The following is a 56,137-nucleotide window of genomic DNA, read 5'->3' as shown; positions in this document are numbered from 1 at the left end:
TCACGCTCTCCTGGTCGTGGAAGATCAGGCAGGGGGCCTCGACCACCCGCCGCTCCGGCTTCACCGCCGAGACCTTCATCACCGCGCGGCCCATGTTGCCGTCCAGCACCGACAATCCGCCGGTGGGCTGGAAGGCGTTGGACAGGGGGCGCAGGATGCCCTCCGCGCCGCTCTCGGCCGGGCCGTCCTCCCACGCCACCTCGCCGTCCCGCAGCTTCGGCTCGCGGGTGTAGCGCGAGAGGCCGGGGCCGGCGACGGTGCGCACGTCCTCATGCAGCAGGCCCGCCTCCAGAAGCTCCCGGATCATGTACTGGAGCCCGCCGGCCGCATGAAAATGGTTCACGTCGGCGAGCCCGTTGGGATAGACCCGCGCCATCAGCGGCGTGACGGACGAAATCTCGGCCATGTCATGCCAGTCGATCGCGACGCCCGCCGCCCGCGCCATGGCCACCAGATGCAGCAGCAGGTTGGTCGACCCGCCCGTGGCCATCAGCCCGACCATGCCGTTGACGAAGGCCTTCTCGTCCAGCACCTCCGCCGTCGGGGTGAATTCATCGCCCGAAGCCGTGATCTCCAGCGCCCGCCGGGTCGCGGCCCGGGTCAGCGCGTCGCGCAGCGGGTCGCCGGGGTTCACGAAGCTCGCGCCCGGCAGGTGCAGGCCCATGAACTCCATCAGCATCTGGTTGGTGTTCGCGGTGCCGTAGAAGGTGCAGGTCCCCGGCCCGTGATAGGAGGCCATCTCGGCCCGCAGCAGCGTGTCCCGCCCGACCTCGCCGGAGGCGAACTGCTGGCGGACCTTGGACTTCTCGTCGTTCGGCAGGCCCGAGGTCATCGGCCCGGCGGGCACGAAGATCGCCGGGATATGCCCGAAGGTCGCCGCGGCCATCACCAGCCCCGGCACGATCTTGTCGCACACGCCCAGATAGGCGGCGGCATCGAAGCAGTTGTGGCTCAGGGCGACCCCCGCGGCGAGGGCGATGACATCGCGCGAGAACAGCGACAGCTCCATCCCCGGCTGGCCCTGGGTGACCCCGTCGCACATCGCGGGCACGCCGCCCGCCACCTGCGCGGTGCCGCCGGCGGCGCGGGCGGCCTCCTTGATGATGGCGGGGAACCGCTCGAACGGCTGATGGGCGGAGAGCATGTCGTTATAGGCGGTGACGATGCCGATATTGCCGCCGCGCTCGCCCGCCACCGCGGGTTTGTCGGGGCCGGCCGCCGCGGCGACATGGGCCATGTTCCCGCAGGAGAGATGGGCGCGCGCCGGCCCCGCCTCCACCGCGCGGGCGACGCGGTCGAGATAGGGGCCGCGCAGGGGGGCCGAACGCTCGATGATGCGGGCGGTCACGGATTGAATGGTGGACTGCATGGGCCTTGCCTCCGTCTCATCCCGCGCGCCCCGGAGGGCGGGGCGGCGCGGGCGGGTTTCAGTCGGCTGTCGTCGTGGGGCGCGCGCCCGGAAGGGGCGGGCGCCGGCATCAGTCGGCGTAGTGGACCGTCGCGCCGTCCAGCGCGACGCGGATCGGGGCCTCGGCGGGGTCCGTGACCTCCAGCGCCCGGTCGAGCGCGGCGCGCTTGTCGGGGCCGGCGATCAGGACATGCCGCTCCCGCGCGCCGGCAAGCGTCGGGGCGGTGAGGGTGATGCGCGGCTCGTCGGCCCCCGCGGCGCGGATCGCGGCCACGGGCGGGGCGTCGGCGGCCAGCGCCGCCGCCAGCCCCACACCGCCGGGGAACAGCGAGGCGGTGTGCATGTCCGCCCCCATCCCCAGCACCGCGATGTCGAGCGGCAGGCACAGCGAGGCGAGCGAGGCCGCGATCCCGCCCAGCGCGTCGTCCGGCTCCCGCGGGCCGCCGTAAAGCGGCACGAATTCCGCCGCCGCCGCGGCCCCGGCGAAAAGGGTCCCGGCCAGCAGCTTCTGGTTGGACCGGTCGGAGGATGTCGGGACCCAGCGCTCATCGGTCAGGGTCACCGCCACGCGGTCCCAGGCCAGCGGCGCCGCGCCCAGCCGGGTGAGCATCGGCCCCGGCGTGGTCCCGCCGGGCACGGCGATGCGGGCGCGGCCCGTGCGGGTCAGCGCGGAGAGCTGGTCCGCCAGCAGGTCCGCGAGGCCCGTCATCAGCGCCTCGCGCGAGGCGTAGGTCTCGATCTTCGGGGTCAGGGTCGGGGTCGGGGTCGGGGTCATGGCGCGATCTCCCGCCAGCGGCGTCCGTCGCGATGCAGCAGCATCAGCGCGTCGTCGGGGCCCGACGAGCCGGGGTCGTAGGCGGCGGGGCGATCCCCGCGCTCCTCCCAGGCGGCGATGATCGGGTCGACCCAGGACCAGGCGGCCTCGCATTCGTCGCCGCGCATGAACAGGGTCTGGTCGCCGCGGATCACGTCCATCACCAGCCGCTCATAGGCGTCGGGCATGCGCAGGGAGGGCGCGCCCCGCATGGCTTCGGCGAAGGTCATGTCCAGCACCGCGGGCGCCAGGCGCAGGCCGCCGGGGCCGGGGTCCTTGATGGTCATGCCCAGCGTGATCCCCTCATCGGGTTGCAGCCGGATCGCCAGCACGTTCTGCCCCACCTTGCCGCCGCCGGGGAAAATCGAATGCGGCGCCGGCTTGAAGGCCACCGCGATCTCCGACATCCGCCCGCGCAGCCGCTTGCCGGTGCGCAGGTAGAAGGGCACGCCCGACCAGCGCCAGTTGGCGACCTCGGCCTTCAGGGCGATGTAGCTCTCGGTCCGGCTGTCGGGGCTCTGCGCGTCCTCGGCGTAGGAGGCCGAGGCCCCCGCGCCGGCGTATTGCCCGCGCACCACGTTCTCGGCGCTCGACAGGGGGGCGAGGGCGCGCAGCACCTTCACCTTCTCGTCGCGCACGGCGTCGGGCTCGAAATGCGCCGGCGGCTCCATGGCGATCAGGCACAGAAGCTGAAGCAGGTGGTTCTGCACCATGTCCCGCATCGCGCCGACGCCGTCGTAATAGGGGCCGCGGCCCTCCACGCCCACGCTTTCGGCCACGGTGATCTGCACGTGGTCGATATGGTGGTTGTTCCACAGCGGCTCGAACAGGGCGTTGGCGAAGCGCAGGGCCATCAGGTTCTGCACCGTCTCCTTCCCCAGGTAATGGTCGATTCGGTAGACGTGATGCTCGTCGAAGGCGCCCGCAAGGGCGGCGTTCAGCGCCCGGGCCGAGCCGAGATCATGGCCGAAGGGTTTCTCCACCACGATCCGGCCCTCGGCGCCGGCCAGCCCCTCGGATTTCACCCTGGCCGCGGCGGGGCCGAAAAAGCGGGGGGCGAGCGAGAGGTAGAAGGCGCGGGGGCGGGACGAGCCGTGTTCGGGCAGCGCCTCGCCCAACGCCGTCCAGCCGTCGTCGCCGCCGATGTCGACGGGGACGTAGTCGATGGCCTTGAGGAATATCTCCCGGCTTGCGGCGTCGAGATCGGCCGGGGCGACGAACTCGGTCAGCGCGGCGTCGGCCATGCGGCGATAGCCGTCGGCGTCCAGGTCGGCGCGGGCGGCGCCGACGATGCGCGCGCCCTCGGGCGCCTGGCCGTCATGCATGCGGTGATAGAGCGCCGGGATCAGCTTGCGGCGCGCGAGGTCGCCGGTGGCGCCGAACACCACCAGGTCGAACGGGTCGACGGGAACGACGCGGGCGACCATCAGGCGCGCGCCCGGGCGAAGACGGCGGGGTGGCGGGGGCGAACGGGTCGGAACATGGCTCCGCGCTCCTCGGTGAATTTCGGGCGACCCGCCGGCGGAGAAGGCCCCGCGGCCGGGCCCTGCGACGAAACAACGTCATGCGGGGTCGACGCAAGCGCAAGCCGACTCGGGCCTGCGGGAGGCGGGGCGAAGGGCGCGGGGGCGTGGCGCCCGGGCCGCGGGGCGGCGCGGGCGGGGGGTGTCCGGCCGCAACTGCCTGTTAATCATGAGTTTTCACCAAGTATTCGCCCCAAGTCGGGACTATCGTGATTAACGCCATGTGAAGATGTGGACCGGGGCGGCCGAACGCGCGTAATGCGATTCAAAGTTTGTTCGCAGTCTGTCGGAGCGTTCGTCCATGGATCCCAGGTTCAGCACCGCCGCCGCGTCGCGCGCCCAGCGTCCGGGCGCGCATGACCCGCAACAGGCCGCGGATCGGGCCCGCGCCCGTCGCCGCGCCCGAACGCTCGCCGCGGCGCTGGCGGCGACGCTGGCGCTGGCCATGGCGTCGCTGACGCTGGCGGCGCGCCCGGCCGCCGCGCTGGCGCTGATCGACCCGTCCGACGCGGCCTGGTCGGCGGCGCTGGCCGCCGGCCGCTCCACCGGGTTCGACCACGCGACGCCGGCGGGGACCGGCGTCGACGCGGGTTTCGCCAGCCTGCGCGCCATGTCGCCCGCCGCGGTCATGCCCGACTATGATCCGCGCCTGCCGGGGGGGAATGGCGGCTCGATCGGGCTGGAGAACATGGGCGCGGGGGCCTGGGGGACCTCGGGCATGGCGGTCTCGACCCTCGATCTGGCCTGGCCCTATGGGCTGGTGATCGACTTCGACGTGGCCGTCACCGCCTTCGACGCGGTCTGGGCCGCGGCCAACGCCGACTGGCAGGCGACCGCTTTCGACGCCGCCGGCGGGCTGATCGGGCGCACGGTGATCCCCGGCTTCGACGCGGACAGGAGCCCGGTCAGCGGCGGAACCGGGGAGGTCGCAGGCCGCGCCGCGGTGGCGCTGAGCGACGCCGAGGCCGAGGCCGCGGTGGGCGGCGGCATCTCCCGGCTCGAGCTGCGCAGCCTGGGCGGCTACGACTGGCTCTATCTCGACGATCTGCGCGTGGCGACGGCGATGCCGGGGGCGGAGGCGGGCGAGACCCCGACCCCCGGCGCCCTCCGCCGCGACGAGTCGCTGGCCGTGTCGGAAGTGCCTCTGCCCCCCGCGGCCCTGCTGCTGGGCGGCGGCCTGCTCGCGCTGCTGCGGGTCGGGCGACGCCGGGGCGGACGGGGGGGCGGGCGGGGAGAGCGGGCGGCTGCGGCGGCCGGCTGATCCGCCGCAGCCCGCGGCGCGGCGCGTCCCTCGCCGCGCCTTGCAAGCCCGGTCGCAATGCGGGATCAACCACGGTAAGCTGAACGCAGCGCAACCCGAGGGACCGCAACGGGCATGACGGACCGGGGACCAGACCCCGCAGGCCAGGACCATCCTGCCGGCCGGGCCGACGCCGCCGGCGGCGACCTCGTCGCGTCCGGCCCCGCGCCCGACCCGGCCGCCGCGCCCGCCTCTTCGGCCGGCTCCGCCGAGCGCCGTCTCGCCTCGGGCCCCATCGCTTCCGTCGCCATCGCCTCCGATCCGCTGATGACCTCGGAACGCGAGCAATGGGCCAACCTGCGCTGGATGAAGGACCTGTTCTCCCGCCCCATCGCCCAGGCCACGGGCCTGCCGGTGCGCGCCCTGATCTCGGGCGAGGGCGAGACCGCCGCCTTCTCCCGCGCCCGGGCCTTCGAGCTGTCGGACATCCCGCTCGACGGCGACGCCACCCAGTTCTGGTTCGACGAAACCCGCATCACCGACGCGACGCTGGCCTATCTGGCGCGCTGCGGGCTCGACGCCTCGACGCTGGTGGTGGGCTACGAGATGTCGGCCCAGACCCGAGCCGCGCTCGACCGCATCGGGGCGCCCTGGGTCGACGTCTGGCTGCACCCGATCCGCTTCTATGACGACGTGCTGTTCGGCTTCCGCGCCTCCCACCCGGAGGTCCACGCCGCCTTCGCCGCCTTCCACGTGCCCGAGGACCAGTTCTTCCTCTACGCCGACCGCATCCGCATCCAGACCTACAAGGGCTGGAAGAAGGCCGAGGCCCGGATCGAGCCCGGCGCCGCCGTCTTCGTCGGTCAGCGGATGGAGGACAAGTCGGTCTGCCGCGACGGGCGGATGCTCAACCTGCTGGATTTCCGAGAGGAATTCTCGGCCCTCGCGCGGCGCACGCCGCAGCTGCTCTATCAACGCCACCCGTTCGAGCGGACGGGCGACGAGGCGGTGCTGGACTTCGTGGCCTCGCATCCCAAGGCGGAGCTGTCGCGCCACCCGGTCTATCACCTGCTGTCGAGCCCGGACCTGGGCGAGGTCATGACCATCTCGTCCTCGGTGGCGCAGGAGGCGGTCTATTTCGACAAGCCCGTCACCCTGCTGCACCGGCCGGTGGTGGCGTTTTCCGACCCGATGGCGCCGGGGCAGTTCCACTCGATCTGCCAGGATTTCGTCAGCCCGCATTTCTGGGCGGCGGCGCTGGCGCCGCTGACGGCCACGCGGGCGGAGGCGCCGAAGGTCGGGTTCCTCGACCCCAAGGACAAGATCCGCGACATGCTGGGCTTCTACTGGAGCTATCGGCATATCGACAAGGTGGAGGCCGACCGCTTCACCCTGGCCAATTCGCGGCTCGCGGCCCCGCGCCCCGGCGCGCCCGCCCCCGACGCCGAGCCGGTGGAGGCGGCCGAGACCACGCCGCCCCCGCCCGAGCCCGACTTCACCGGCTTCGCCAACACGCTGCGGTCGCGGGACGCGATGTTCGCCGCGATCGACGAGGCCGACATGATCTCGCTCGACGTGTTCGAGACGCTGATCGAGCGGCTGGTGGAGCGTCCGGGCCAGTTGTTCCTGTTCCTCGCCGATCCGGCGCGCGAGCAGCTGGGCGGGCAGGTGGCGAATTTCGCCCGCGCCCGTCTGACCGCGGCGGAGGAGGCCATCGCGGCCGGCGACATGGTGGGCGAGGAAGTCACCCTGCGCGCCCGCTACGAGGCCATCGGCCGGGCTCATGGCCTGACCCGCGATCAGGTCGAGACCCTGCTGGCCCGCGAACTGGACTGGGAGCGGCGGCTGGTCCGCGCCCGCCCCATCGGCCGCGCCGCGTTCGACCGGGCGCGGGCGCAGGGCAAGCGGGTGGTGCTGGTCTCCGACACCTATTTCGAGCCGGACTTCGTGGCCGAACTGCTGCGGGGCTGCGGCTATGACGGCTGGGACGCGCTCTATTGCTCCTCCGAGCATGGGGTGACGAAGAAGTCGGGCAAGCTGTTCCAGCACCTGCTGAAAACCGAAGGCCGACGCCCGACCGAGATCCTGCACATGGGCGACAACCCGCGCACGGACCTGCGGCCGGGGCGGGACGCGGGGCTGGGCGTGTTCCACATGCGCTCCACCGCCGACATCGCCCGGCGGGTGTCGCCGCTGCCCGCGATCTGGGACCGGATCGCGGACCCGAAGACCGCCGCCGCGGTGAAGGGCCTGACCGCGCGGCGGGTGGCGGGGGGCTTCCGGCGGGGGGCGCCCGGGTTCTCCCAGGGCTCGGCCGAGACGCTGGGCTACGCGGTGCTGGGGCCGATGTTCTTCGGCCTGGCCAACTGGCTGCGGCGGCGCGCGCGGGCGGACGAGGTCCCGGACCTGCTGTTCCTGTCCCGCGACGGCGACATCATCAAGCGCTGCTACGACGTGATCGCGACCCTCGACCCGGGCGCGCCCGCGTCGCGCTACATGCTCGCCTCGCGCCGGGCGCTGGGGGTGGCCACCCTGCGCCGGCCGGAGGATCTCAGCCCCCGGCTGGAGGCGAATTTCGCCCCCATGACGCTGGCCGCCCTGCTGCGCAACCGCTTCGGCGTGACGCCGGAGTCGATGCCCGGCCACGCGCTGGCCGCCCATGGGCTGGAGCTGGGCGACATGGTGGCGTGGAAGGAGGACCGCGGGAGGCTCGCGGCCTTCCTGGCGGAGCCCGCGGTGGCGGCGGCGATCCTCGATCACGCGGCGGACGAGCGCGAGGACCTGCTGGCCTTCTACGCGGAATGCGGGATCGGCGCGGCGCAGGCGGCGCGGGGCGCGGTGGTCGATATCGGCCATCGGGGCACGCTGCAGAAGGGGCTGCGCGACCTGCTCGGCGCGCCCGGCCTGCGCGGCTATTACTTCGCGACCTTCGAGGGCATCCGCGCCAATATCCCCGACGCCGAGGCGGGGGCGGCGGCGGGCTATCTGCTCGACCGCCAGGACCCGAAATCCAACCGGGATCACGGCTATTTCGGGCACTCGATCCTGTATGAAGCGGCGTTTCTCAACGACGCCGGCTCCTTCGTGCGGGCGCGGCGGGGTCCGGACGGGCGCCTGGAGGCCCTGCTGACCGATGCGGGGGCCGAGCGCGGCCGGGCCGCGTTCGCGCGCGCCTGCCATGCCGGCGCCGTGGCCTTCTGCGAGGACATGGCCGAGGGCTTCGGCGAGGCCGCCCTGGGCTTCCGCCTGACCGGCGCCGAGGCCGCGTCCGGCTTCCGCGCCATGCTGGAGCATCCTTTCCCCGCCGACGCCCGCCTGTTCCGCGGCATGGGGTTCGAGAACAGCTATAACGGCGTCGATTTCGGCGAGGTGGTGGCCGAGGACCCGTTGGCGGAGAACGCGGTCTCGCTATGGCCGCAGGGCGCGGCGGTGCTGGCCGGGATCGCCCGCGCCCGGGCCGAGGCCGCGCCGGCCCCGCGCCCCGGCCGCCGGGACCGCGTCCTGCGCGGAATTGCGGCGATGTTGGGGCGTCGTCGTTAAGATTCTCGCGGGTCGGCCTTCACGAAATTGAATGAAGAAAGCCCTTGCCAGCACGATCTGTGACAACTAGATGACGTGCACGTCAGTTGACGCGCGCGGAAGGTCCGCAGGCGTCGCCGGCGAGTCCGGAGGGGTCCGGACGCATTGGGGAGTAGATATGTCCATGTTCCGCACTCACGGCGCCGCCGGCGTGGCCGCCGCCGTCTCCTTCGCCGCCGCTTTCGCGATCTCGACCGTTTCGGCCCAGGCCACCACGCTTTGGGAATCCGACGTCGCCGGGGGCGAATTCAGCGCCGACTACCGCGCGCCCTCTCAGGTCGGCGCCGATGTGACCGCCATCGGCGGGACCGGGGGCGCCAGCTCCGACGACTATTTCGCGTTCTCCGGGCTCGAGGGCGGGACGTCGCTGTCCTTCTCCTTCCGGGCGCCCGAGGATATCGGCTATTCCTACTCGGCCGGCGGCGTGATCCTGTGGAACACCTCGCCCTTCAATTACGAGTGGGACGGGACCCGTGTGGATCCGCAGATCCAGCTGGACTGGAACACCCGCACGCAGACCGTGGCGCTGGACCTGCCGGACGACTTCCTCGGCACGCTCTACCTCGCGCTCAACTTCACCCATGGCGAGAACCTGACCTACGAGATCGGGGACTTCCGCGCCTCCGCCGGCCTGCCGAGGGCGGACGCGGTTTCCAGCGGCACGTCGGTCGCCATCGCGGCGGTGCCGGTTCCCGCGCCGCTGCTGCTTCTGGGATCGTCGCTGGTCGGTCTAGGGCTTCTGCGCCGCCGCGCCCGGCGCGCGAGCTGAGCCCCGTTCGGAGGCGGCCGGTTTTCCCCGACCGGCCGTGCTGACCGAACACCCCCACCCGACCGCGACGTGAACGCCCCCGCGCCACTCCCTCCCCGGCGCGGGGGCGTTCTCTTTTTCAGCCTCCGTCCGGGGGGCGGGGTCCGGCGCGCGCCTCAGCCCAGGCGGGCGCCGGCGGGGACGGGACGGCCGCGCAGCGCGGCCCCGGCGTCCTGCGCCGCGCGCCCGGCGCGCTGCATCCGGGTGATCCGGAGCGCCGTGCCGGCCCCGCAGGCCACCAGCAGCGCGTCGTCCAGCACCGTTCCGGGCGCCGCCGTCCCGGTTCCGGCGGGGCGGGGCTCGGGCCGGGTCAGCAGGATCTTGATCCGCTCGCCGTCCAGCTCCGTCCAGGCGCCGGGGAAGGGGGCGAGGCCGCGGGCCAGCCGGTCCAGCGCCTCCGCCGGACGCGTCCAGTCGATCCGGGCCTCGGCCTTGTCGATCTTGGCGGCGTATTCGACGCCCGCTTCGGGCTGCGGGGTCCCGGGCTCGCCGGCGGCGATGCGGGGCAGGGCCTCGACCATCAGCGCGGCGCCCATGGCCGACAGGCGGTCATGCAGGTCGCCGGCGGTGTCCTGCGGCCCGATCGGGGTGCGCGCCTCGGCCAGCACGGGGCCGGTGTCGAGCCCGGCCTCCATGCGCATCACGTCCACCCCGGTCTCGGCGTCCCCGGCCATGACCGCGCGCTGGATCGGCGCGGCGCCGCGCCAGCGCGGCAGCAGCGAGGCATGGACGTTCCAGCAGCCCAGCCGCGGCGCGTCCAGGACGGCGCGCGGCAGGATCAGCCCGTAGGCGACCACCACCGCGGCGTCGAGCGCCAGCGCCGCGAACTCCGCCTGCGCGTCGGGATCGCGCAGGGAGACGGGGGTGCGCAGCTCGATCCCCATCGCCTCGGCGGCGACCTGGACGGGCGAGGGGCGGGGCTTCTTGCCCCGGCCGGCGGGGCGGGGCGGCTGCGAGTAGACGCAGGCGACGTCATGCCCGGCCCCGGCCAGCGCGCGCAGCACCGGAACCGAGAATTCGGGGGTGCCCATGAAGGCGAGGCGCATGGGCGGGGCTCCTGTCATGGGGGGAAAGGCGGGCGGGAAAGGCGGGGGGAGGGACGCGGGGCGAACTCAGTCCGTGTCCTTCGCGCGCTCCCGCTTCAGCTTCTTCATCTTCTGGGTGATCAGGCTGCGCTTCACCGAGCCGAGATAGTCGATGAACAGCTTGCCATCGAGATGGTCGATCTCGTGCTGGGCGCAGGTGGCGCCGAGGCCGTCGAACTCGGCCTCCCGCTCCGCCCCATCGCGGTCGAGGAACTTCACCCGGACCCGGGCGGGGCGGGTGACTTCCTCATAGATCTCGGGGATCGAGAGGCAGCCTTCCTCGTAGGTCGAGGTCTCCTCCGACGCCCAGACGACCTGGGGGTCGATCATGGCGACCGGCTCGGGCGGGGCCTCCTTGTCGGCCACGTCCATCACGAAGATGCGCTTCATGACGCCGATCTGGGGGGCGGCGAGGCCGACGCCGGGGGCGGCGTACATGGTTTCGAGCATGTCGTCGATCAGCTTGCGCGTGGCGTCGTCGACGCCGCCAAGCGCCTCGGCGGCCTTTTTCAGGCGGGGATCGGGATGGATCAGGATCGGACGGATGCTCATGCGCGCGGCATTACGCGGTCGGGGGGGCGTCGGTCAAGCGGATGCGGGGCCGCGGGCGGGGGCGGGGGCGCAGACGGGGGGGGGGGGGGGGGCGCAGGCGCCGCGTCGCGGTGGCGCGGCTTGCGAGGGTCCGCCCGCGGCGCGCGGCGAGGGGCGCGCCGGTTGGACCGTGGGCCGGCGCCCGAGACGGCGCCCCCGGCTCCGGTCGCTCCGCCCCCAGGCTTCCCCCCGCTCCCCCCTTCGGCTTGACGTCAACGGGAGTTGCGCCCGGGCTGGCGACGCGGCGCGAAACCGGCTTAAGTCGCGGCGAAGCGGATCGCGGCCGCCCTCGCGCGTCCCGGTCCCCCCGCGCCACGCCTTCCCCGAGGACCGACTCCCATGCCCACCGATTTCGACTTCGACACCCGCATCGACCGCCGCGGCACGCATTGCGGCAAGTGGGACAAGATGGAGGCGATGTTCGGCGTCAGCCCCGTTGACGGCATCCCGATGTGGGTGGCGGACATGGACTTCGCCGCGCCCCCCGCGGTGCGCGCGGCGCTGCAAAAGGCGGTGGACCACGGGGTGTTCGGCTATTTCGGCGACGATTCCGACTATCGCGCCGCGGTGGCGAACTGGATGAAGACCCGCCACGGCTGGGAGATCGACACCGACTGGCTGTCCACCACCCACGGCCTCGTCGCGGGCGTTTCGCACTGCATCCGCGCCTTCACCGATCCGGGCGACGGGATCATCCTGTTCACCCCGGTCTACCACGCCTTCCACAAGATCATCGCGGCCAATGACCGCCGCATCGTGCAGTCGCCGATGACCCGCGAGGACGGCCGCTACCGCATGGATCTCGTCGGGCTGGCGGCCTCGCTGGACGGGTCGGAGAAGATGGTGGTGTTCTGCTCGCCCCACAATCCCGGCGGCATGGTCTGGTCGGTCGAGGAGATCCGGGCGCTGGCGCGGTTCTGCGAAGCGCATGACCTGCTGCTGATCTCGGACGAGGTGCATCACGACCTGGTGCTGCCCGGCGGGCCGAAGCACAACGTGGCCATGGTCGCGGCGCCCGAGCAGGCGGACCGCATGGTGATCATGGCCGCGGCCTCGAAGACCTTCAACCTCGCGGGGGGGATGACCGGGGGCGTCTTCATCCCCAATCCCGAGCTGCGCGCGAAGTTCGAGGCCAAGCGCGCCACCGCCGGGGCCTCGCCGAACTCGCTGGGCATGCTGATGTCGACCGCGGCCTATGCCGAGGGGGCCGAGTGGCTGGACGCGCTGCTGGTCTATCTCGACGGCAACCGGCGGCTGTTCCATGACGCGGTGCAGGCGATCCCGGGGCTCGCCTCGGTCTGGCCGGACGCGACCTACATGGCCTGGGTGGATTTCTCGGGGACCGGCATGGGGACGCAGGAGTTCACCGACCGGGTGGAGAAATCCGCCCGCATCGCCGCCAATCACGGCCCCGCTTTCGGGATCGGGGGGGAGAGCTTCCTGCGCTTCAACTTCGCGCTGCCCCGGTCGATGGTGAAAGAGGCGTCCGAGCGGCTGGCCGACGCCTTCGGCGACCTTCAGTAACGTCGCCGGTTCGATTGCGGGGGCCGCGATGGTCGCGGCCCCCGACGCATGCGCGCGGACCCCGCCCAGACGGGGCCGGCGCGATGGGGGAGGAGAAACCCATGACCATTTCGCTCTATGACGCGAGCATCGAGACCTATCGGCAGGCGCTGGCCGGCGTGACCGACTTCATGTCGGTATCGGAGGACTATTTCCGCGCCCAGGGCGTGGACCTCGAGGAGCTGGCGGAGACCCGGCTGATCGAGGACATGGCCAAGTTCCGCTTCCAGATCGTGTCGGTGCATCACCACACCGCCAACGCCGCCGAGGCGCTGGTGACCGGGGAATTCGGCGGGCCGAATGACAAGACCCGCTACGACTGGGCGGGGCTCAAGGGCCGGATCGAGGCGGCCAGGACGGCGCTGGACGCCTATACGCCCGAGCAGATCAACGCCCGCGCCGGCCAGGACGTGACCTTCCGGATGGGCGACCATGCGCGGACCTACACGGCGGAGAATTTCCTGCTCAGCTTCTCTCTGCCCAATGTCTTCTTCCACGCGACCACGGCCTATGACCTGTTGCGGATGAAGGGCGCGCCGATCGGCAAGCGCAATTTCGGCGGTCCGCATCGCGTGAAGGGCTGAGACCGCGCGCCGGGCGCCCCTTAAGCGCAGCGCCCGGCCCCGCAAGCGCAGCGCCCGGCCCCGCGCGCGGGCCGGGGCCCGCGCCGTCCCGCCTGCGGCGGTCCCCGGAGGCCCGAGGCCTCCGGCGGGGCGGAGGGGACGGCGCCCGGCGGCCCGGTCCCCCGCGGCCGCCGTCGGAGAGACGGCGCGTCCGGGCGCCGACCGCGAAGCGCGCCGCGGGCGGGCGGGCGCCGCGGGCGCTCCGTCGACGCGGCGCCTGCGGCCGGGGGACGCCCGCGGCCGGTGAAGGGGGCGGCGAAGGGGTCGGCGAAGGGGGCGGCGCCGGGATCGCGGCCCGGTTCCGCCGGCCTCCGCCTTCCCGCCCGGTCGCCACCCGGTTTCCTTCCCATCCCCGCCCGATCCCCATCCCCGTCCGGCGCGACGATGCGGCGCCGCAGCGCTCGCGTTGACCTCGTCCGGGCAATATCCTACGCCTCAGCCCGACGCCTCCCGACATTTCCTTGCGCGAAGGAACGCCGCCCGATGAGCTTCAAGGTCCAGCCGACGCCCCCCGCCCGCCCCAACCGCTGCCAGCTGTTCGGCCCGGGCTCCAACACCAAGCTGCACCCGAAGATGGCCGCCTCGGCCGCCGACGTGATCAACCTCGACCTCGAGGACGCCGTCGCCCCCGATGACAAGCCGCAGGCGCGCAAGAACATCATCGAGGCGATCAACACCCTCGACTGGGGCAAGAAGACCGTCTGCGTGCGCATCAACGGCCTCGACACCCCCTACTGGTATCGCGACGTGGTCGAGGTGATGGAGGAGACGAACGGCCGTCTCGACATGATCATGATCCCCAAGGTGGGCTGCGCCGCCGACGTCTACGCGGTGGACGCCCTGGTCTCGGCGATCGAGGCCGCCAAGGGCTCGACCAAGCGCATCGCGCTGGAGGTCATCATCGAGACCGCCGCCGGCCTCGCCCATGTCGAGGAGATCGCGGCGTCCTCCCCCCGCATGCAGGCGATGAGCCTCGGCGCCGCGGATTTCGCGGCCTCCATGGGCATGTCCACCACCGGCATCGGCGGCACCCAGAAGAACTACTACATGCTGGCCGACGCGACCGCCGAGGGCGGGGAGCGCGCGATCTCCTATCCCGACCCCTGGCACCATGTGACCTCGGCCATCGTCTCGGCCTGCCGGACCCATGGCATCCTGCCGGTCGACGGGCCCTATGGCGACTTCTCCGACCCCGAGGGCTACCGCGCTCAGGCGCGCCGCTCGGCCACCATGGGCATGGTCGGCAAATGGGCCATCCACCCCAACCAGATCGCGCTGGCCAACGAGGTCTTCACCCCCTCCGAGGAGGCCGTGGCCGAAGCGCGCGAGATCCTCGCCGCGATGGAGGAGGCCACCCGCACCGGCGCCGGCGCCGCCGTCTACAAGGGCCGTCTGGTGGACCTCGCCTCGATCCGGCAGGCCGAGGTGATCGTGAAGCAGTCGGAGATGATCGCCGCCTCCTGATCCGGGGGGCCGATCCGTCGCGATCCCGAAGAACGCCGCGCCGCTCCCCGCAAGGGGGGCGGCGCTTGCCGTTCGGGGCCCGCGGGCCGGGGGGAGAGGGCCTCAGCCCTCGCCGCGCGCCTCGGCCAGCAGCGCGTCCGAGGCCGGCTCGATCCGCGCCTTCAGCTCGGCCATCAGCTCGGCCCGCGGCAGGCCCGGCGGGATGGGGTCCAGGAACGCGACCACCGGCGCGCCGGGGCGCCGGGCGACGCCGCTGCGGGGCCAGAAATGCCCGGCATTGGTGGCGACGGGGATCACGGGCAGGGCCAGCGCCTCCTGCAACCCGGCGACGCCGGATTTCCAGGGCGCGACGACGCCGGGCGCGACGCGGGTGCCCTGCGGGAAGATCACCAGCTGGCCGGGCTCGGCATCCGCCGCCGCCGTGGCCACCATGTCGCGCAGCGCCTTGCCGCCGGCGCCGCGATCCACCGCCACGCAGCCCATGCGCCGCGCGTAGAACCCCAGCACCGGCGCCCAGACCAGCGACCGCTTCATCACGAAGCGCGGCCGGTCCAGCGCCAGGGTCAGCATCATGATGTCGAGAAAGCTCTGATGCTTGGCGGCGATGATCACCTCGCCCTGCGGGATCGGGCCGCGGATCTCCGGGCGCATGCCGCAGATCAGCCGGGCCCCGAGGAACTCCAGCCGCACATAGGTCTGCATGATCCCCAGCGTCCAGCGCCGGGGTCCGAACGCGGCGAAGGGCGCGCAGAGGATCCCCATGATCGCCATCAGCAGGTAGGTCCACAGGACCAGGAGGCAGCCGCGGAGATGGGTCATCGGCTCGGGTCCTTTTCGGAGCGGAAGGGGGCGGCGGGGCGCGGACGGGTCACGAGATATCCTCCCCCCGGCGCAGGGCGAGCGCGGCGCCGGTCCAGGCGGCGAGCGCGGTCCAGAACGGGGCCGCGGCCAGCGCCGCCCAATGCCAGCCCTCGGGGGTCAGCGACAGGCGGGCGTCCGGCCCCCAGGCGAGCTCCGGCCCCGCCAGCGCGGCGACGACCAGAAGGCATCCCAGCGTCCCGGCCCAGAAGCCCCGCCAGGCCGCGCGACCGGGCCAGGCCAGCCGCAACCGGGCGGGGGGCGCGCCCAGCCTGCGCAGCAGGGCCTGCGACCCGCGCGCGGAGGCGGTCCAGGCGGCGGCGGTCGCGGCGGCGGCGAGAAACCCCGCCGCCGCCGCCAGGCCGACCGCGCCCCAGCCGATCAGCCGCGCCCGCATCGCCGCCTCCAGCAGCGGACCGCGCCAGCCGGCATGACTGTCGAAAACGGCGCCGGGCGCCTCCTCGGCCAGCCGCAGGGCGAGCATGGCCAGGTCCGGGCCCTCGCCCTCCAGCGTCACCTCGGCCATCGGCGGCGGCTCGGCGGCGGCGGCGGCGGCCTCGCCCAGCCAGGGGGTCAGCAGGGCGCGCCGTTCCTCCACCGGCATGACGCGGGCCTCGGCGATGCCGGGCGTCGTCTCCAGCGCGCGCAGGGCGGCGTCGAAATCCCGGGCCCTGCGTTGCGGCGAGCCGACGGCGGTGAGCGTCGCGGCGGCGCCGAATTCCGCGGTCCAGGCGCGGGCCAGCCGTTCCCCCGCCAGCCCGGCGCCGAGGGCCAGGGCCAGCGCCAGCCCGGCCAGCCAGGCCGAGAGCCAGGCGGCCGAGGCCACGGCGCCCGCGCGTCGGGCCAGCGGCGGCGCGCGCCGTTCCCGCCAGGCCAGCCGCAGCGCGGCGCCGAGCCGGGCCCGGAGCCGCGCGAAAGCGGAAGGCCCGGAGGGCGGCGCGGTCGCGGTCTCGGCCGCGGCGGCGTCCTGCGCCGCGGCGCCCTCGCCATATCCCGAGCCGTCGACGGCCCCGGCGCCGGGCGGAACCGGGGCGTTGTCGGGCGCGGGCTGCGCGGCGGCGGCCTTGCGCGACCTGCGCGGCTTGCGGGCGCGCGGCGGACGGGCGGGGGCGTCGCTCATGCCGCCGGGCTCTCGAACCGGCCGGCGGTCAGGGTGAGGATGCGGGCCTCGGAATGGTGGCGGGCGAGCCGCACCAGGTCCGCGTCGCCGGTGGCGATGGCCACCGCGGCGCCGTGGGCTGCGAGAGCCGCCAGCATCTCCAGCGCCTGGGCCGCGCCCTCGCGGTCGAGATCGCTCGAGGGTTCGTCGGCCAGGATCAGCTCCGGCCCCGCGATCACCGCGCGGGCGAGCCCGGCGCGCCGGCGTTCGCCATCCGAAAGGGCGGAGGGCGGGTCATCGGCGCGGGGGCCGAGGCCGAGCCAGTCCAGCAGCTCGCCCGCCTGCGCCGCGCGGTCGGCGGGGCCGCGGCCGGCGAGGCGAAGGGGCAAGGCGACGTTCTCCGCGAGGCTCAGATGGTCGAGGAAGGCGGGCCGCGCCTCCGCCCGCCCGATGCGGCGCCGCAAGGCGGCGCGGGCGGGCTCCGCGGCGCGGGACGGCGGCGGGACCGGCGCGCCGAACAGGCGGAGTTGGCCGCCCGAGAGGGGCAGGGCGAGGCCGGCGACGGCGAGCAGCGCGGATTTCCCGGCGCCCGTGGGCCCGGCGATGACCTGCAATTCGCCCGGCGCGATCCGCCAGTCGAGGCCGGCCAGCGCAGGACGTCCGGCGCGGGTGAGCGCGAGGCCGATGCATTCCACCGCCGTCATGGCGCCTGTCGGCCCCCTGTCCCTGCCCGTGTGCGAGCTTGTGCCGTTGCCGATGCGGCGCCCGGAGGCGCCCGCCTCCATTGCGGGGCGCGCCGCGCCGCGCGAGGACGGCGGGGCGGGCGTCGGGCCAGTTTCGCAAATGCCCCGACCGGGCGCAATGCGCGCCGCCGCGCGGCATGGTCCCGCGGACCGGCGGGGCGGCATGCGCGAAAGGCCGGGCGCATGCGCGCCCGGGCGCCGCGCGGCGGTCGCGATGGCCGCATCCGGGGCGCCCGCGGCGCAGGGCCGCGGCGGCGCGGGTGGCGACGTCGCGAGCTTCGGCGGTTCGGGACGTCCGGGCCGGGCGTCCGGGCCGGGGCGGCGCGGGTCGGTTTCCGGGCTGAAGCGCGCGGGCCTTGGCCGCGCCGCGCGGCCGCGTTAAGACAGCAGGGATATCACCCGCCCGCCGCCGCCGACCCGCCGCCGCCGAAGGATCTGCCCCATGCGCGTGACCTGCCCCTCCTGCCAGGCCGTTTACGACGCCCCGGACGACGCGCTGGGCGCCGGCGGTCGCCGGGTCGAATGCAGCGCCTGCGGCGAGCAGTGGTTCCAGCCCGGTCCCGAACTCGCCGCCTTCGAGCCCTCCGGCTCGCGCATGCCGGGCATGGAGGCCGCGGCCGAAAGCCTGTCGGGCCTGCGCGATCCCGAGCCGACGCTGGCCGACCCGGTCCCCGCCGTCGCCCCCGCCCCGGCCCCCTCCGTCGCGTCCGAACCGCCCGCGGGCGAGCCGGTGCTCGCGCCCCCCGCCTCGGCCCCGGATGCCGACCAGGCCGGGCTCGACCCGCTGCCGCCGCTGCGCGAACACCCTGCGGCGCGCCGCCCGGCCTCGATCGACGCCGAGCGGTTGTCGGCCGAACTCCGCGCCCGCGACGAGACCGCCCCGCGCGGTTCCGCCGGCGGCGGGTTCGGCATCGGCCTCCTGCTGGCGCTGATCCTGTCGGCTGGCCTCGCCTTCGCCTATCTGCAGAGCGGCAAGGTCGTGGCGATGGTCCCGCAGGCGGAGCCCTATATCGGCGCCTATGTGCAGAGCGTGGACCGCGCCCGGATGGCGGTGGAGCGCGCCGCGGCGCAGGCCGGACGCAAGATCGATGAGCTGACCGGCGGCGCCTGACGCGGCCCGCCGCCCCGGACGCCGCCCGCACGGAAACGCAGGGCGGCGCGCCTGTCCCCGATGCGAACCGCCGCGCGCAGACCCTGCGCGCGGCGGTTTCCGTTCAGGGCGCCTTCCCTGCGCCCTCGGTTCCGCCGTCGCCGATCCCGAAGGCCGCGTCAGCGGCCGGAGATGAGGGCGTGCCCGGAACGGGCGCCGAAAGATCGCCTTCGAGCCGTGGGGGCGACGGGGGCGGGTTCAGAACCGTTCGAGCAGGCGGCGGAGGTATTCCAGCTCCAGCTCCGGGCGCGTGCGCTCGCCCGAGCGGCGGCGGATCTCGTCCAGCAGTTCGCGGGCGCGTTTCAGCGCCTCCTGGCCCGGCACCTCGGTGTCCGACCCCTCCAGCGCCCCGCGATTCGCAGTGGGGCGACCCAGCGGGTCGCGACCCTCGTCGGCGGCGCTGGGGTCGCCCTGGCCGGCGCGGTCGCCCTGGCCCTGGCGCGCCTGCTGGCGAAGGGCCTGGCCAAGCTGCCGGCCGCCCTCGCGCAGGCTCTCCATGGCGCGGACCTGATCGTCCAGCGCCTCGCCGGGCTGGTCGCCCTCCAGCGCGCCGCGGGCCTCGTCCATGGCCCGGTCGGCGTCGCGCAGCGCCTGCTCGGCCTCCGGCGACAGGCCGCCGGGCAGCTGGTTGCGCAGGTCGTCGAGCAGCTGGCGCAGCGCCTCCTGACGCTCGGCCTCGCCCTGCATCCCGCCGGGCTGCCGGCCGCCCTGGCCGGGCACGCCCTGCTGCGACTGGCCCTGATCGCCGAACTGGCGCCCGCCCTGGCCGCCGGGCTGGCCCTGCATCCCGGGCTGACCCGGCTGTCCCGGCTGGCCCTGGCCGTTCTGCTGACCCTCTCCCTGGCCCTGCCGGCGCTGCATCTCCTCGAAGGAGCGATCCGCAAGATCCTGCTGCTGGCGGAGCATGTCGTTGAGCTCGTCCAGCGTCTGCTCGCCCTCGCCACCCTGTCCCTGCCGCCCCTGCTGGGCCTGCATCTGAAGGTTCTGCAGCATCTGCGCGAGGCGTTCGAGCATCTGCTGGGCGGTCTCGGGGTCGCCCTCGCGGGCCATGCGCTCGATCTCGTCGAGCATCTCCTGCAGGTCCTGGCTCTGCATCTGCTGGCCGCGCTGCTCGCCCTGCTGGTCGAGCTGGTCGAGATTCTCCAGCGCCTGCCGGGCCATCTCGCGCAGGTATTCGTTCATCGCCTGGCGCATCTCGTCCATCAGGCGGGCGATCTCGTCCTCGTCCGCCCCGCGCTCCAGCGCCTCCGACAGCCGCTCCTTGGCGCGGCGCAGGCGTTCGGCGGCGGAGTTGACGTCGCCTTCCTCCAGCATAAGCGCGGCGCGCCAGAGCATGTCCATGATCTCGGGCGCGGCCTCGGCCGAAACCCCGCCCTCCAGCGCGTAGTCGAGCCGCCGCATGGCGGTGCGGATCAGCAGGTAGGGCCCGGCGGCGCCGTCGAAATAGTCGTCGGGAAAGGCGGTGATCGCGCGCAGCCGCTGGCGGGCGGGGAACAGGTTTGACAGGCTCCAGGCCATCGACCGCCGTTCCTCGACCAGCGCGCGCGCCATCGGGTCGTAGAACGGGCGCGAGGGCAGCCGGGCGGCGACCGGGGCGCTGGCGGTCCGCTGGCCGGCGGCGTCCTCCGCATGCAGCGCGATGGTCACCGGCAGGCCGGCCCAGGGATGTTCGGTCAGGTCCTCGATCAGCGCCTCGCGCACCGCCTTGGCGGAGCCGGTCAGGGGAAGCGGCAGCTCGACCTCGATCGGCTCTTCCAGCCCCGGCGGCGGCGGCAGCATCCCCGCATGGACCCCGAGCCGGTCGAGATCGAGCGCGATCACCGCCCAGCCCGCGGTCAGCCCGTGGTCGTCCTCCGCCATGAAGCGGACCCGCAAGGCGCCGGTGTCGGCGGCGGAGATGGCGGGCGCGTCCTCATGGTCGAAGGCGATGGAGGGCGGCGCGTCCTCGGTCACCGAGAGGCTCCAGGAGGCCAACGTCTCCTCCCCCAGCGCGACCGCCAGCGGGCCGGAGGCGGCGGCTTCCACCGCCAGGTCCCAGGCGTGTTCGCCGAAGGGGGCCAGCGTCGCGGCCGGGTCGCCGATGCCCTGGGTCAGGACCGGCTGTTCGGGGGCGTTGTAGACCCGCAGCGACACGCGCGAGCCGGCGGGCAGGGTCACGGCCTCGCCCATCCGCTCGGTCAGGTAGATCATCGGGGCGCCGGTATAGGCGGGCGGAGAGGCCCAGGCCTCCACCGTCGGCGGGATCACGCCGGGGCCGGCGTCGCCCGAGCCCGGATCGAAGGCCTGCACGATGCGCCCCCCGCCCGAGCCCGCCGCGGCCAGCAGCCCGAAGATCAGCAGGATCAGCGCGGCGAGGCGGAAGGCCATCGGGTCGCGATGCGACACCCGAAGGTCCGCGTCCCGCGCGCGCAGCAGGCCGGCGCGTTCGGCCATGCGGCGGCGATGCGTCTCCCACACCGCGCGGGCGCCGGCATCGGCGCGGCCGATGGCCATCCGGTCGTCCAGCGCGGCGATGGGGCGGTCCTGGGTCTCGACCTCCAGCGAGGCGCGGGCCTGCGCGGCGTCGGGGCGCGCGAAACCGCGCAGGCCCCACCACACCGCCCCGGCCAGCGCCGCGGCGAAGGCGATCAGCGCGGCCACATGGGCGGCGCGGGACATCGCCTCGAACCCGCCGGCCAGCGCCAGGCCGGCGAAGGCCGCGATCACCGCCCAGGCCGGCCAGGCGGCCATGGTCAGCCGTTCGAGCCACAGCACGCGCAGGGCGCGTCTGGTCTCGGCGGCGATCCGGGCTTCGACCTTCGTCATGCGGGCGAAATCCGCGGCGGAGTCCCGGCGCGCGCCGGACGCGGGCTCGCCTGCGCCGGGGGCGGTCCCCGCGGGATGCGTTTCGTCGGACATGCGCCGGCCCTCCGCGTCTCGCCGCCGTCACGCCGCCGCGCCCTTGGGGAAGCTCGACGAGACGGGGGGTCCGGGCGGGAGCGCGCGCTTCGCGCGGCGCCCGGACTTCAGCCGTTCCAGTCGGGGATGGTATCGCGGGCGAGCATCTCTTCATATGATGGTCTCGCCCGGACCACGGCGAATTGATCGCCACGGACCAGCACTTCCGGGATCAGCGGGCGGCCATTGTATTCCGAAGACATCGACGCGCCATAGGCGCCTGCGGATCGGAACGCGACCAATTCGCCCGGCCCGACCGGCGGCAAGGCGCGGCCGCGGGCGAAGGTGTCGCCGGTCTCGCAGATCGGGCCGACCACATCGACTTCGGCCTTCTCGGCCCCCGGCGCCGGCTCGATCACCGGGGCGATGTCATGCCAGGCCTCGTACATCGCCGGGCGGATCAGGTCGTTCATGGCGGCGTCCACCACCAGGAACACCCGTCCCTCGCCCTGCTTGCGATAGATCACCCGCGTCACCAGGATCCCGGCGTTGCCGGCGATCAGGCGGCCGGGCTCGATCTCGATCTCGCAGCCCAGATGGCCCACGGTGCGCTTGATGACGGCGCCGTAGTCGAAGGGCAGCGGCGGGGCCTCGTTGCTGTGCTGGTAGGGAATGCCCAGCCCCCCGCCCAGATCCAGCCGACGAATGGCGTGGCCGTCGGCGCGCAGGGTCTCGGTCAGCTCCGCCACCTTGGAGAAGGCCGCCTCGAAGGGCGCCAGGTCGGTGAGCTGCGAGCCGATATGCACGTCGAGCCCCACCACCTCGATCCCCGGCAGGGCGGCGGCGCGGGCGTAGACCTCCCGCGCGCGGGAAATCGGGATGCCGAACTTGTTCTCCGACTTGCCGGTGGCGATCTTGGCGTGGGTCTTGGCGTCCACGTCCGGGTTCACCCGCAGCGCGATCGGCGCGGTGACGCCCATGGAGGCGGCGACGCCGGACAGCGTCTCCAGCTCCTCCGCGCTTTCGACATTGAGCTGGCGGACATTCTGCGACAGCGCGAATCGCAGCTCGTCCGCGGTCTTGCCCACGCCCGAGAACACCACCCGGTTGCCCGGCACCCCGGCGGCGAGCGCCCGGCGGAACTCGCCCTCCGACACCACGTCCATGCCGGCGCCCATGTCGGCCAGCGTCTTGAGCACCGCGAGATTGCCGTTGGCCTTCACCGCGTAGGCGATGAAATGCTCGGTCCCGGCCAGGGCTTCGTCGAACACCCGGTAATGCCGTTCCAGCGTGGCGGTGGAGTAGATGTAGACCGGCGTGCCGACCGCGGCGGCGATGTCGGCCACCGGCACGTCCTCGGCATGAAGGGCGCCGTCGCGGTAAAGGAAATGGTCCATGAGGAGCCCCCGGGGGTGATGCGTCGCCCGCGGGATTAAAGCGGAACGCCGGCGGGCTCAAGCGGGCCGGTCAGATCAGGCCGTGGTCGAGCCCGGCGATATAGTGCGTCAGGCTGCGGTCGGCGCGCAGGGGGAAGCGGTCCTCGAGCGTGGTCATCCGGTCGATGCGGTCGAAGCGGAAATTGCGGTAGTCGCCGCGCATCTCGCACCAGGCGAGCAGGGTCCAGCGCCCGGTCCAGGCCAGCAGCCCCAGCGGCCAGACCACGCGGTGGGAGGTCGCGCCGCCCGCGTCCCGATAGTCGAGCCGCAGCTTGGCGCGGGCCTCGCAGGCCTCGCGGATGCGCTGGTGGCGTTCGCGCAGGGGGGCGTCGGAGGGCAGGACCGGCGCCCGGTAGGGCAGGGCGTCGGCGGCGGCCAGCGCCGGGTCGTCGAGGATCGCGCGGATCTTGGCCTCGGCCTTGCGGGCGGAGGCGCCCAGCGCGGGGTCGGTGAACGCCTCCACCATCCGCGCGCCGACCAGCAGCGCCATGACCTCGTGGCGGTCGAACATCACCGGCGGCAGGTCGAAGCCGGGGGAGAGCCGGTAGCCCACCCCCGCTTCGCCGTCGATCGGCACGCCCTGGGCCTGGAGATCCGCGACATCGCGATAGACCGTGCGCAGGCTGACCTCCAGCGCCCCGGCCAGCTCCCGCCCCGTGACCGCCATGCGGCGGCCGCGGAGCAGGGTGACCAGTTCGAACAGGCGGTCGGCGCGGCGCATCCGGGTCCGGGACTCAGGCGGCCGCGGAAGCGGAGGCGGCGTCGGCGTCGGCGTCGGCGGCGCTGACCGCGCCGCCGGGGCGGGCCGAGACCAGTCGCATGCCCTCAGCGCGGAAGCTGTCCTCGACCATCAGCGGCAGCAGCGCGGCGCCGCAGCCGCTGGCGATGAAGTCGGCGTCGGCGCTTTCCTGACTGGGACGGTCGGCCCAATACATCAGGTCGACCACCGTGCCGTCCGCGCGGCGCGCCACGCAGCGGTAGCGAAAGCCGGGCTTGGCGCCCGCCCAGTCGTCGATGGGGGCGGAGGCCGCGGCCAGCGCGTCGTCGCTCACGCCATCCTGCAGGCGGTATTCCATGTGGCTGAGAAAGTCGGTCATCTCGGGTCTCCGTTCGCTTGCGCCGCTGCGGCGCGTCCCCGGCCATCCGGGAACAAGGACACCCTGCGCCCCCCCTGCTGACAGCCTGCCGTCAGCAGCTGTCAGGGGGAAGCGAAAATGTTGGGGGCTCGGTTGGGGGCTCAGTTCGAGGCGGGCGCGGGCGGGGCGGGCGCGGGCGGCTGGCACGGGATGGCGGAGACGCCGAGCATCCGGATCAGGTCGTCGGGCAGCGCGTCGGGCTCGCCCGGAAGGACGACCCGCCGGCGCGAGAAGCTGCCGGGAACCACATGTTCGACCGACTCGGCCTCGGCCCAGTGGACCAGGGCCGCGAAGCCGGCGTCGGCGGCCTGGGCCGAGGGGCCGTCGCGCCAGACCAGCGCGTCGCACCAGCGCCCGTCGCGGCGTTTGCAGCGGATGCGGCCGAGAAATCCGTCCTGTCGCCGGGCCCAGGCGTCGATGGAGGCGGCGCCGCGCTCGAAGCTGTCATCGTCGATGCCCGGACGGGCGCGGTATTCCATCAGGTCCATGATGCGGGGCATGGCGGGTCTCCGGATCGCGCCGCGCGAAGGGCGCGCGGCGGGCGCCGGCGCGGCGCCTGGATGGGCGGCGCGCCGGCGCGAGGCGGGTGAGGGCGAGGACCGGAGGCTGCGCCGGGCCTGCTGACGGCGTGGCGTCGGCAATCGGCGCCCGTTCCGGGCATTCCTTCGTCTCCGGCCGCTGACGCGGCCTTCGGGATCAGGCGAGGGGCCGGGATCGGGGGCGACCACGGCGAAGGGGAAACGGCGACGCGGGCGGAACGAGGATCCGCCGCGCGAGCGCAGCGGCGAAACCGGCGCCCGCGTCGTCGCGCGGCCCGCGGTGGTCGGGCCAGGCGCGCGAGGCCGGGGGCGGGGCGTGGACAGCGGAGCGGGGGGCCGATTCGCCCCCCGGAACCTCCGCCGCGGCTCAGTTCGAGGTGATCATCGTCCCCGCGCCATGCGAGGTGAACAGCTCCAGCAGGCAGGCATGCGGCGCCCGCCCGTCGAGGATCACCACCGCGTCCACCCCGGCCTCGATCGCGTCGAGCGCCGTGCGGCATTTGGGGATCATCCCGCCCGAGATCACGCCCGAGGCGATCAGCGCCTCGGCCTTGTCCTTGGTGATCTCGGCCATCACCTCGCCGTCCTCGCCCTTCACGCCCGCGACGTCGGTCAGCAGCAGCAGCCGCTCGGCCTTCATCGCGCCGGCGATGGCGCCCGCGGCGGTGTCGCCGTTGACGTTGAAGGTCTCGCCGTCCACGCCCACGCCGACCGGGGCGATCACCGGGATGTAGTCGGAGGCGATGAACGTCTCCAGCAGGCCCGGATTGACCTTGGTCGGCGTGCCGACGAAGCCGAGATCCAGCACCTTCTCGATATTCGATTCCGGGTCGCGGGTGGTCTTGAGCGTCTTTTCGCAGACCATCAGGTCTGCATCCTTGCCCGACAGCCCCACCGCCTTGCCGCCCTGGCGGTTCAGCGCCGTCACGATCGCCTTGTTGATGCGCCCGGCCAGCACCATCTCGACCACCTCCACGGTGGCCTCGTCGGTGACCCGCAGCCCGTCCACGAACTGCGAGTTGATCGCCAGCCGCTTGAGCAGCTGCTCGATCTGCGGGCCGCCGCCATGCACGATGATCGGGTGAACGTTGCACTGCTTCATCAGCACGATGTCGCGCGCGAACCGCTCCAGCGCCGCCGCGTCGCCCATGGCGTGGCCGCCGAATTTCACCACCACGCGGGCGCCGTCGTAGCGCTGCAGGTAGGGCAGGGCCTCGCTCAGCGTGCGGGCGGTGGCGATCCAGTCGCGTTTCATCGGCGGTCTCCCAGTCGGGCGGGGGGGACATGTTCCGCGCCCCGGCCGGCCTCCTTACCCCCCGCGGGCAGGGGGCGCCAAGGGGCGGGATGCGTTCCGGGCGGCGGCGTTCGCGCTCGGCAGGCGTTCCGGCCCGCGCGCCCTCGCCTCATGCGGGCGCCGGCGAGGAGGTCATTTTGCGGCGAAGCGGCGCCGACCCTGTTCCGAGGCGAGCCGCCGCCCCAGATCGAGGCGTGAAGGGGAACCCACCGGCCGCGCCCCGCCCCGGAACGCTCCGGGGCCGGCGCTGAAAGGAAGACGACCCATGAACACGATCCTGCAGCCGAACCTGACCGAGCGCGAGCTCGCCGCCGAAGAGACCGTCAGCCTGATCTCCTCGGCCCGTGTCGAGGATGCGCGGGTCTTCGGGCCCGACGAGGAGAAGATCGGCCATGTCGACCACCTGATGATCGACAAGCGCGCCGGGACCGTCAGCTACGCCGTGATCCGCTTCGGCGGCTTCCTGGGCCTGGGCGAGAAGCTGCACCCGCTGCCCTGGGCGGCGCTGCGCTACGACCCTTCGCTGGACGGCTACCGCGTGGGGATCACCCGCGGCCAGCTGGACGGCGCGCCCGAGGCGAGCGCGTCGGAGCCCCGCTGGGCCGATCCCGACTACCGCAAGGGGATCCGCGACCATTACGGCGCCATGCCCCTGCCGCCGATGATCTGACGATGATCTGATCGCGATGCACCAGATCCTCCGACGCCCGTATCCCCAGCGGCGTGTCGGAGGCCCGGCGGCGGCGCGTTTCGCCGTCGCCGCGGACGCCTCGACCCGGCGCGTTCACGGGTGGCGAGGCGGCCCAGGCCGGCGGACCCCGCAGCCGGCCCGGGCCCCGTCCCGGCGCGCGCCCCCGCGCGTCCGGGAGGGGCCGACACCGCGCGCTGCGCCGGAACCTGCCGCCCTCGCCGCGCGTGCCCGCGCGCCGGCGGTCTCTCAACCGATCCGGCATCCGATCCGGACCTGAACGCCGAACCGCGCCCAGCCCGAGGCGCCCAGCCCCCGGCCCAATCCCGTTTTCAGTCCCGCACTCAGTCCCTGAACAGCGAGGCCGCGGCGGCCCGCACCCGTTCCAGCCCCTCGAACTTCTCCGACGAGGTGGTGAGGATCTCGGGGAAGGCCGCGGCGTGGCGGGCCAGCGCCGCCTTGGTGCGCTCCTCGACCTTGCGCATCTCCGCGGCCTTGTTCTTGTCGGCCTTGGTCAGCACCACCTGAAAGGGCACGGCGGAGCGGTCGAGCAGGTCCATGATCTCGTGATCGACCTCCTTCGGCCCGTGCCGCCCGTCGATCAGCAGGAACACCCGCCGCAGGGTCGACCGCCCGGCCAGATAGCCCTTGAGCGTGCGCTGCCAGGCCTCGACCAGCGGCTTGGGCGCGTCGGCGAAGCCGTAGCCGGGCAGGTCGACCATCATCATCCGCTCGCCCAGCGCGAAGAAGTTCAGCGCCTGCGTGCGCCCCGGCGTGTTCGAGGCCCGCGCCAGCGCCTTGCGCCCGGTCAGCGCGTTGATCAGCGAGGACTTGCCCACATTCGAGCGTCCGGCGAAGCAGATCTCCACCCGGTCGGCGGGGGGCAGGTGCTTGAGCTCCGGCGCGGACAGCAGGAAATCCACCTCGCCCGCGAAGAGCAGCCGGCCTTCCTCCGCCAGCTCGGGGTCGGTTTCGGGGTTGATCGCGAAGGGAACGCCTTCGGGGGCCTTGGGCGCGCTCATGCGGCGATCTCCAGCTTGTCGCCGGGGGCGACGGGGCCGCCGGAGATCACTTCGGCGAAGACGCCGAAATCCTTGTGGCCGTAGCCTTTTTCCAGCAGGCCGAGCATGTCGACGTCGTGGCGCCCGGTCTCCGGGTCGGCCTGGGTGGCGGAGCAGCGCTCGATCCGCTCCCGCACCCGCAGGACCGCGCCGCCGAGACGGATCTCCCGGCCCGGCAGGTCGAACTCCGCCCAGGGGGCGGCGCCCTCGATCCACAGGTTGCCGCGGAAGCGGCGGCGGTCGGGGGCGACGCCGGCGCGGGCGGAAAGCTCGGCCAGCGAGGCGTCCGACAGGATCGAGAGCCAGGGATTCGGGTTGTCGGTCATGCCGCGCTCGGGGCAGGGGGCCAGCCTTGCGGGGCGCGGGGCGTGGGCGGGGATCAGCCGGTCCACCCAGGCGATCAGCGCGGCTTCGCCCGCGGGGCTCGCCGGGTCGGCGACGATCTCTCCGGCCTCCGGATGGCGGAAGGTCAGGGCGCCGTCGGGGCCGGCGGCGACGGTCACGGCCATCAGCGACGGGAAGGTGGCACCGCGCAGGAAGGTCGTGCAGCGCGTCCAGGCCGGCGCGTCGAAGTCGAAGCGCGATTTCTCATGGGCCAGCGCCCAGGCGCGGTCGCCAGGCAGCGTCAGGCCGGCGGCGAGGTCGGCGCCGGCCAGGATCTCCGCGCCGAGCGCCTTGACCGGGTGACGATGGATCGCGCTGAGCGTGGCGAAGGCGGCTTGCATGGCTCGGATCTCCGGGAAGGCAGGGCGCGGGAGCGCGCGGGCGGTCATCAGCGGGCGGATGTCCGCGCGGCGCGCACCATAGCCGCGACTCGGGGGCATTTCCATGCGCGGCGCGGCGCCCTAGGCTCATGGATTGATAAGGGAGCCGTATAAGCGGCCCCGGCTCTTGGAGGAGAGACATCATGTCAGACGTGCCCGCCCCGGCCTATGCGCCGGCCACTGACCCGTCCGCCGACGGCGCCGCCCGCATCGCGCTTCCGACCGAGGCGACGATGACCCCGCGCCAGCGCGAGGTCCGCGACGCGCTGGTCGCCGGCCCCCGCAAGGGCGTGCGCGGCCCGATGGGCGTGTGGCTGGTGCGCCCCGACCTGGCCGAGAGCGCGCAGGCGCTGGGCCGCTACTGCCGGTTCGAATCGAGCCTGCCGACGCGGCTGTCGGAGCTGGCGATCTGCACCACGGCGCGGGCCTGGAACGCCGAGTTCGAGTGGTACGCCCACAAGCCGATGGCCCTGAAGGCGGGCGTCTGCGAGACGATTCTCGACGCCATCCGCGACGGCCGCACGCCGCCCTTCGAGCGTGAGGACGAGGCCGCCGTCCACGCCTTCGTCAAGGAGAGCCAGGAGACGAAGACGGTCTCCGACGCCACCTACGCCCGCGCGGTCGCCGCGATCGGCGAGGAGGGGGTCGTCGATGTGGTGGGGATCGTGGGCTACTATTGCCTTGTGTCGATGACGCTCAACATTTTCGGGGTGAACCCGCCGCCGGGCGCGAAGACCGAGATGGGCTGAAGGCCGGCCCGGGACGGGACTCGCGCCCCCTGCCGGGGGCCGCGTCGCCCGCCCGGGCCGCCCGCCCGAGTGATCCGGGAGAACGGGCGCCCCCGAGGGCCGGGCTTTGGGCCGGGCCTTGGGCCGGGCCTTCGCATCGCGGGGCGCCATGTCCGCCAGCCGCTCTCGATGAGACTTGCGGCTTTGAGACTTTCGGCTTTCGGGGCCGCGTTGGACGCCGTTTCGTTCGATCGTTGAGCCGGATCTCAGGCGGCCCTTCGCCGCCCGGCGGCGGAATGCGAAAGCGGGCTCGAAGCGGGCGCCGCTTTCCGCGCCGTGGCATCGCGCGCACGCATCCCGAAATGCGAAGGGCGGCCCGGATGTCCGGACCGCCCCTTGCTCATCTCCGAAGTCCCGGCGCTCAGGCCTTGGTCTTCTTCTTCAGTTTCAAACTGCGTTTGACGTTGCCCAAAACGTCCACCTCGACCCCCTGAGAGCGCATGATCAGGTATTGCTGGGTGAAGGTGATGATGTTGTTGGCCACCCAGTAGATCACCAGACCCACCGCGAACTGCCCCAGCATGAACATGAACACCCAGGGCATCCAGGCGAAGATCATCGCCTGGGTCGCGTCCGTGGGGGCCGGGTTCAGCTTCTGCTGCAGCCACATGGTGATGCCCAGCAGGATCGGGAACACGCCGATCGACAGCAGCGCCAGCATCGAGCTTTCGTCCGGCGCCGCGAAGGGCAGCAGCCCGAAGAGGTTGAGGATCGAGGTCGGGTCGGGCGCCGACATGTCCTTGATCCACAGGATGAAGGGCGCGTGGCGCATCTCGAGCGACACGAACAGCACCTTGTAGAGCGAGAAGAAGATCGGGATCTGCAGCAGGATCGGCAGACATCCCGCCGCCGGATTGGCCTTCTCCCGCTTGTAGAGGGCCATGACCTCCTGCTGCATCTTCATCTTGTCGTCGCCGACACGCTCCTTGATCTTCTCCATCTCGGGCTGGAGCTTCTTCATCTTCGACATCGCCACATAGGATTTGTAGGCGAGCGGGAAGAGCACGATCTTCACGGTCAGCGTCATGGCGATGATCGACCAGCCCATGTTGCCGATCAGGCCTTCGTAGAACAGCAGCAGCTGGGCGAAGGGCTTGGTGAGGAAGAAGAACCAGCCCCAGTCGATCGAGTCGATGAAGCGCGGGACGCCCGCGTCCTCATAGGCGACGATGGTGTTGTATTCCTTGGCGCCGGCGAAGAGCTGGGTCTCGGCCTGCGCCGTGGCGCCGGCGGCGACGGTGACGACCGGCAGGCGCATCTCGGTGCGGTATTCCGGGCCCTCCTGGCGCGACACGTAGCGGAAGGTGGCGTCGAAGGGCTGGCCCGGGGTCGGGATCAGCGTCGCCATCCAGTACTTGTCGGTGAAGCCCAGCCATCCGGCCTCGGCCACCGACTCGGACTGCACGCGCTCGCCGGGGCCGGCGGTCCCCTCGAAGTCCTGCATGTCGTCGTAGTCGTATTCCTCCAGCACGCCGTCGAACTTGGCGATGGCGCCTTCGTGGAGGATGTAGAAGTTGACCGTCTCCGGCTCCCCGCGGCGGGCGACATAGCCGTAGGGGGCGAGGCTCACCGGGGTCTCGGAGGTGTTCTCGACCGTCTGGCGGACCGTGAACATGTAATTGTCGTCGAGCGAGATCTCCCGCCGGAAGATCTGCCCCTCGCCATTGTCCCAGCGCAGGGTCAGCGGGGTCTCGGGGGTCAGCACCTCGCCGGCCTCGACCGCCCATTCGGTGTTGGGACCGGGGGTGGCGACCGGGGTCTCCGCGGTCGGGAGCCAGCCGTAGACGGCGTAGAACGGATGCTCGGAGCCCAGCGGCGACAGCAGGGTGACGTCGGGCGAATCGGGCTCCAGCGTGACCTTGTAGTCCTCGAGGCTGAGATCATCGATCCGGCCGCCGCGCAGCGACAGCGAGCCCTTGACGCGCGGGCTCTGGATCATGGCGCGGGGGGCGGATTCGAGCGCGGCGTCGCGGGACATCGGCGCGCCGACGGTTCCGAGGGAATCGGGGGTCCCGGGGGCCACGCCGGAGGGCGCGCCGGCGGTCGGAGACCCGGCCACGTTCTGCTCGATCTGCTGCGCGGGCGGGAGCTCGGTCGGCGCGGGCGGGAACAGGACGAACCAGACCGCGATCACCACGAAGCTCAGCGCCGCGGCGATGATCATGTTCTTTTGGTCGTCCATCGAGGGACCTCTTCGTTCGGCCGCGGATGTGGGAATTTGCGGGCCTTTGACAGGGCCGGCGAGGGGAGGTCAAGGCGTTTTCGGGTCGCGCCGGGTCCGGCGGGGGCGGCGGAGCGGCGCGAAGCGGCCCCCGAAAGGGCGGGGCGGAGCCCTCCGGGGCGCGGGAATGGCGGCGCATAGGCGGGCGGAATCCGGCGCGCCGGGGGCGCTCGGCGAGGGCGCCCGGGGGCGCGCTCGGGGGGGCGGCCCGATGGACGCGCCGACGCGAAGGCGCGCCGGCGCGCGGATCGCCGCGCATGTCGTTGGGCATGTCGCCGGGGGGGGGGCGGCGCGGCGGGAAGGCGGCCCGGCCCGGCGGGGACGCGGCGCCGGCGCCACGGCGGCGAGGCGCCACGGCCCCGGCGCCCGGCTGCGGCGGACCTGCTGTTGACGCGCCGCGGCATGGGGCCGAAGGTGCCGCCCGTGACCGTCTCCGACGCAGGATGCGGCCCGGGGGAAACCACGGAAGGGGAACCCGCCCATGCACGTCCGGATCGCCGCCGGTTCCGGGCGCGCCCAGCGCGCGCCGCGACGACCGCGACCGTCCCCACCGCGAATTTCCCGCGCCCGGCCTGCTCCGGCCGAGCCTCCGGCCCGTGCGTCCGGGGGGGGGCGCCCGATCCGCATGCCGTTCCGCGCCTCCCGGCCCCGGTCCCGGCCCCGGCGCTGCTTCGGGCTCGGGTTTGGGTTGGGGGCGCGGGCATGAGCGACGTGGCGGTCCCCCCGGCGCCCACGCCGCTTTACGAGCTGCGCCGCTACGATGACGCCGACGCGCTGGCCGACGCCGCCGCGGCGCGCATCGCCGAGCTGTTGCAGGGCGCGCTTTCGGCCCGCGGCCGCGCCGTCGCCGCGCTGTCGGGCGGGGCCACGCCGCAGCGCGCCTACGCGAAACTGTCGCGGGCGAAGATCGACTGGCCGCGGGTCTCGGTCACGCTGGTCGACGACCTCTGGGCCCCGGCCTCGGACCCGCGGTCCAACAAGAACCTGCTCGACCTCACCCTGTTCTACGACGGCGGCGCCAGCGGCGCCCGCTTCGCGCCGCTCTATACCGGAGGCGCGTCGGTCGAGGCCGGATGCGCCGCGGCGGAAGCCGCGCTGCGCCCGCTCGCCCGTCCCTTCGACCTGGTGGTGCTGGGCATGGGGCCGGACGGGCATGTGGCCTCGTTCTTCCCCGGCGGCGACCGCCTGTCCGAGGCGCTGGACCCCGACGGGCGCGCCCTGCTGACCCCCATGCGCGCGCCGGGCCTGCCCGGAACCCGCATCTCGCTGACCCTCGCCGCGATCCTTCAGGCGCGGCGCATCCTGCTGCTCTTCTCCGGACGGACCAAGGCGCGCACCTTCCAGCGCGCGCTCGGCCCCGGCCCGGTCGAGGACATGCCCATCCGCGCCATCCTCCGCCAGCGCCGCGCGCCGGTGGAGGTGCTGTGCGCCGACATCGACGGAGCCGACGTGACCCCCCAGCCCATAGCCGCCGCCTGGAAAGCCGTGGAGACCGCGCGCGACCGTCTCGCGGGTCGCCGCATCGTCGACCTGTTCGACACCGATCCCGAGCGGTTCGAGCGCCTGTCCGCGCGGGCCGAGGACATGCTGCTCGACCTGTCCAAGACCGGGCTGGACGCGGGGGCGCTGGAGGCGCTGCTCAACCTCGCCCGCGCCGCCGGGGTCGAGACCCTGCGCGACGCCATGTTCGAAGGCCGGCCGATCAACGCCACCGAGGGCCGCCCCGTCCTGCACGCCGCCCTGCGCGCCCGCCCCGGCGACGTCTTCGCGGCGGAGGGCGTCGACGTGATGCCCGAGGTGCTGGAGACCCGCGCCCGCGCCCTGGACTTCGCCGAGGCCGTGCGGTCGGGCGCCTATGCCGCGGCCGACGGGGGGCGGTTCACCGACGTGGTGAATATCGGGATCGGAGGCTCGGACCTGGGGCCGGTGATGGCGGTGCGCGCGCTGGCGCCGGTGCATGACGGGCCGCGCTGCCACTTCATCTCCAATGTCGACGGGGCCCATGCGCAGGACGTGCTCCGGACGCTCGACCCCGCGCGGACCCTGGTGCTGATCGCGTCCAAGACCTTCACCACCATCGAGACGATGACCAACGCCGACACCGCCATGCGCTGGATGAAGGCCGGCGTGGGCGAGGCGGCGGGGGGGCATTTCGCCGCCATCTCCACCGCGCTGGACAAGGTGGAGGCCTTCGGGATCGACCCGGCCCGGGCCTTCGGCTTCTGGGACTGGGTGGGGGGGCGCTATTCCGTCTGGTCCTCGATCGGGCTGAGCCTGATGATCGCCATCGGCCGCGCGGATTTCGAGGCGTTCCTCGACGGCGGCCGGGCCATGGACGCGCATTTCCGCACCGCGCCGCTGGACAAGAACCTGCCGGTGCTGCTGGCCGCGGCCGGGGTCTGGCACCGCAACGCGCTGGGCCTCGGCTCGCGCGCCGTGATCCCCTACGACCAGCGGCTGGAGCGGCTGCCCGCCTATCTCCAGCAGCTCGACATGGAATCGAACGGCAAGACCGCGCGCCTGCGCGACGGCCTGCCGGGCGAAACCGGGCCGGTGGTCTGGGGCGAGCCCGGGACCAACGGCCAGCACGCCTTCTTCCAGCTTCTGCACCAGGGCACGACGGTGATCCCGGTGGAGTTCCTGGTGGCGGCGACCGGGTGGGAGCCGGAGCTGGCCCATCACCACAGCCTGCTGCTGGCCAACTGCTTCGCCCAGTCCGAGGCGCTGATGGCCGGGCGGTCCGAGCAGGAGGCCCATGACATGATGATCGCCGAGGGCATGGAGGCGGCGGAGGCCCGGCGGCTGGCGCCGCACCGGGCCTTTTCGGGCGACCGGCCTTCGACCATGCTGATCTACCGCAAGCTCGATCCCTACACCCTGGGCCGGCTGGTGGCGCTCTATGAGCATCGGGTGTTCTCGGAGGGCGTGATCTGGGGGGTGAACGCCTACGACCAGTGGGGGGTGGAGCTGGGCAAGACGCTGGCCAAGGCGCTGGAGCCGATGGTGACCGGCGAGGCCTCCGCGGCGGAGAAGGACGGCTCCACCATCGGGCTGATCGGCTGGATGAAGGCGCTGCAGAGCGGGTGAGGCGCGGACGGCCCGCCCCGCGGCGTGCCGCGGGCCGCGCGTCGAACCGGGCGCCCACGGCCCGGTCCCGCCCGCGCGGCGGGGCGGGCGGGGGCGCCGGACGCAAGGTCGCGGGCGGACTCGTCGCAAGACATCGGCGCGCGCCGGGCCTTGTGATGCGGCGCGCGCCGGACCAATCTGGCCGCGCAACAATTGCAAACATGCGTCGCGCGCGGAAAGCCGCGCGGGCGCGGAGGCCCGGAGGCGCGTGGGGAAGGATCCCCGCGGTCCGGACCGCGGGCGCGCCCGCGATCCGCACGCCGGAGCCCTGACTGGGAGGAGACCCCGAAACATGAAAGCCCTGCTGAGCCGGAGCCCGGGCGGCCCCGAGACCCTGGAACTCGCCGACGTTCCCGAGCCCACCCCCGGCCCCGGCCAGATCCGCATCGCGGTCAAGGCGGTCGGCGTGAACTATCCCGACGTGCTGATCATCGAGGACAAGTACCAGTTCAAGCCCGAGCGCCCCTTCGCGCCGGGCGCCGAGATCTCGGGCGTCGTCGATGCGGTGGGCGAGGGCGTGACCGGCTTCGCGCCGGGCCAGCGCGCCATCGCCATGTCCGGCTGGGGCGGCATGGTCGGCAAGATCTGCGTCGACGCCGACCGCTGCGCGCCGATGCCCGACACCATGCCCTTCGACGAGGCCTCGGCCTTCCTGATGACCTACGGCACCTCGCATCACGCGCTGGTCCACCGGGCCGAGCTTAAGCCGGGCGAGACCCTGCTGGTGCTGGGCGCCGCCGGGGGCGTGGGGCTGGCCGCCGTCGAGATCGGCAAGGCCATGGGCGCGCGCGTCGTCGCCGCGGCGTCGTCGGACGAGAAGCTGGCCGTGGCCAAGGCCCATGGCGCCGACGTGCTGGTGAACTACGGGCAGGCCCCGACCGACCGGGCGTCCTCCAAGGCGCTGGCCGAGAAGTTCAAGGCGGCGCTGGGCGAGAGCGGCGCCGACGCCATCTACGATCCCGTCGGCGGCGCCTATTGCGAACCGGCCCTGCGCTCCATCGCCTGGAAGGGCCGCTACCTGGTGGTGGGCTTCCCGTCGGGCATCCCCAACCCGCCGCTGAACCTGACGCTGCTCAAGGGCTGCGACATCCGCGGCGTGTTCTGGGGCGCCTTCACCCGCAAGGAGCCGGAAGCCTACCAGGCCGAGCTGGACGAGCTGTTCAAGTGGCATGCCGAGGGCAAGCTGAAGCCGGAGATCTCGGCCCGCTTCCCGCTGGAGAAGGCGGGCGAGGCCATCGCGCTTCTGGCCAGCCGCGGCGCCACCGGCAAGGTGGTGGTCGAGGTCGACTGACCCGCGCGCCCGGTCCGGCCCCTTCGCGGGCCGGGCCGGGCGACGCCGCCGCCCCGCGACCCGACATGGATCGGGACGCGGGGACCGGGACGCGGGGACCGGGACGCGGAAACCGGGACGCATGGACCGGGAGGCGGGGACCGGAACGCGGGGGCGGGCGATCGGGACAGGCCGAAGGCGGGGAACATCCCGGCGCGCGGAAGCTCCGCGGCGCCGCGTTTCGTGCGTGACCTGACGCGCTGACCCGACGGCGGGTCTGGCCTCGGCTGATAGGAATGCTATGTTGACCTTAACATTTTGCAGTTACGCGTCGGCATCGTCCAAAGCGCAGGCAGGCTCATGACCCCTCAGGATACCGCTTCCCCCGCGCCGGGCGCCCCGCGCAAGGGCCCGGGCTTTCGCGAATTCGTCGGCCTGATGGCCAGTCTCATGGCGATGACCGCGCTGAGCATCGACGTGATGCTGCCGGCGCTGCCGATGATCATCGACGAATACGGCGTCGCGGACGTCAACCAGCAGCAGCTGGTGGTGACGCTCTACGTGCTCGGCTTCGGCGCCGGGCAGCTGTTCTACGGCCCGCTCTCGGACCGGTTCGGGCGCAAGACGGTGCTGGGCTTCGGGCTGATGCTCTACGCCGCCGCGTCCTTCTGGTGCATGATGGCGACCAGTTTCGAGGGCCTTCTGGCCGCGCGCTTCCTTCAGGGCGTGGCCAACGCCGCGCCGCGGGTCATCGCGGTGGCGGTGGTCCGCGACACCTATGGCGGGCGGCGCATGGCCGAGGTCATGTCCTTCGTGATGATCGTCTTCATCATCGTGCCGGCCATCGCGCCGGCCATCGGCTCGGGCATTCTGCTGCTGGGCGACTGGCACGCGATCTTCGGCTTCCTGGGGCTGGTCTCGGTGGCGATCCTGGCCTGGACCACCCTGCGCCTGGCCGAGACCCGCCCCCGCGAAATGCGCGAGCCGCTGTCGGTGCGCTGGCTCGCCGCCGCCTTCCGCCAGACCCTGACCACGCGCCAGACCCTCGGCTACACGCTGGCGGTGGGCTCGGTCTTCGGCGGGATGATGAGCTACATCAACTCCGCCCAGCAGATCTATGTGGAGACCTACGACGCCGGCGCCAGCTTCCCGCTGCTGTTCGGCGTCGTGGCCGGGGCGCTGGCGGTGTCGGCGGTGATCAACTCCCGTCTGGTGATGCGGCTGGGCATGCGGCGCATGGGCCATTCGGCGCTGGTCGGCTTCGTCGCCGTGGCCGTGGTCCACCTGGCGCTGGAGGCGTTGGCCGGGCCCCTGCCGATCGGGCTTTTCGTGGCGCTGATGATGGCGCAGCTGTTCTGCTTCGGCTTCATCATGCCCAATCTCAACGCCCTGGCGATGGAGCCGATGGGCCGCATCGCCGGCACCGCCTCGTCCTTCGTGGGGGCGGTGACCACGGGGCTCGCGGCCTTCCTGGGCTGGATCGTGGGGCAGGCCTTCGACGGCACGGCGCTGCCGCTGTGCATCGGTTTCGCGGCCTACGGGACGCTGGGCCTGATCGCCGCCTTCGTGACCGAGCGCGGCAAGCTGTTCCGGGCGGTGGAGACGGGGGCCTCCTAGGTCTCCGCCGTCTGCTCCCCGCGCTGGGGGGGCGCGGCGGGGCCGCCCTTGCCGGCGCCCCTGCCGGCGCCCTTTCCCCGCTTCCGCTTGCCGGGCGCTCCGGGCAGGTGGTTGTCCAGAAAGTACCACTGGTCGAGATTGGCCTTGATCACCGGCTCGATCACCGAGTTGAGCAGGGCCACGTCCTCGATGAGCCGGTCGCCGCGCACGGTCTCCGGCGGCAGGTCGAAATTCGGCAGGATGCGGAAGTCGAACCGGAAGCCGTCGTCGCGCCGCCGCAGATACCACGGACAGATCCGCGCGTTGGTGGCCCGGGCCAGCCGCGCCACCACGGCGAAGTTGCCCTCCAGGTGAAGGGGGCGGTCGAAGAACGGACCGCGGATCTCGTTGCGGAAGGCCTCGTCGCAGAAGAACACCACGCCCTGGCCCTGCCGCAGCAGCCGCAGGGCCTCGCGCGCGCCCTGGCGGCCGGGGGGAACCAGTCCCATGCGGGCCTTCGTGCGCACCCGTTCCGCGATCCAGGCGCGGGCGCGCCGGGGCGGCGGCACGTTGACCGTGAACGCCTTGCGGTAAGGGGCGACGGCGACCGACCCGACCTCCCAGTTGCCGATATGCATGCCGAGCATGATGACCGGCCGTCCCTCCGCCGCGGCCATCGCTTCGGCGAGCCCGTGGATCAGCAGCCGGTCCGGACCTTCCGAGAGGCCGTTGATATGCGAGAACTCGGTCAGCACCCGGCCCTGCGCGTCGATGTTCCGGCGCACGATCTCCTCGCGCGCGGCATCGTCCAGATCGGGGCGAATCCGGCGCAGGTTGGCGCGCATGATCCGAACCTTGCGGGGGTTGCGCCGCATCGCCCGCCGCGACAGCCACGCGCCGAGATCCGAGGCGGCGTCCATCGGCAGCAGCTTCAGCCCGAAATGCACGGCGAGGTCGCCGGCATCGTCCAGGCTGTCCCACAGCCACCATTTCCAGAACCGCTTGCGCCGCGCGCCGCCGGCGAACAGGTCCGGGATCCCCGGCGCCTCCGCCCGGATATAGGTCCAGGCCTTGCGTTTCGCGGGACGTTTCGCGGGGCGCCTGCCGGGTTCGGCGGCGGGCGAGGGCGCGGCGGGACGTTCGGTCATCGCTTGTGCAGGGTCACGGGCATCCCCCCCTTCGGCCGCACGGTCAGCCGGCAGACCGGCTCCACCCGCCGGTCCTCGGCCACGCGGACGCGGAAGCGCTGGGCCAGGGTCGCCAGGCACAGCACCGATTCATTCAGCCCGAACTGCAAGCCGGGGCACAGCCGCGGCCCCGCCGCGAAGGGGATGTAGGTGTAGGGCGCCGGCCGGGCGTCGCCCATGAAGCGGCGGGGCCGGAACAGGTGCGGGTCCTTGTGCAGCGACGGGCTGCGATGCAGCAGCCATGGCACGATCAGCACCAGCGCGCCTTTCTCCACCTCCACCTCGCCGATGCGGTCGGCCGCCTTGGCCTGGCGGGCGAGGATGGGGACGGGGGGGTAGAGCCGCAGCGTCTCCTCGATCACCGCGCGGCACAGCTCCAGCTTCGGCACGTCGGCGAGCGCGGGGGGCCGGTCGCCGCAGACCTCGGCGATCTCGGCATGGACGCGGGCCTCGATCCAGGGGGCGCGGGACAGCAGATACCAGGCCCAGGTGAGGGTGGAGGCCGTGGTCTCGTGCCCCGCCATGAAGATCGTCGCCGCCTCGTTGCGCAGGGCCACCACGTCGAGCCCGAGCTCGGGGTTGCGCTGCTGGCGGCGGATCAGCAGGTCGACCATCGAGCGGTCGTCGCCCTCGCCGGCCAGATGATCCTCGATCACCCGGTCGATGACCGAATGCACCCGCTTCACCGCCCGGCGCAGGGCGGGGGTGCGGAACACCGGCAGCCCCTCGTCGAAGCCGAGGAAATAGCCGACGTTGATCTGGTCGACCATGGATTGATAGGCGGTGAAGCCCTCGGTGACCTCGTTGGCCTGGTCCTGGCCCAGATCGTTGCCGAACACGGCGCGGGAGATGATCTCGGCGGTCAGCGCGGCCATTTCCGACAGCGCGTTGACCTCCGCGCCTTCGCCCAGCGCGTCCCAGCGGGCGGCGGTCTCCTGCGCGGTGCGGGACATGACGTCGCCGAAGGCGGGCACGCGGTTCTTGTGAACGATGTCGGAGACCAGCGGCCGCCGGCTGCGCCAGGTCTCGCCGTCCGAGATGAACAGGCCGTCGCCGATCAGGTGCTCCAGCGCCCGGCGCATCTGGGGGCTCTTGCGTTCGTAATTGTCGTGGCGCTTGGCGACCACGTGGCGGATGGCGTCGGGGTCGTTGACCAGCACCATCTGACGGCCGAACAGGCGCATCTCGTCGACCTTGGCGGCGTAGTCGCTCTCCCGCCAGATCGACAGGAAGTCGGCCCGCGCCTGACCGATCAGCCGCACGGCGCCGGCGAGACCGGGCCGGGGCTGGTAATAGGCGGCGTGGGGCGGCTCCAGCAGGCGGCGGCGGAGGTCGCGGCTCTCCACGAATTCGGTCTTGCTCGGGCGCCGGGCCAGCATCGCGGATGGTCCTTGTTCAGCGCCGGGGCGGAGACCCTCCCGGTCTCTCTGCACGGTCCCGGCATCGCGGCGCGACTATAGGGGCGGAGACCGGTGCGGCGCCAGTGGGGGCGGGCCGGACCGGGGAGGGGCGCGGGACAAAAAAGGAGTCACGTCCCCCCAAGGGCCGGGTCTATCCTGCGGGAACCGGGACAACCGGATCGAGGGAGGTTGAGATGACCATGACCATGAGGCGCCTGCGCCGCGGGATCGCCGCCGCCGCGGGCGGGGCGATGACGGCGGCGGCGATGCTGGCCGCGCCGGGCGCAGGCCCGGCCGCCGCCCAGACGCTGGAGGCGTCGGACGGCGACCTGCTGACCGCCGCCGATCTCGTCGATGTCTGCGGCGCCAAGGGGGGAGAGGAGCTGGCGATCAAGGCCCGCATCCTCTGCTACGGCTATCTGAGCGGCGCCATGCAGTTCCACCGGGCCCTGACCGGATCGGGTGAATACACGCCCGTCGCCTGTCCCGCCGTTCCCGCAACCCGGCGCGAGGCCGCCGCCGCGCTGCTGCACTGGGCCGAGGCGCGGACCGACCTGGAGGCCATGACGCCGATCGAGGCGCTGATGCGCGCCGCCAAGGCCGAATGGCCGTGCGAGTGAGGGGAAGCGTGATGAGCATGTTCCACAAGCATGGCGCCGGGCGCCGCTCCCACAAACGCGGCGCCGGGCGCCGCATGGCGATGGCGGCGGCGTTGGCCGCGGGCTTCGGCGCGGCGGGGTGCGAGAATATCGACGAGACCTCCGCCACCCGCACCGGCCAGGGCGCCGCGGTGGGCGCGGCCACCGGCGCGGTGATCGGCGTGGTGACCGGCGATTTCGGCGACGCCCTGATCACCGGCGCGGCCATCGGCGCCGCCGGCGGCTTCCTGACCGACCAGGTGAAGAAGGCGCAATAAGCGCCGCGCTCGCCCCCCCGCCCTGCCTTCGGGGCGGGCGGGGGGGCGCGCTTCAGGGCCGGGCCAGCCGCGCCTCGACCTCGGCCCGGCTCGCCAGCGCGCTCGTCGCGCCATGGCGGGTGACCGAGATCCCGGCCGCCGCGCAGGCGAAACGGGCGGCCTCGGCCGGGGACGCGCCCTCCGCCAGCCCCACCGCGAAGCCGGCGGCGAAGGCGTCGCCGGCCCCGGTCGTGTCCACCGCCGGGCCCTGGGACAGGGCGGGGACGTGGATCTCCGACCCGTCCGGCCCGCAGACCAGCGCCCCCTGCGCGCCCAGCGTCACCACCACGCCGCCCGCCCCGCGCGCCCGCAGGACCCGCGCGGCCTCCGCCGCCTCCGCAATGCTGCCGGCGGCGGGTAGACCTGCGAGGGTCGCGGCCTCGGTCTGGTTCGGCGTCATCCAGTCGCACAGCGCCAGCAGGTCGTCGGGCAGGGGCGCGGCCGGCGCCGGGGCGGGGTTGAGGATCGCCGTCGCGCCCGCCTCCCGCGCCAGTTCCAGCCCGCGCCGCGCCGCCTCCAGCGGTTGTTCCAGCTGGGTGAGGAACGCCCCCGCCCCCGCGAAGGCGCCGTCGCGGGCCGCGTGCTCCACCGCCCTCGCGTCCAGTTCCATCGCCGCGCCGGGATGCACGGCGATGGCGTTCTCGCCCGAGCCGGTCTGCACGAACACCACCGCCGCCCCGGTCGGCGCGGTGTCGGAGACCGAGGCGAAGGGGATCACCTCGGCCTCCGCCCAGGTCGCGCGGGCCATCTCCGCCCCCGCATCGCGCCCGATCCGGGTGATCAGCCGCGCCTCCCCCCCCAGCCGCGCCGCCCCGACCGCCTGGTTGGAGCCTTTTCCGCCCGGGTGCAGCGCAAAGCCCTCGGCCAGCAAGGTCTCTCCGGGACGGGGCAGGCGGGGGGCGCGGCAGACCGCGTCCATGGCGAAGATGCCGAGCACGGTCACCACGCCCTTGCGAACAGGACGGTCGGGCGGGGGGGAAGCGGTCATGTCAGGGATCTCCCTCGGGGGTCGCCGGGGTTGGCCGGGGTTCGGGCCCCGGTTCGGGTCTCAGGCCTCGCGCCAGCCCTCGCCGTCGCGGGCCAGCAGGGGCGAGCGGAAGGCGCCGACGACGGCCTCCGGCGGGCCGGCGAAGGCCTCCGCCAGGCCCGGGCGCCAGCGCTCGGTCTGCAGCATGGCGCAGCCGACCGCCACCGGGGTCACGCCGATGCGCGCCAGCAGCCCCAGCCCCGCCGAGATCGAGGTCCCCGAGGAGATCACGTCGTCGACCAGCGCCACCCGCGCCCCCTCGACCAGCGGCAGCAGCCTCGGATCGAGGTAGAGCCGCCTGGTCGCGTCCGGCGAGGTGATGGAGCTGAGCGGGACCGACAGCCCCTCGTCGTACCAGAACTTGCGCGAGGTTCCGAAGGGCGCGTAGCGGGCATGGCCCAGCCGTTCCGCCACGGCGCGGGCCAGCGGCAGGCCCAGCGTCGGCAGGCCGGCCACGATGTCGGGGCGGAACGGGGCGAGACGCTCGGCCAGCGCGTCGGCCAGCGCCGCCTCCACCGCGAAACTCGCCTGGTTGAGGATCAGCGAGGCGATGGCGTTCCCGGTCCCCGCCAGCGGCCGGATCGGCAGATGCAGCACCCGCCCGTCGGGCAGGCGGGCGGGAAAGCGGTCGGTCCAGGGGGCGGGGGCGGCGGCCTCGGCGGGCTCGACCGCCTGCCAGAAATCCTGCGGGCGCATCGGGGCGGGCCGGGCCTCGGGCGCGGGGGGATGTTCGGTCACGCTGGGGCCTCCTTCTCAAGCGCCGGGCAGGGGTTTAGCATCGCGCGCATGAGCCAGCCACTCCCCCCCGCCGATCTCGATCTCGTGGCCCTGCGCCGCGACCTGCACGCCCATCCCGAACTGGGGTTCGAGGAGCATCGCACCGCCGCCATCGTCGCCGCCCGCCTGCGCGCCCTGGGCCTGGAGGTGACGGAGGGCATCGCCGGCACCGGCGTCGTGGGCGCCCTGCGCACGCCGGGCGGAAACCGCGCGGTGGGGCTGCGCGCCGACATGGACGCGCTGGCCATGCCCGAGGCGGTGGGGCCGCAGACGCGGCCCTGGGCCTCCACCGTTCCCGGCAAGATGCATGCCTGCGGGCATGACGGTCACACGGTGATGCTGCTCGGCGCCGCCGAGGCCCTGGCCGCCGATCCGCCGCCGGGCGTGGTGCATTTCATCTTCCAGCCCGCCGAGGAAGGCCGCGGCGGCGCGAAACGCATGGTGGAGGAGGGCCTGTTCGAGCGCTTTCCCTGCGACATGGTTTTCGGGCTGCACAACATGCCGGGGATGGCCCCCGGCGAAATGGCGGTGGTCGAGGGGCCGCAGCTCGCCTCTTCCGATTCCTGGCTGTGCACCTTCCGGGGGGTGGGCACGCATGGGGCGAAGCCGCATCTGGGGCGCGATCCGATCACCGCCATGGGGGCGTTCCTGTCGGCGCTTCAGACCATTCCGGGGCGGGTGGTGGACCCGTTGCAGCCCTCGGTGGTCTCGGCCTGTTCGGTGCGGGCGGGGGACCCGGCGGCGCTGAACGTGATCCCGGATGTGGTGGAGATCGGCGGCACGGCCCGCGCCTACGCGCCGGAGGTCCGCGACCAGCTGGAGGCCGAGATCGGCCGGCTCGCCCATGGCATCGCCCAGACCTTCGGGATCGAGGCCGAGTATCGTTTCATCCGCCGCATCCCGCCGGTGGTCAACGCCCCCGACGCGACCGCGGCGGCGCTGGAGGCGGCCCGCGGCGTCTGCGCGGACGGGGTGCGCACGGTGTTTCCGCCCTCCACCGCCGGGGACGATTTCGCCTTCTTCGCGGGGGAGGCGCCGGGCTGCTATGTGTGGCTCGGCAACGGTCCGGCGCGGGACGGGGCGCTGCACCACAACACCGCCTATGATTTCTGCGACGAGGCCATTCCCACCGGCATCGCCTTCTGGACCGCGGCGGCGCGGCGGGCGCTGGCATAGGGCGGCGCCCCCGGCCCCGACATCAGCGGGCCCCGACATCAACAATCCCCGACATCGACAGGCCCGACATCAACGCGCCCCGGACATCAAAAGGCCCGGCCGATCCCCCGGCCGGGCCTTTCCGCGTCTTCAGACGCTCCGCCGCTTCGGACGGGGCCGCGCCGGCTTCGGGCGCGGGGCCCGGCCTCATCATCCTTCGGGGACGCGGGCCGGGGGCCGCCCTTCAGGGCAGCATGTCGTGATAGACCCGGCTGATGCGCTGGTCCGGGCCCACGGCCACGAGGTTCTCGCCCACCGCGAGCCAGGTGGCGTCCTGAGGCAGCCGGGCCGCCAGCTTCGGGTCCACCGGCTGCGCGTCGGCGCGCGCCGGCAGCGGCTGGCCGGTCACCAGCAGCGCCTCGATATCCGCCGGGGCGGAGCGGCCCGAGGACATGTCGGCGCCCTCGCCATACAGCTCCTGGACGATGCGCGAGATCTGGCGCTCCTCCTCGAAGGCGCTGTCGGGGAAATCGATGGTCACCCGGTCGCGCACCTTCTCGTCGGTCACGGTGACCTGAGGGGTCGCGGACCCGGTGGTCTGGGCGCCGGCCGCGAGGGGCGCCAGCGCGGGGCCGGCGACGAGCGCCGCGACGGCGACGAGCCGCAGGGCGCGGGAACCTTCATTGCGCAACATGCTTCGATCCTCAGTGGTTTCACGTCCCGGGTTTTCATGTCCTGGCGACATGGATCGTCACGGACGTCATCGCCCGCGGGGCGATGAAGCGGGGACATCGTGCGTCCGGCGACGCGGAACAAGGGCCCCGCGGGCATTCGGACGCGGAAGGGGCCCCGCGACGTGGCGGAACCCCCTCCGTTCAGGCGTCGATCCGGTCAGGCCGGACCCGTCGAGCGTCCGCCTCAGGCCGAGCCGACGAGGTTCCGGCGCATCTCGTCGATCCAGCTGGACTGGTCGCCGAGCTTCTCGGCCCGCTCTTCCTTCATCTGCTCGGCGGTGCGCTCACGCACTTCGTCGGCGTCGAGGGAATATTTGGGCTTCTCCACGTCGCTGGCGGGCGACGGGGCGGGCGCCGCCTGGGCGTCCTGGTTCATCCGCTCCTGCGTCCGGGCGCGGACCTCGTCGGCATCGAGGCTCTCAAGCTGCGAGCCCGAGGCCATGGCGTCCGAGCCGGCGCCGTTCGCCGCACCCGCATTCGCGGCCGTGGACGGCGCGGTGATCGTGGAGCCCGTGCCTTCGCGGGGCGTGGCGACCTCAGAGGGGTCGCCGACCTTGGCGCCAACGACCGGGTCCGCGTCCATGTCGGGCGTCGCGGCGTTGCCGGCGGTCTTCGGCGCGGTGATCGTGGAGCCCGTGCCCTCGCGCGGCGTGGCGACCTCGCTGGGGTCGCCGACCTTGGCGTCGGCCACCTCGGGCACGTTGATGTCGGGCGTCGCGACATCGCCGGCGGTCCGGGGCGCGGTCACGGTGGCGCCGGCGCCTTCGCGCGGCGTGGCGACTTCGCCGGACGAGACCTGGGCGGTGGCCACCGAGGCCACGAGCAGGGCGGCGGCGGAGGTGGCGGCGGCGATGGGCAGGTTGATGCGAGTCGTTTTCACTGTTCGCTCTCCTTGCCCCGGGAGGGTGTCAGTCAAGTGCACGATCGAACCCGGGGTTCCGACCATGTGGCGCCAGGGTGGGGGTTGCCTTTCACCCTGCGCCCGTCTTCAACAGGGGACCTAGGGGGCGGGGCCCGGGCGTAAACGCTTGTCGCCGGAACTCCCCGAAATCGTCACAATCGGCCCGTTTTGCGGCAGAGGGTTCCATGATCGACAAAATCGACGACGTGCAGGAGATGCTGGGCTCCGTGGGCTATGTCTGCGGACGGGATCTCGGCGCCGTCGCCTTCCTGGCGCTCAAGCTCGGCCGGCCGCTGTTCCTCGAAGGCGAGGCCGGCGTGGGCAAGACCGAGATCGCCAAGGCCATCGCCACGGCGCTGGGGCGCAAGCTGATCCGCCTGCAATGCTATGAGGGGCTGGACGCGTCCTCGGCGGTCTATGAGTGGAACTTCGCCGCGCAGATGGTCGCCATCCGCACCGCCGAGGCCGTGGGGACCGAGGACCGCCGCGCGCTGACCACCGAGCTGTTCTCCGAAGACTTCCTGATCGAGCGCCCGCTGCTGCAGGCCATGCGCGCCCAGCCCGGCGGCGCGCCGGTGCTGCTGATCGACGAGATCGACCGCACCGACGAGCCCTTCGAGGCCTTCCTGCTGGAGGCGCTGTCCGACTTCCAGGTCACCATCCCCGAGATCGGACCGATCAAGGCGCCCGAGCCGCCGATCGTGATCCTGACCTCCAACCGCACGCGCGAGGTGCATGACGCGCTCAAGCGCCGCTGCCTCTATCACTGGGTCGACTACCCGAATTTCGAGCGCGAGATGGAGATCATCCGCGCCCGCGCGCCCGAGGCGAACGAGACCCTGAGCCGGGAGGTGGTGGCCTTCGTGCAGCAGCTCCGCTCCGAGGACCTGTTCAAGAAGCCGGGCGTGGCCGAGGCCATCGACTGGGCCAAGTGCCTGGTGGCGCTGGACGCCATCGCGCTGAGCCCGCAGGTGATCGCCGACACGCTGGGCGCGATCCTCAAGTATCAGGACGACATCCAGAAGCTGCAGGGCTCGGAGGTCCAGCGCGTGCTCGACCAGGCCCGCGCGGCGATGCCGACGTAAGGGGGACGCGATGAGCCTGGAGGAGATCTTCGGCGACGAGGCCCCGGGCCCGCTGGTCCGCGCCATCGACCATGTGGTGCTGACCGTGCGCGACATCGACGAGGCCTGCGAATTCTACGCCCGCGTGCTGGGACTGGAGGTCGTGACCTTCGCCGGCGGGCGGCGCGCGTTGCAGGTGGGCGCCCAGAAGATCAACCTCCAGACCATCGGGATGGAGCCGCGCAACCACGCCTGCATCGGCTCCGGCGATCTGTGCCTGATCACCGACGCGACCCCCACGGAGGTCGTCGCCCGCCTGCATGAGCAGCGCGTGGCGGTGGTCGAGGGGCCGGTGGAGAAGACCGGGGCGCGCGGGACCATCACCTCGGTCTATTTCAACGACCCGTGGGGGAACCTGATCGAGGTCAGCTCCTACGGGGCCGCCTGATGGTCTCCCTCGCCGATCTGCCGATCCCGGAGGACGGCAAGCTGGCCGACAACGTCGCCCATTTCGCCCGCGCCCTGCGCAAGGCCGGGCTGCCGGTGGGGCCGGGGCGGGTGGTGGACGCGATCCGGGCGGTGGAGGCGGCGGGGTTCTCGGATCGCCGGGACTTCTACTGGACCCTGCACGCCTGTTTCGTGTCGCGGCCCGAGCATCGGCAGATCTTCGCCCAGACCTTCCGGCTGTTCTGGCGGGATCCGCAGTTTCTCGAAAAGATGATGGCGATGATGTCGCCGATGGTCCGCGGGGTGGAGACGCCGCCGCCCCCGCAATCGGCCGAGCGTCGGGCCGCGGAGGCGCTGCTGGACGGGGCCGAGACCCCCAGGCCCCAGGCCGAGGAGGAGGAGCCGCCGGAGATCGAGATCGACGCGACCCTGACCTTCTCGGCCGACGAGAAGCTCAAGCAGCAGGATTTCGAGCAGATGACGGCGGCGGAGGCGGCGGCGGCCCGGCGCGCCATCTCCCGGCTGAGCCTGCCGGTGCAGCCCATCGCCTCGCGTCGGACGCGGGCGTCCTCGACCGGCTCGCGCCCCGACTGGCGGGCGACCCTGCGCACCGCGATGCGGCAGGGCGGCGACATCCGCGAATTCAAGACGCGGTCGCCGCTGGTGCGCTGGCCGAACCTGGTGGCGCTGTGCGACATCTCCGGTTCGATGAGCTCCTATTCCCGGATGCTGCTGCATTTCCTGCACGCGGCGGCGAACGAGAAGGGCGCGGGCTGGGCGAAGGTCCACGCCTTCACCTTCGGCACAAGGCTGACCAACGTCACCCGCCACCTGATGCAGCGCGACGCGGATGCGGCGCTGGCCGCTTGCGGGCGCGAGGCGATGGACTGGGAAGGCGGCACCCGGATCGGGGAGAGCCTGCGGGTGTTCAACCGCGACTGGTCCCGCCGCGTGCTGGGGCAGGGGGCGGTGGTGGTGCTGATCACCGACGGGCTGGACCGCGACGACCCCGCCAAGCTGGCGGCGGAGGCGGAGCGGCTGCGCCTGTCCTGCCGCAAGCTGATCTGGCTGAACCCGCTGCTGCGCTGGGACGGCTTCGCGCCGCGGGCCGGCGGGGTGAAGGCCTTGCTGCCGCATGTGGACAGCTTCCGCGCCTCGCATTCGGTGGCCAGCCTCCAGGCGCTGGCCGATGCGCTGGCCCGCCCCGAGGATCAGGGCGAGAAGGCCCGCCTGATGCGGCTGATCGAGGACTGACCGGCCCGGCCCGGCGCGCGCCCTGACCCGTGCGCCCTGACCCGTGCGCCCTGAACGACGCCTGTCCCGCACCGCCTGAAGGGGGCGTTCGCCCCCGGAGGCATGGGCTTGCCCGCGTCAGCGGGCGCCGGATGGTCGCCGCGGCATGAGCCCCTCGCCCCCCGGCGCCGCAAGCGCCCGCCTCCGCGCATTCTCCCAAAGCGCCACTGGCGCGGCGCCCCCTCGCGGTCTTATGTATCGGGAACCCGCACCCGCCCGAGGGAGGCCCCCCATGTCCGTCGCAGATCACGACCGCATCCCCGAAATCGCGCTCGACTGGATCGCCGCAGGCAAGCGCGCCGCGCTGGCGACCGTCGTGCAGACCTGGGGCTCGGCCCCGCGTCCCACCGGCAGCCAGCTGGTGATCTCGGGGACGGGCGAGATCATGGGCTCCGTCTCCGGCGGCTGCGTCGAGGGCGCCGTGATCGTCGAGGCGCTGGACGCGCTGGAGGACGGCGAATGCCGGATCCTCGAATACGGCGTCTCCGATGACGAGGCCTTCGCCGTCGGCCTCGCCTGCGGGGGGACCATCCGCATCATGGTGGAGCCGATCGACGTGGGGAAGGGGCCGACCTCGGCCCTGCTGACGGAGCTGACCGACGCCCGCGCATCGCGGGAGGCCGTGGTCTACGCCGTCGACACCGCGCGCTGGGAGCGCCGGCTGATCCGGGCCGGGGGCGGCGACCCGCTGGCCGGGACCGTCGCCAGGCGCCTCGCCAACGACAAGTCGGGGTTCGAGACGACGGAGGCCGGGGAGATCTTCCTCGGCGTCCACAACCCGCCGCTGCGCATGATCGTCGTGGGCGCGGTGCATATCGCCCAGGCGCTGATGCCCATGGCCCGGCTCGCGGGCTATGACGCGGCGCTGGTGGACCCGCGCGACGCCTTCGGCTCCGCCGCCCGTTTTCCGGGAGAGACGATCCTCAACGACTGGCCGGACGAGGCGCTGGACGCGCTGGGGCTCGACGCCCGCACCGCGGTGGTCACGCTGACCCATGACCCCAAGCTCGACGATCCGGCCATCCGCCGGGCGCTGAAATCGGACGTGTTCTACCTCGGTTGCCTCGGCTCCACCCGCACCCATGCCAAGCGCGTGGCGCGGCTGGAGGAGGCCGGCTTCGCCGCGGACGAGATCGCGCGCATCCACGCGCCGCTGGGGGCCGATATCGGCTCCGCCACCCCGGCGGAGATCGCGCTCTCGGCGCTCGCCCAGATCACCGAGCGTCTGCGTCGGCCCGAGACGCGCCCCGGCGCGGCCGCGGCCGACCCCTCGCGTCAGGACGCCGCCGCATGAGGTTCGGGCCCCTTCCTCTCTCCGAGGCCGAAGGGGCCATTCTCGCCCATTCCCTGACCGCGAACGGGCGCCGGCTGAAGAAGGGCCTGCGGCTGGGCGCCGACGACATCGCCGCCCTGCGCGACGCGGGCATGGCGGAGGTCACGGCGGCCCGGCTGGATGCGGGCGACATGGGCGAGGACGAGGCCGCGGCGCTGCTGGGCGCGGCGCTCGCCCCCGAACCGCTGGCGCTGGGGGCGAGCCTTTCGGCGCCCTTCACCGGGCGGGTCAACGTGCTGGCGCTCTCCACCGGGCTGCTGCGGGTGGACCGCGCCCTGATCGACGCGGCCAACGGGGTGGACGAGGCGATCACGCTCGCCACGCTGCCGGACCACGCCCGCCTGCACCCGCGCCAGATGGCGGCGACGGTGAAGATCATTCCCTATGCCGTGTCCCGCGCCGCGGTGGAGGACGCCGCGGCGATCCTGCGCGGGGGCGAGGCGCTGCGCTGCCACCCGGTGCGCCTGCGCCGCGCCAGCCTGGTGCTGACCACGGTGCCGGGGCTCAAGCCCAGCCTGCTCGACAAGGGGTCGGAGGCGCTGCGGGCCCGGCTGGCGGGCCTGGGCGTGAGCGTGGCCGACGAGACCCGCTGCGCCCATGACCGGGACGCCATCGCCGACGCCCTGCGCGCGGCCACCGGCGACCTGGTGCTGATCCTCGGCGGCTCGGCGCCTTCGGACCCGCGGGACGCGGCGCCGGCGGCGGTGGTCGCGGCGGGGGGGCGGATGATCCGTTTCGGGATGCCGGTGGACCCGGGGAACCTGACCTTCCTCGCCGATCTGGGCGGGCGGAAGGTGCTGGGGCTGCCGGGCTCGGCGCGCTCGCCCGCCCTGTCGGGCTCGGACTGGATCCTGGAGCGGCTGGCCTGCGGGCTGGAGGTGACCGCGGCCGAGATCGCGGGCATGGGGGTCGGCGGGCTGCTGAAGGAAATCCCCTCGCGCCCGCAGCCGCGGTCCGGCGGGGCCGGGGCGGCGGAACGCCCGGTGGTCGCGGCGCTGCTGCTGGCGGCGGGCGCGTCGTCGCGCATGGGGGGGGCGGACAAGCTGATGGAGGAGGTCGGCGGCGAACCGATCCTGCGCCGCGCCGCCCGCGCCCTGATCGCGAGCGAGGTCTCGGAGGTGATCGCGGTGCTGCGCCCCGGCGATGACGCCCGGCGCAGGGCGCTGGAGGGGCTGGCCCTGCGCATCGTGGAGAACGCGCAGGCGGCGGAGGGGATGGCGGCCTCGATCCGCGCGGGGCTGGCGGCGACGCGGCCCGACGCGGACGCGGCGCTGCTGGCGCTGGCCGACATGCCGGAAGTCGAGGCGGCGCATGTGAACGCGGTGATCGCGGGGTTCGACCCGGCGCGGGGGCGGGCCATCGCGCGGGCCGCGGACGCGCAGGGGCGGCCGGGGCATCCGGTGCTGTTCGGGCGGCGGTTCTTCGAGAGCCTGTCGCGGCTGACCGGCGATGACGGCGCCCGCGACGTGCTGCGCGCCAACGCCGAATTCGTGGCGCTGGTCCCGACGCCGGGGCGGGCCGCGCGGCTCGATCTCGACACGCCGGAGGCCTGGGCCGCCTGGCGTGAGGAGGGGCGCGAGGAAGGGCGCGAGGACTGAGGCGCCCCCGGCCGCGCCCGCCGACCCTCCGGGTCAGGGCAGCTTGAGCGTCGCCGTGGTCCCGTCCGACAGCACCCGCACCCCGTCCGGCGAAATCGAGGTCACCTTCCACCCCGCCGCCTCGTCCCCGACGCCGGCCCGCTTCACCTTGCCGTCGGGCAGGAGCAGCAGGGCCCGCGGCGCGGCGGCGGAGCCGAAGACGCCCAGCAGGGTCAGATGACCGGCCACCAGCCGCCCGCGCTCGGCCCCGCCGGCATGGCGGGGGTCGGAGCCGGGGCGCACCGCGCCGGCGCCGGGCGCGCTGGCCTGGATCGGCGGGGCGGGACGCACGGCGGACGTCGCCGGGGCCGCCTTGGGCCGGGCCGGAATGACCGAGGGCCGCGCCCGCGGCAGGCTGGGATGCGCGGCGGCCGGAAGGGCGGCCAGCGTGGTCGGCGCGGCGGGCTGGATCTCGGGGGGCGGCGACGGCGCGGGAACCGGGTCGGCCGGGGGCGCGGATGTCGCCGGGGGCGTTGGCGCGGCGGTCGGCGTGCCGCGCCGGGGATTGGGCGGCGGCAGGTGCAGGCCGCGCGCCGGCGGCGGGAAACCCGCGGGCGCGCGCGCCGCGGCGGCCGGGGCGGCCTGCGTCGCGGGCGGCGTGACGGGTGCAGGGGCGGGCGTCGGCGTCAGCAGGCTCGAGACGATCGAGGCCCCGGCCGCCTCGCCGCCGGGCGCGGGTTCGAATGGCGCGTCGGGCGGGCCGAGCGCGGCCAGCGCCGCCGAGGCCGCCGCCATCGCATCCGCCGTGGCGGGGCCCGGTCGGGCCGCCTCATCGCGCAGCGGATTGGGCTCCGGCGCGTGGAGGCCGGGGGCGAGGGGCGGGAAGGCGGTCGCCGCGGATTCGGACGCTGCGGTGGTTTCGGGCGCGGCCGCGGGTGGCGTCCCGGGCGTCGCGGCGGGCGTAGCGGCGGGCGCGGGGGCGGGGGCGGAAGCCGCGGAAGGCGCGTCGGGGGCTGCGGCGGGCGTCGCCGCCTCGCGCCGAGGATTGGGCGGGGGCGCGTGGACGCCCGCGGCCAGGGACGGAAAGCCGAAGGGTTCGGAGGACGCGGGGTCCGCGCCCGCCGCCGGCGGCGCCCCGTCAGGCGCCGCCGGCGTGGAGGTCAGGGACGGCGTGGGCGCAGGATCGGGGGCGGGCGCGGGAACGGGGTCGACGGCGCGCAGCGGGTTGGCGGGCGGCAGGGGCGCGCGCGTCGCCCCCGCCGCGGACCAGGCGAGGCAGGACGCCATCCCGACCACGGCGAGACCCGCCGCGATCCGGAGACCTCCCCGCCGAACGCCCGTCCGCCGAACGCCCGTCCGCCCCGCCATGACCCGCCCCGCGCTCGCCGGCCCCGGTCCCGGTCCCATGGCTCAGGCCGTGGCCTTGGCCAGCGCCTGGTCGAGATCGGCGATCAGGTCGTCCGCGTCCTCGATCCCGATCGACAGCCGCACCACGTCCGGCCCGGCCCCCGCCGCCACCTGCTGCTCGGGCGTCAGCTGGCGATGGGTGGTCGAAGCCGAGTGGATGATCAGGCTGCGGGTGTCGCCCAGATTGGCCACATGGGAGAAGATCTCGACCCCGTCGACCATCTTCACGCAGGCGTCGTAGCCGCCCTTCAGCGCCACGGTGAACAGCGCCCCGGCCCCATTCGGATAGACCTTCCGCGCCCGGCGATAATAGGGCGAGGACTTGAGGCCGGCATAGGACACGCTCGCCACCCGCGGGTCGTTCTCCAGCCATTCGGCCAGCTTCTTCGCGTTGGCGACGTGCTTCTCCATGCGCAGGGACAGCGTCTCGATCCCCAGCAGGGTCAGGAAGGCGTTCATCGGCGACTGGGTCATGCCCAGATCCCGCAGCCCGATGGCGATGCCGTTGAAGGTGAAGGCCAGCGGGCCGAAGGTCTCGTGGAACTTCAGGCCGTGATAGGCGGGCTCCGGCTCGCTCAGCGAGGGGAACTTGTCCGAGGCCGACCAGTCGAAGGTCCCCGAGTCCACGATCACGCCGCCCATGGCCTGGCCCGAGCCGGACAGGTACTTGGTCGTCGAATGCACCACCAGCGTGGCGCCCATCTCGATCGGCTTGCACAGGTAGGGGGTGGCCGAGGTGTTGTCGACGATCAGCGGCACGCCCTTGCGCTCGGCCACCGCGGCGATCTTGGGAATGTCGGTGACATAGCCGCCGGGGTTGCAGATCGACTCGCAGAAGATCGCCTTGGTGCGCTTGCCGCAGGCCTTGGCGACCTCGCCCGGCTTGTCGGCGTCGACGAATTTCGCCTTCCACCCGAAGCGCTTGATGGTCTGGGAGAACTGGGTGACCGTGCCGCCGTAAAGCCGGTTGCACACCACGATGTCGTCGCCCGGGCTCATCAGCGGGAACAGCGCCATGAGCTGCGCCGCGTGGCCCGATCCGGTGCAGATGGCGCCGACGCCGCCCTCCAGCGTCGCGATCCGCTCCTGCAGCACCGCCACGGTGGGGTTGGTCAGGCGCGAGTAGATGAAGCCGACTTCCTGCAGGTTGAACAGGGCGGCGGCGTGCTCGGCGTCGCGGAACACGTAGCCGGTGTTCTGGTAGATCGGCGTCTGCCGGGCGCCGGTGGCCGGATCCGGGCGCGCGCCGGCATGAATCTGCAGCGTGTCGAAGCCGTAGGGCCGCGGGGCGTCGTCGGACATTTGGTGTTTCCTCCCTCGGGAACGCGTCGTCGGACGGCGAGCCTAGCCCAAGGCGGACGGACGTGCAGCAGCCTGCGCGCGCGCTTCGCGACAAAAATTCCACAGATGCCAAAAGCCGGCGTCGGCGCGCTCGGGCATAACCGTCGCCATGACCGCTGGTGAATGAGATCCAAGCATTGAGAGAACAAATGCGCAAGAAAATGATCGCCCGCGCCGCCGGGGCGGCCCTGGCGCTGGGCCTGGCGCCCTTCGCCGCCCAGGCCGTGATCGTCGAGGACACCGCCGCCGACGGATCGACCGGCGACGCCGGCTCGACCTTCGCGACCGCCATGGAGGCCGGCGGAACCGAGGTGACCGGCATCTCCGGCTTCCTGGGCGAGGGCGGCAACGACCTGTTCCGCTTCGAGTTCCTGGTTCCGGTAACGTTCGAGGTGTCGAATATCACGCCCGACATCACCTTCGACTACAGCTATGACGGCTTCGACATCGGGTTCGGGCCGGAAAGCGCGCCGGTTGAATACTGTTTCGACTGCTACTCCATGGACAGCGGCCCGGGCAGCATCGCGATCGGTCCGGTCACGGTCGGTCCCGGAATCTACTATCTCGGCCTGGCCGATTCCGACGAATACGGCGGCCTGCCGCTCGAGTCCTACGCGATGACCGTGACCATCACCGAGCTTGCGGCCGACGTGCCTCTGCCCGGCGCGCTGGCGCTGCTGGGCGGCGGGCTGGCGATGCTGGGCGCGGTCCGGCGTCGGCGGGGCTGAGCCGGGGGGAGGCGCGCGACGCCTCCCCCCCGATCCCGGCGCTGGACGCGGGGCGGATCTCCGGGCGTTATGGTCGCCAACCATAAACGCGACGACGGGAGGAGACCGCCATGCAGGACGTCTGGCTGGAAGTGGCGCTGAACGGATCGGGCGGGCGCGAGGCGCAGCCGCTGGCCCCGGTGACCGTGGAGGCGGTGATCGACGAGGCCATGGCCTGTCTGGGCGAGGGCGCCTCGATCCTGCATTACCACGCCTATGACGCGGCCGGACGGCACGCGGAGCGCAATCTCGATTTTCACAGGGCGGTGCTGGAGGGCGTGCGCGCGCGGACCGAGGCGGTGATCTACCCGACCACCGCCATGCGCCGCCTCGGCCAGCCCCCGATGCCGGTCGAGGAGCGCTACCGGATCGAGCGGACGCTGGCGGCGGAGGGGCTGCTGGACGTGTTCGTGCTCGACCCCGGCTCGTGCAATTTCGCGCGCGAGGGGACGGCGGGGCAGGGCTTCGTCTATCTCAATCCGCCCGAGGAGACGGCCTCCGGCTTCGCGCTGGCGCGGGAGACCGGACTGATCCCGGCCATGGCGATCTACGAGCTGGGCTTCGCGCGCGCGGCGCAGGCGATGGCGGCGGAGGCCGGGGTGGCGGCGGGGCACGCGCTGCATCGGGTGATGTTCTCGGACCGCTACCTGTGGGGCGCGCCGCCGAGCGCGGCGGGGCTGGCCGCGGTCGGTCAGGCGATGGCGCTGATCGGGGTCCGGCGCTGGATGCTGGCGGGGATCGACTTCGACGTCTTCGCGGTGATGCGGGCGGGGCTGGAACTGGGCGCGGATGTGCGCGTGGGGCTGGAGGACGCGCCCCGCGGGTCGGAGATGGGCAATGCCGCGCAAGTGGCGCGGGCGCGGGCGGAAATCGCGGCTTCGGGCCGGGGCCTCGCCTCGCCGGAGGCCGTGCGCCGCAACCTCGCCGCTCGCCGCGCCGCGCCGGGGGGGTGAGCGGGGGCCGGGCGGGCTTGCCTGCGAAACGCGTCGGGGCGAAAGGGCCGCCCCCCACGGCGCGTTTCGTCCAAGCCGTCGCCCCGAAGCCGATCCGCGCCCGGCGCGGCGGGTTTCGCCGCCTGGCCCAGGCGGCGCGGCATGGCCTGCCGCCCCGGGCCGCCGCGCCTGCGGTTCCGCTGGCGCTCGGCGTCGCCTGATCCGCGGCCGGCCCTCCGCCCTCGCGGCCGGGGCTCGCGCTTGCGCGTGACCGCATGCGCGGCGGTCCGAGGCCGGTCCGGGCATGGCGACCGCGGAGGTTCCGCGTCGGGATCCCGGCGGTCTGGACCCGCGTGGCCCGGGGCGAGCGGCGCCCTGGCTCTGCGCGCAGCGGATGCGTCCTAGAGCGGAACCCGACCTGATTGAATCGCAGGGGATTCGCCTCGGGGTCTCGGTCTGATTCAAGGTGTCTGCCGGGGACGGAGGCCGGCGGATA

The 56,137-nt window shown here is 73.4% G+C and carries 47 protein-coding genes and 1 pseudogene (1 of these 48 cut by a window edge); 23 read left to right on the top strand and 25 right to left on the bottom strand.

Annotation, left to right across the window (positions count from 1 at the left end; translation table 11 throughout):
• From edd to zwf, 3 genes are all read right to left on the bottom strand, one after another.
• Nucleotides 1-1,369 carry the 5' portion of a phosphogluconate dehydratase gene (gene edd, locus BLV24_RS06290; protein ID WP_092680334.1) on the bottom strand. 437 nt of this gene lie to the left of the window's left edge, so only the first 1,369 of its 1,806 coding nucleotides appear in the window; it begins with the start codon at nt 1,367-1,369; its stop codon lies off the left edge, out of view.
• A gap of 109 nt (nt 1,370-1,478) precedes the next feature.
• Nucleotides 1,479-2,183, bottom strand: coding sequence for a 6-phosphogluconolactonase (gene pgl / locus BLV24_RS06285; RefSeq protein WP_092680333.1), 705 nt, complete (start codon nt 2,181-2,183; stop codon nt 1,479-1,481).
• On the bottom strand, nt 2,180-3,649 hold the full coding sequence (zwf, locus tag BLV24_RS06280; protein WP_092680332.1) for a glucose-6-phosphate dehydrogenase: 1,470 nt from the start codon (nt 3,647-3,649) through the stop codon (nt 2,180-2,182). Before zwf ends, pgl (BLV24_RS06285) begins: the two co-directional genes overlap by 4 nt.
• 397 nt (nt 3,650-4,046) lie before the next feature.
• Between zwf and BLV24_RS06275 the strand changes: the two genes are divergently transcribed.
• From BLV24_RS06275 to BLV24_RS06265, 3 genes are all read left to right on the top strand, one after another.
• Complete coding sequence (locus tag BLV24_RS06275) at nt 4,047-5,006, top strand: hypothetical protein (protein WP_092680331.1); 960 nt, start codon at nt 4,047-4,049, stop codon at nt 5,004-5,006.
• Nucleotides 5,007-5,120: 114 nt separating this feature from the next.
• On the top strand, nt 5,121-8,525 hold the full coding sequence (locus BLV24_RS21910; RefSeq protein WP_092680330.1) for an HAD family hydrolase: 3,405 nt from the start codon (nt 5,121-5,123) through the stop codon (nt 8,523-8,525).
• A gap of 163 nt (nt 8,526-8,688) precedes the next feature.
• Entirely contained in the window at nt 8,689-9,333 is a 645-nt protein-coding gene (locus BLV24_RS06265) for a hypothetical protein (protein ID WP_143040235.1), read from the top strand.
• A gap of 155 nt (nt 9,334-9,488) precedes the next feature.
• On the opposite strand, the gene fmt is transcribed toward BLV24_RS06265, so the two are convergent.
• Nucleotides 9,489-10,418, bottom strand: a complete 930-nt coding sequence (fmt, locus tag BLV24_RS06260; protein ID WP_092680328.1) for a methionyl-tRNA formyltransferase — start codon at nt 10,416-10,418, stop codon at nt 9,489-9,491.
• A 66-nt stretch (nt 10,419-10,484) separates the two neighbouring features.
• The gene (gene def / locus BLV24_RS06255; protein ID WP_092680327.1) at nt 10,485-11,009 is read right to left on the bottom strand and encodes a peptide deformylase; all 525 of its coding nucleotides are present in this window, start codon (nt 11,007-11,009) and stop codon (nt 10,485-10,487) included.
• A gap of 378 nt (nt 11,010-11,387) precedes the next feature.
• On the opposite strand from def, the gene BLV24_RS06250 reads away from it, so the two are divergent.
• The 3 genes from BLV24_RS06250 (at nt 11,388) to BLV24_RS06240 (ending at nt 14,698) form a co-directional block, all read left to right on the top strand.
• The gene (locus BLV24_RS06250) at nt 11,388-12,572 is read left to right on the top strand and encodes a MalY/PatB family protein (protein ID WP_092680326.1); all 1,185 of its coding nucleotides are present in this window, start codon (nt 11,388-11,390) and stop codon (nt 12,570-12,572) included.
• Nucleotides 12,573-12,673: 101 nt separating this feature from the next.
• Nucleotides 12,674-13,195 (top strand): DUF1993 family protein, encoded by a 522-nt coding sequence (locus BLV24_RS06245; RefSeq protein ID WP_176954650.1) that lies wholly within the window; start codon nt 12,674-12,676, stop codon nt 13,193-13,195.
• A 522-nt stretch (nt 13,196-13,717) separates the two neighbouring features.
• Nucleotides 13,718-14,698 (top strand): HpcH/HpaI aldolase/citrate lyase family protein, encoded by a 981-nt coding sequence (locus tag BLV24_RS06240; RefSeq protein WP_092680324.1) that lies wholly within the window; start codon nt 13,718-13,720, stop codon nt 14,696-14,698.
• A gap of 102 nt (nt 14,699-14,800) precedes the next feature.
• Here the strand turns inward: BLV24_RS06240 and BLV24_RS06235 are convergent, their stop codons facing one another.
• Genes BLV24_RS06235 through BLV24_RS06225 form a run of 3 tightly spaced genes read right to left on the bottom strand, consistent with a single transcriptional unit; the run spans nt 14,801 to nt 17,359 of the window.
• Complete coding sequence (locus tag BLV24_RS06235; protein WP_092680323.1) at nt 14,801-15,517, bottom strand: lysophospholipid acyltransferase family protein; 717 nt, start codon at nt 15,515-15,517, stop codon at nt 14,801-14,803.
• Nucleotides 15,518-15,566: 49 nt separating this feature from the next.
• On the bottom strand, nt 15,567-16,676 hold the full coding sequence (locus tag BLV24_RS06230; protein WP_092680322.1) for a cell division FtsX domain-containing protein: 1,110 nt from the start codon (nt 16,674-16,676) through the stop codon (nt 15,567-15,569).
• Nucleotides 16,673-17,359, bottom strand: coding sequence for an ATP-binding cassette domain-containing protein (locus tag BLV24_RS06225; protein ID WP_176954649.1), 687 nt, complete (start codon nt 17,357-17,359; stop codon nt 16,673-16,675). The genes BLV24_RS06230 and BLV24_RS06225 overlap by 4 nt, the downstream gene beginning before the upstream one ends.
• 481 nt (nt 17,360-17,840) lie before the next feature.
• On the opposite strand from BLV24_RS06225, the gene BLV24_RS06220 reads away from it, so the two are divergent.
• Complete coding sequence (locus BLV24_RS06220; RefSeq protein ID WP_092680320.1) at nt 17,841-18,509, top strand: zinc-ribbon domain-containing protein; 669 nt, start codon at nt 17,841-17,843, stop codon at nt 18,507-18,509.
• A gap of 237 nt (nt 18,510-18,746) precedes the next feature.
• Here BLV24_RS06220 and BLV24_RS06215 read toward each other — a convergent pair whose 3' ends face one another.
• From BLV24_RS06215 to argB, 6 genes are all read right to left on the bottom strand, one after another.
• Nucleotides 18,747-21,446, bottom strand: a complete 2,700-nt coding sequence (locus BLV24_RS06215) for a TIGR02302 family protein (RefSeq protein ID WP_092680319.1) — start codon at nt 21,444-21,446, stop codon at nt 18,747-18,749.
• A 107-nt stretch (nt 21,447-21,553) separates the two neighbouring features.
• Nucleotides 21,554-22,822 (bottom strand): diaminopimelate decarboxylase, encoded by a 1,269-nt coding sequence (gene lysA / locus BLV24_RS06210; protein WP_092680318.1) that lies wholly within the window; start codon nt 22,820-22,822, stop codon nt 21,554-21,556.
• A gap of 70 nt (nt 22,823-22,892) precedes the next feature.
• Nucleotides 22,893-23,582: a helix-turn-helix transcriptional regulator gene (locus tag BLV24_RS06205; protein WP_092680317.1), complete on the bottom strand. Its 690-nt coding sequence runs from the start codon at nt 23,580-23,582 to the stop codon at nt 22,893-22,895.
• A 13-nt stretch (nt 23,583-23,595) separates the two neighbouring features.
• The gene (locus tag BLV24_RS06200) at nt 23,596-23,958 is read right to left on the bottom strand and encodes a hypothetical protein (RefSeq protein ID WP_092680316.1); all 363 of its coding nucleotides are present in this window, start codon (nt 23,956-23,958) and stop codon (nt 23,596-23,598) included.
• A 140-nt stretch (nt 23,959-24,098) separates the two neighbouring features.
• Nucleotides 24,099-24,497, bottom strand: coding sequence for a hypothetical protein (locus BLV24_RS06195; protein ID WP_092680315.1), 399 nt, complete (start codon nt 24,495-24,497; stop codon nt 24,099-24,101).
• Between the two features lie 406 nt (nt 24,498-24,903).
• Entirely contained in the window at nt 24,904-25,791 is an 888-nt protein-coding gene (argB, locus tag BLV24_RS06190; protein WP_092680314.1) for an acetylglutamate kinase, read from the bottom strand.
• A 304-nt stretch (nt 25,792-26,095) separates the two neighbouring features.
• Here argB and BLV24_RS06185 point away from each other — a divergent pair, with 304 nt between their 5' ends.
• On the top strand, nt 26,096-26,500 hold the full coding sequence (locus BLV24_RS06185) for a PRC-barrel domain-containing protein (RefSeq protein WP_092680313.1): 405 nt from the start codon (nt 26,096-26,098) through the stop codon (nt 26,498-26,500).
• 362 nt (nt 26,501-26,862) lie between these two features.
• Here the strand turns inward: BLV24_RS06185 and yihA are convergent, their stop codons facing one another.
• Both yihA and BLV24_RS06175 read right to left on the bottom strand, forming a co-directional pair.
• Nucleotides 26,863-27,540, bottom strand: a complete 678-nt coding sequence (yihA, locus tag BLV24_RS06180) for a ribosome biogenesis GTP-binding protein YihA/YsxC (RefSeq protein ID WP_092680312.1) — start codon at nt 27,538-27,540, stop codon at nt 26,863-26,865.
• Nucleotides 27,537-28,304 (bottom strand): MOSC domain-containing protein, encoded by a 768-nt coding sequence (locus tag BLV24_RS06175; RefSeq protein ID WP_092680311.1) that lies wholly within the window; start codon nt 28,302-28,304, stop codon nt 27,537-27,539. Before BLV24_RS06175 ends, yihA begins: the two co-directional genes overlap by 4 nt.
• A gap of 182 nt (nt 28,305-28,486) precedes the next feature.
• On the opposite strand from BLV24_RS06175, the gene BLV24_RS06170 reads away from it, so the two are divergent.
• Nucleotides 28,487-29,092 carry a carboxymuconolactone decarboxylase family protein gene (locus BLV24_RS06170; protein ID WP_143040234.1) on the top strand — a complete coding sequence of 202 codons (606 nt, stop codon included), beginning with the start codon at nt 28,487-28,489 and terminating at the stop codon, nt 29,090-29,092.
• A gap of 400 nt (nt 29,093-29,492) precedes the next feature.
• Here the strand turns inward: BLV24_RS06170 and yidC are convergent, their stop codons facing one another.
• Nucleotides 29,493-31,313: a membrane protein insertase YidC gene (yidC, locus tag BLV24_RS06165; RefSeq protein ID WP_092680310.1), complete on the bottom strand. Its 1,821-nt coding sequence runs from the start codon at nt 31,311-31,313 to the stop codon at nt 29,493-29,495.
• Between the two features lie 441 nt (nt 31,314-31,754).
• On the opposite strand from yidC, the pseudogene pgl (BLV24_RS22395) reads away from it, so the two are divergent.
• From pgl (BLV24_RS22395) to BLV24_RS06150, 4 genes and pseudogenes are all read left to right on the top strand, one after another.
• A pseudogene (gene pgl / locus BLV24_RS22395) lies at nt 31,755-32,747 on the top strand (6-phosphogluconolactonase); the annotation flags it as partial.
• A 69-nt stretch (nt 32,748-32,816) separates the two neighbouring features.
• Nucleotides 32,817-34,439, top strand: coding sequence for a glucose-6-phosphate isomerase (gene pgi / locus BLV24_RS06160; RefSeq protein WP_245710476.1), 1,623 nt, complete (start codon nt 32,817-32,819; stop codon nt 34,437-34,439).
• Between the two features lie 331 nt (nt 34,440-34,770).
• Nucleotides 34,771-35,769: an NADPH:quinone oxidoreductase family protein gene (locus BLV24_RS06155; RefSeq protein WP_092680309.1), complete on the top strand. Its 999-nt coding sequence runs from the start codon at nt 34,771-34,773 to the stop codon at nt 35,767-35,769.
• A gap of 339 nt (nt 35,770-36,108) precedes the next feature.
• The gene (locus tag BLV24_RS06150) at nt 36,109-37,365 is read left to right on the top strand and encodes a multidrug effflux MFS transporter (protein WP_092680308.1); all 1,257 of its coding nucleotides are present in this window, start codon (nt 36,109-36,111) and stop codon (nt 37,363-37,365) included.
• Here the strand turns inward: BLV24_RS06150 and BLV24_RS06145 are convergent.
• A complete protein-coding gene (locus tag BLV24_RS06145; RefSeq protein WP_092680307.1) occupies nt 37,362-38,492 on the bottom strand; it encodes a lysophospholipid acyltransferase family protein in 1,131 nt (376 codons plus the stop codon). The two genes, BLV24_RS06150 and BLV24_RS06145, sit on opposite strands and share 4 nt — an antisense overlap.
• Nucleotides 38,489-39,910: a cytochrome P450 gene (locus tag BLV24_RS06140; RefSeq protein WP_092680306.1), complete on the bottom strand. Its 1,422-nt coding sequence runs from the start codon at nt 39,908-39,910 to the stop codon at nt 38,489-38,491. The genes BLV24_RS06145 and BLV24_RS06140 overlap by 4 nt, the downstream gene beginning before the upstream one ends.
• A gap of 215 nt (nt 39,911-40,125) precedes the next feature.
• On the opposite strand from BLV24_RS06140, the gene BLV24_RS06135 reads away from it, so the two are divergent.
• A complete protein-coding gene (locus BLV24_RS06135) occupies nt 40,126-40,551 on the top strand; it encodes a Rap1a/Tai family immunity protein (RefSeq protein ID WP_092680305.1) in 426 nt (141 codons plus the stop codon).
• Between the two features lie 11 nt (nt 40,552-40,562).
• Nucleotides 40,563-40,847 (top strand): YMGG-like glycine zipper-containing protein, encoded by a 285-nt coding sequence (locus BLV24_RS06130; RefSeq protein WP_218133360.1) that lies wholly within the window; start codon nt 40,563-40,565, stop codon nt 40,845-40,847.
• Between the two features lie 52 nt (nt 40,848-40,899).
• Here BLV24_RS06130 and BLV24_RS06125 read toward each other — a convergent pair whose 3' ends face one another.
• Nucleotides 40,900-41,874 carry a PfkB family carbohydrate kinase gene (locus BLV24_RS06125; RefSeq protein ID WP_092680304.1) on the bottom strand — a complete coding sequence of 325 codons (975 nt, stop codon included), beginning with the start codon at nt 41,872-41,874 and terminating at the stop codon, nt 40,900-40,902.
• A gap of 60 nt (nt 41,875-41,934) precedes the next feature.
• Nucleotides 41,935-42,651 (bottom strand): phosphoribosyltransferase, encoded by a 717-nt coding sequence (locus tag BLV24_RS06120; RefSeq protein WP_245710435.1) that lies wholly within the window; start codon nt 42,649-42,651, stop codon nt 41,935-41,937.
• A gap of 48 nt (nt 42,652-42,699) precedes the next feature.
• On the opposite strand from BLV24_RS06120, the gene BLV24_RS06115 reads away from it, so the two are divergent.
• On the top strand, nt 42,700-43,866 hold the full coding sequence (locus tag BLV24_RS06115; RefSeq protein ID WP_092680303.1) for an amidohydrolase: 1,167 nt from the start codon (nt 42,700-42,702) through the stop codon (nt 43,864-43,866).
• 223 nt (nt 43,867-44,089) lie between these two features.
• Here the strand turns inward: BLV24_RS06115 and BLV24_RS06110 are convergent, their stop codons facing one another.
• Nucleotides 44,090-44,539, bottom strand: coding sequence for a hypothetical protein (locus BLV24_RS06110; RefSeq protein WP_092680302.1), 450 nt, complete (start codon nt 44,537-44,539; stop codon nt 44,090-44,092).
• Nucleotides 44,540-44,763: 224 nt separating this feature from the next.
• A complete protein-coding gene (locus BLV24_RS06105; protein ID WP_092680301.1) occupies nt 44,764-45,459 on the bottom strand; it encodes a hypothetical protein in 696 nt (231 codons plus the stop codon).
• Between the two features lie 206 nt (nt 45,460-45,665).
• Here BLV24_RS06105 and BLV24_RS06100 point away from each other — a divergent pair, with 206 nt between their 5' ends.
• The 5 genes from BLV24_RS06100 (at nt 45,666) to BLV24_RS22975 (ending at nt 51,215) form a co-directional block, all read left to right on the top strand.
• Entirely contained in the window at nt 45,666-46,565 is a 900-nt protein-coding gene (locus tag BLV24_RS06100) for an AAA family ATPase (RefSeq protein WP_092680300.1), read from the top strand.
• Nucleotides 46,566-46,575: 10 nt separating this feature from the next.
• Nucleotides 46,576-46,992 carry a VOC family protein gene (locus BLV24_RS06095; RefSeq protein WP_245710434.1) on the top strand — a complete coding sequence of 139 codons (417 nt, stop codon included), beginning with the start codon at nt 46,576-46,578 and terminating at the stop codon, nt 46,990-46,992.
• Entirely contained in the window at nt 46,992-48,245 is a 1,254-nt protein-coding gene (locus BLV24_RS06090) for a vWA domain-containing protein (RefSeq protein WP_092680299.1), read from the top strand. Before BLV24_RS06095 ends, BLV24_RS06090 begins: the two co-directional genes overlap by 1 nt.
• 271 nt (nt 48,246-48,516) lie before the next feature.
• Entirely contained in the window at nt 48,517-49,578 is a 1,062-nt protein-coding gene (locus BLV24_RS06085; protein WP_092680298.1) for an XdhC family protein, read from the top strand.
• Complete coding sequence (locus BLV24_RS22975; RefSeq protein WP_092680297.1) at nt 49,575-51,215, top strand: NTP transferase domain-containing protein; 1,641 nt, start codon at nt 49,575-49,577, stop codon at nt 51,213-51,215. The genes BLV24_RS06085 and BLV24_RS22975 overlap by 4 nt, the downstream gene beginning before the upstream one ends.
• A 33-nt stretch (nt 51,216-51,248) precedes the next feature.
• Here BLV24_RS22975 and BLV24_RS21480 read toward each other — a convergent pair whose 3' ends face one another.
• Together BLV24_RS21480 and BLV24_RS06070 are read right to left on the bottom strand one after the other, a co-directional pair.
• The gene (locus BLV24_RS21480; RefSeq protein ID WP_143040233.1) at nt 51,249-51,989 is read right to left on the bottom strand and encodes a hypothetical protein; all 741 of its coding nucleotides are present in this window, start codon (nt 51,987-51,989) and stop codon (nt 51,249-51,251) included.
• A gap of 615 nt (nt 51,990-52,604) precedes the next feature.
• Nucleotides 52,605-53,903: an O-acetylhomoserine aminocarboxypropyltransferase/cysteine synthase family protein gene (locus tag BLV24_RS06070; RefSeq protein ID WP_092680295.1), complete on the bottom strand. Its 1,299-nt coding sequence runs from the start codon at nt 53,901-53,903 to the stop codon at nt 52,605-52,607.
• A 188-nt stretch (nt 53,904-54,091) separates the two neighbouring features.
• Here BLV24_RS06070 and BLV24_RS06065 point away from each other — a divergent pair, with 188 nt between their 5' ends.
• Together BLV24_RS06065 and BLV24_RS06060 are read left to right on the top strand one after the other, a co-directional pair.
• Complete coding sequence (locus BLV24_RS06065) at nt 54,092-54,670, top strand: hypothetical protein (protein WP_092680294.1); 579 nt, start codon at nt 54,092-54,094, stop codon at nt 54,668-54,670.
• Nucleotides 54,671-54,780: 110 nt separating this feature from the next.
• The gene (locus BLV24_RS06060) at nt 54,781-55,662 is read left to right on the top strand and encodes a beta-keto acid cleavage family enzyme (protein ID WP_092680293.1); all 882 of its coding nucleotides are present in this window, start codon (nt 54,781-54,783) and stop codon (nt 55,660-55,662) included.
• Nucleotides 55,663-56,137: the final 475 nt, after the last annotated feature.

It is taken from the genome of Albimonas donghaensis, from assembly GCF_900106695.1.
GTDB classification, from domain to species: Bacteria; Pseudomonadota; Alphaproteobacteria; order Rhodobacterales; family Rhodobacteraceae; genus Albimonas; species Albimonas donghaensis.
The sequence above is the reverse complement of the archived record's forward strand: the minus strand, read 5'-3'. Positions and strand labels throughout refer to the sequence as shown.

Bases quoted from the DNA above. Each gene is read 5' to 3' on its own strand.
- pgl (WP_092680333.1), bottom strand. From the start codon at position 2,183: ATGACCCCGACCCCGACCCCGACCCTGACCCCGAAGATCGAGACCTAC.
- zwf (WP_092680332.1), bottom strand. From the start codon at position 3,649: ATGGTCGCCCGCGTCGTTCCCGTCGACCCGTTCGACCTGGTGGTGTTC.
- BLV24_RS06275 (WP_092680331.1), top strand. From the start codon at position 4,047: ATGGATCCCAGGTTCAGCACCGCCGCCGCGTCGCGCGCCCAGCGTCCG.
- BLV24_RS21910 (WP_092680330.1), top strand. From the start codon at position 5,121: ATGACGGACCGGGGACCAGACCCCGCAGGCCAGGACCATCCTGCCGGC.
- BLV24_RS06265 (WP_143040235.1), top strand. From the start codon at position 8,689: ATGTTCCGCACTCACGGCGCCGCCGGCGTGGCCGCCGCCGTCTCCTTC.
- fmt (WP_092680328.1), bottom strand. From the start codon at position 10,418: ATGCGCCTCGCCTTCATGGGCACCCCCGAATTCTCGGTTCCGGTGCTG.
- def (WP_092680327.1), bottom strand. From the start codon at position 11,009: ATGAGCATCCGTCCGATCCTGATCCATCCCGATCCCCGCCTGAAAAAG.
- BLV24_RS06250 (WP_092680326.1), top strand. From the start codon at position 11,388: ATGCCCACCGATTTCGACTTCGACACCCGCATCGACCGCCGCGGCACG.
- BLV24_RS06245 (WP_176954650.1), top strand. From the start codon at position 12,674: ATGACCATTTCGCTCTATGACGCGAGCATCGAGACCTATCGGCAGGCG.
- BLV24_RS06240 (WP_092680324.1), top strand. From the start codon at position 13,718: ATGAGCTTCAAGGTCCAGCCGACGCCCCCCGCCCGCCCCAACCGCTGC.
- BLV24_RS06235 (WP_092680323.1), bottom strand. From the start codon at position 15,517: ATGACCCATCTCCGCGGCTGCCTCCTGGTCCTGTGGACCTACCTGCTG.
- BLV24_RS06230 (WP_092680322.1), bottom strand. From the start codon at position 16,676: ATGAGCGACGCCCCCGCCCGTCCGCCGCGCGCCCGCAAGCCGCGCAGG.
- BLV24_RS06225 (WP_176954649.1), bottom strand. From the start codon at position 17,359: ATGACGGCGGTGGAATGCATCGGCCTCGCGCTCACCCGCGCCGGACGT.
- BLV24_RS06220 (WP_092680320.1), top strand. From the start codon at position 17,841: ATGCGCGTGACCTGCCCCTCCTGCCAGGCCGTTTACGACGCCCCGGAC.
- BLV24_RS06215 (WP_092680319.1), bottom strand. From the start codon at position 21,446: ATGTCCGACGAAACGCATCCCGCGGGGACCGCCCCCGGCGCAGGCGAG.
- lysA (WP_092680318.1), bottom strand. From the start codon at position 22,822: ATGGACCATTTCCTTTACCGCGACGGCGCCCTTCATGCCGAGGACGTG.
- BLV24_RS06205 (WP_092680317.1), bottom strand. From the start codon at position 23,582: ATGCGCCGCGCCGACCGCCTGTTCGAACTGGTCACCCTGCTCCGCGGC.
- BLV24_RS06200 (WP_092680316.1), bottom strand. From the start codon at position 23,958: ATGACCGACTTTCTCAGCCACATGGAATACCGCCTGCAGGATGGCGTG.
- BLV24_RS06195 (WP_092680315.1), bottom strand. From the start codon at position 24,497: ATGCCCCGCATCATGGACCTGATGGAATACCGCGCCCGTCCGGGCATC.
- argB (WP_092680314.1), bottom strand. From the start codon at position 25,791: ATGAAACGCGACTGGATCGCCACCGCCCGCACGCTGAGCGAGGCCCTG.
- BLV24_RS06185 (WP_092680313.1), top strand. From the start codon at position 26,096: ATGAACACGATCCTGCAGCCGAACCTGACCGAGCGCGAGCTCGCCGCC.
- yihA (WP_092680312.1), bottom strand. From the start codon at position 27,540: ATGAGCGCGCCCAAGGCCCCCGAAGGCGTTCCCTTCGCGATCAACCCC.
- BLV24_RS06175 (WP_092680311.1), bottom strand. From the start codon at position 28,304: ATGCAAGCCGCCTTCGCCACGCTCAGCGCGATCCATCGTCACCCGGTC.
- BLV24_RS06170 (WP_143040234.1), top strand. From the start codon at position 28,487: ATGTCAGACGTGCCCGCCCCGGCCTATGCGCCGGCCACTGACCCGTCC.
- yidC (WP_092680310.1), bottom strand. From the start codon at position 31,313: ATGGACGACCAAAAGAACATGATCATCGCCGCGGCGCTGAGCTTCGTG.
- BLV24_RS06155 (WP_092680309.1), top strand. From the start codon at position 34,771: ATGAAAGCCCTGCTGAGCCGGAGCCCGGGCGGCCCCGAGACCCTGGAA.
- BLV24_RS06150 (WP_092680308.1), top strand. From the start codon at position 36,109: ATGACCCCTCAGGATACCGCTTCCCCCGCGCCGGGCGCCCCGCGCAAG.
- BLV24_RS06145 (WP_092680307.1), bottom strand. From the start codon at position 38,492: ATGACCGAACGTCCCGCCGCGCCCTCGCCCGCCGCCGAACCCGGCAGG.
- BLV24_RS06140 (WP_092680306.1), bottom strand. From the start codon at position 39,910: ATGCTGGCCCGGCGCCCGAGCAAGACCGAATTCGTGGAGAGCCGCGAC.
- BLV24_RS06135 (WP_092680305.1), top strand. From the start codon at position 40,126: ATGACCATGACCATGAGGCGCCTGCGCCGCGGGATCGCCGCCGCCGCG.
- BLV24_RS06130 (WP_218133360.1), top strand. From the start codon at position 40,563: ATGAGCATGTTCCACAAGCATGGCGCCGGGCGCCGCTCCCACAAACGC.
- BLV24_RS06125 (WP_092680304.1), bottom strand. From the start codon at position 41,874: ATGACCGCTTCCCCCCCGCCCGACCGTCCTGTTCGCAAGGGCGTGGTG.
- BLV24_RS06115 (WP_092680303.1), top strand. From the start codon at position 42,700: ATGAGCCAGCCACTCCCCCCCGCCGATCTCGATCTCGTGGCCCTGCGC.
- BLV24_RS06110 (WP_092680302.1), bottom strand. From the start codon at position 44,539: ATGTTGCGCAATGAAGGTTCCCGCGCCCTGCGGCTCGTCGCCGTCGCG.
- BLV24_RS06100 (WP_092680300.1), top strand. From the start codon at position 45,666: ATGATCGACAAAATCGACGACGTGCAGGAGATGCTGGGCTCCGTGGGC.
- BLV24_RS06095 (WP_245710434.1), top strand. From the start codon at position 46,576: ATGAGCCTGGAGGAGATCTTCGGCGACGAGGCCCCGGGCCCGCTGGTC.
- BLV24_RS06090 (WP_092680299.1), top strand. From the start codon at position 46,992: ATGGTCTCCCTCGCCGATCTGCCGATCCCGGAGGACGGCAAGCTGGCC.
- BLV24_RS06085 (WP_092680298.1), top strand. From the start codon at position 48,517: ATGTCCGTCGCAGATCACGACCGCATCCCCGAAATCGCGCTCGACTGG.
- BLV24_RS22975 (WP_092680297.1), top strand. From the start codon at position 49,575: ATGAGGTTCGGGCCCCTTCCTCTCTCCGAGGCCGAAGGGGCCATTCTC.
- BLV24_RS21480 (WP_143040233.1), bottom strand. From the start codon at position 51,989: ATGGCGGCGGCCTCGGCGGCGCTGGCCGCGCTCGGCCCGCCCGACGCG.
- BLV24_RS06070 (WP_092680295.1), bottom strand. From the start codon at position 53,903: ATGTCCGACGACGCCCCGCGGCCCTACGGCTTCGACACGCTGCAGATT.
- BLV24_RS06065 (WP_092680294.1), top strand. From the start codon at position 54,092: ATGCGCAAGAAAATGATCGCCCGCGCCGCCGGGGCGGCCCTGGCGCTG.
- BLV24_RS06060 (WP_092680293.1), top strand. From the start codon at position 54,781: ATGCAGGACGTCTGGCTGGAAGTGGCGCTGAACGGATCGGGCGGGCGC.